Annotated in this window: 49 protein-coding genes and 1 pseudogene (1 of these 50 running past the window's edge); 34 read left to right on the forward strand and 16 right to left on the reverse strand. The window is 41.9% G+C overall.

Going from position 1 to position 57,671, the window contains the following annotated elements; all coding sequences use genetic code 11:
- The 14 genes and pseudogenes from FTV34_RS10860 to FTV34_RS10925 all read left to right on the forward strand — a co-directional run.
- Positions 1 to 389: pseudogene (locus FTV34_RS10860) on the forward strand (IS5-like element ISAba31 family transposase); the annotation flags it as partial.
- A 222-nt stretch (positions 390 to 611) separates the two neighbouring features.
- The gene (locus tag FTV34_RS10865; RefSeq protein ID WP_180052686.1) at positions 612 to 1,952 is read left to right on the forward strand and encodes an MFS transporter; all 1,341 of its coding nucleotides are present in this window, start codon (positions 612 to 614) and stop codon (positions 1,950 to 1,952) included.
- A gap of 40 nt (positions 1,953 to 1,992) precedes the next feature.
- Positions 1,993 to 4,539 (forward strand): nitrite reductase large subunit NirB, encoded by a 2,547-nt coding sequence (gene nirB, locus FTV34_RS10870; protein WP_218949361.1) that lies wholly within the window; start codon positions 1,993 to 1,995, stop codon positions 4,537 to 4,539.
- A 24-nt stretch (positions 4,540 to 4,563) separates the two neighbouring features.
- On the forward strand, positions 4,564 to 6,174 hold the full coding sequence (nirD, locus tag FTV34_RS10875) for a nitrite reductase small subunit NirD (RefSeq protein WP_180070132.1): 1,611 nt from the start codon (positions 4,564 to 4,566) through the stop codon (positions 6,172 to 6,174).
- Positions 6,175 to 6,469: 295 nt separating this feature from the next.
- On the forward strand, positions 6,470 to 9,250 hold the full coding sequence (locus FTV34_RS10880; RefSeq protein WP_180070134.1) for a nitrate reductase: 2,781 nt from the start codon (positions 6,470 to 6,472) through the stop codon (positions 9,248 to 9,250).
- On the forward strand, positions 9,247 to 9,885 hold the full coding sequence (locus tag FTV34_RS10885) for a molybdenum cofactor guanylyltransferase (RefSeq protein WP_180070136.1): 639 nt from the start codon (positions 9,247 to 9,249) through the stop codon (positions 9,883 to 9,885). Before FTV34_RS10880 ends, FTV34_RS10885 begins: the two co-directional genes overlap by 4 nt.
- A 135-nt stretch (positions 9,886 to 10,020) precedes the next feature.
- Positions 10,021 to 11,073 (forward strand): GTP 3',8-cyclase MoaA, encoded by a 1,053-nt coding sequence (gene moaA, locus FTV34_RS10890; RefSeq protein ID WP_180011433.1) that lies wholly within the window; start codon positions 10,021 to 10,023, stop codon positions 11,071 to 11,073.
- A gap of 1 nt (position 11,074) precedes the next feature.
- Entirely contained in the window at positions 11,075 to 11,326 is a 252-nt protein-coding gene (locus FTV34_RS10895) for a MoaD/ThiS family protein (RefSeq protein ID WP_180070138.1), read from the forward strand.
- Between the two features lies 1 nt (position 11,327).
- Positions 11,328 to 11,876 carry a molybdenum cofactor biosynthesis protein MoaE gene (locus tag FTV34_RS10900; RefSeq protein WP_180070140.1) on the forward strand — a complete coding sequence of 183 codons (549 nt, stop codon included), beginning with the start codon at positions 11,328 to 11,330 and terminating at the stop codon, positions 11,874 to 11,876.
- Between the two features lie 49 nt (positions 11,877 to 11,925).
- The gene (gene moaCB / locus FTV34_RS10905) at positions 11,926 to 12,849 is read left to right on the forward strand and encodes a bifunctional molybdenum cofactor biosynthesis protein MoaC/MoaB (RefSeq protein ID WP_180070141.1); all 924 of its coding nucleotides are present in this window, start codon (positions 11,926 to 11,928) and stop codon (positions 12,847 to 12,849) included.
- Positions 12,849 to 14,078, forward strand: a complete 1,230-nt coding sequence (locus tag FTV34_RS10910) for a molybdopterin molybdotransferase MoeA (protein ID WP_180070144.1) — start codon at positions 12,849 to 12,851, stop codon at positions 14,076 to 14,078. Before moaCB ends, FTV34_RS10910 begins: the two co-directional genes overlap by 1 nt.
- A 15-nt stretch (positions 14,079 to 14,093) precedes the next feature.
- On the forward strand, positions 14,094 to 14,855 hold the full coding sequence (gene modA / locus FTV34_RS10915; protein ID WP_180070146.1) for a molybdate ABC transporter substrate-binding protein: 762 nt from the start codon (positions 14,094 to 14,096) through the stop codon (positions 14,853 to 14,855).
- 26 nt (positions 14,856 to 14,881) lie between these two features.
- Positions 14,882 to 15,565, forward strand: coding sequence for a molybdate ABC transporter permease subunit (modB, locus tag FTV34_RS10920; protein WP_159124321.1), 684 nt, complete (start codon positions 14,882 to 14,884; stop codon positions 15,563 to 15,565).
- Position 15,566: 1 nt separating this feature from the next.
- Positions 15,567 to 16,208, forward strand: a complete 642-nt coding sequence (locus tag FTV34_RS10925; RefSeq protein ID WP_180070148.1) for an ATP-binding cassette domain-containing protein — start codon at positions 15,567 to 15,569, stop codon at positions 16,206 to 16,208.
- On the opposite strand, the gene FTV34_RS10930 is transcribed toward FTV34_RS10925, so the two are convergent.
- From FTV34_RS10930 to FTV34_RS10940, 3 genes are all read right to left on the reverse strand, one after another.
- Positions 16,198 to 18,750, reverse strand: coding sequence for an EAL domain-containing protein (locus FTV34_RS10930; RefSeq protein WP_180070150.1), 2,553 nt, complete (start codon positions 18,748 to 18,750; stop codon positions 16,198 to 16,200). The two genes, FTV34_RS10925 and FTV34_RS10930, sit on opposite strands and share 11 nt — an antisense overlap.
- Before the next feature lie 144 nt (positions 18,751 to 18,894).
- Positions 18,895 to 20,487, reverse strand: a complete 1,593-nt coding sequence (locus FTV34_RS10935; RefSeq protein WP_180070152.1) for a sensor domain-containing diguanylate cyclase — start codon at positions 20,485 to 20,487, stop codon at positions 18,895 to 18,897.
- Between the two features lie 505 nt (positions 20,488 to 20,992).
- Complete coding sequence (locus FTV34_RS10940) at positions 20,993 to 21,490, reverse strand: Dps family protein (RefSeq protein WP_004783133.1); 498 nt, start codon at positions 21,488 to 21,490, stop codon at positions 20,993 to 20,995.
- A gap of 666 nt (positions 21,491 to 22,156) precedes the next feature.
- Between FTV34_RS10940 and katE the strand changes: the two genes are divergently transcribed.
- From katE to FTV34_RS10975, 7 genes are all read left to right on the forward strand, one after another.
- Positions 22,157 to 24,280 (forward strand): catalase HPII, encoded by a 2,124-nt coding sequence (gene katE, locus FTV34_RS10945; RefSeq protein ID WP_180070154.1) that lies wholly within the window; start codon positions 22,157 to 22,159, stop codon positions 24,278 to 24,280.
- A gap of 57 nt (positions 24,281 to 24,337) precedes the next feature.
- Positions 24,338 to 24,547, forward strand: a complete 210-nt coding sequence (locus tag FTV34_RS10950) for a hypothetical protein (protein WP_166135421.1) — start codon at positions 24,338 to 24,340, stop codon at positions 24,545 to 24,547.
- A 51-nt stretch (positions 24,548 to 24,598) separates the two neighbouring features.
- On the forward strand, positions 24,599 to 25,582 hold the full coding sequence (locus FTV34_RS10955) for an acyl-CoA dehydrogenase (protein ID WP_180070156.1): 984 nt from the start codon (positions 24,599 to 24,601) through the stop codon (positions 25,580 to 25,582).
- Positions 25,570 to 26,355, forward strand: a complete 786-nt coding sequence (locus FTV34_RS10960) for a PIG-L deacetylase family protein (RefSeq protein ID WP_180053705.1) — start codon at positions 25,570 to 25,572, stop codon at positions 26,353 to 26,355. The genes FTV34_RS10955 and FTV34_RS10960 overlap by 13 nt, the downstream gene beginning before the upstream one ends.
- Positions 26,345 to 26,959, forward strand: a complete 615-nt coding sequence (locus FTV34_RS10965; protein WP_180053704.1) for a class I SAM-dependent methyltransferase — start codon at positions 26,345 to 26,347, stop codon at positions 26,957 to 26,959. The genes FTV34_RS10960 and FTV34_RS10965 overlap by 11 nt, the downstream gene beginning before the upstream one ends.
- The gene (locus FTV34_RS10970; protein ID WP_180070158.1) at positions 26,956 to 27,669 is read left to right on the forward strand and encodes a glycosyltransferase family 2 protein; all 714 of its coding nucleotides are present in this window, start codon (positions 26,956 to 26,958) and stop codon (positions 27,667 to 27,669) included. Before FTV34_RS10965 ends, FTV34_RS10970 begins: the two co-directional genes overlap by 4 nt.
- Positions 27,670 to 27,873: 204 nt before the next feature.
- Positions 27,874 to 29,121 carry an MFS transporter gene (locus FTV34_RS10975; RefSeq protein ID WP_180070159.1) on the forward strand — a complete coding sequence of 416 codons (1,248 nt, stop codon included), beginning with the start codon at positions 27,874 to 27,876 and terminating at the stop codon, positions 29,119 to 29,121.
- A gap of 29 nt (positions 29,122 to 29,150) precedes the next feature.
- Here the strand turns inward: FTV34_RS10975 and FTV34_RS10980 are convergent, their stop codons facing one another.
- From FTV34_RS10980 to FTV34_RS10990, 3 genes are all read right to left on the reverse strand, one after another.
- The gene (locus FTV34_RS10980; RefSeq protein WP_180070161.1) at positions 29,151 to 30,584 is read right to left on the reverse strand and encodes a trehalose-6-phosphate synthase; all 1,434 of its coding nucleotides are present in this window, start codon (positions 30,582 to 30,584) and stop codon (positions 29,151 to 29,153) included.
- On the reverse strand, positions 30,577 to 31,422 hold the full coding sequence (otsB, locus tag FTV34_RS10985) for a trehalose-phosphatase (RefSeq protein WP_180070163.1): 846 nt from the start codon (positions 31,420 to 31,422) through the stop codon (positions 30,577 to 30,579). Before otsB ends, FTV34_RS10980 begins: the two co-directional genes overlap by 8 nt.
- Positions 31,423 to 31,991: 569 nt before the next feature.
- Positions 31,992 to 32,186 (reverse strand): hypothetical protein, encoded by a 195-nt coding sequence (locus FTV34_RS10990; protein ID WP_125279298.1) that lies wholly within the window; start codon positions 32,184 to 32,186, stop codon positions 31,992 to 31,994.
- Positions 32,187 to 32,699: 513 nt separating this feature from the next.
- Here FTV34_RS10990 and sbmA point away from each other — a divergent pair.
- From sbmA to FTV34_RS11015, 5 genes are all read left to right on the forward strand, one after another.
- Positions 32,700 to 33,893, forward strand: a complete 1,194-nt coding sequence (gene sbmA, locus FTV34_RS10995) for a peptide antibiotic transporter SbmA (RefSeq protein ID WP_180070165.1) — start codon at positions 32,700 to 32,702, stop codon at positions 33,891 to 33,893.
- Positions 33,894 to 34,509: 616 nt separating this feature from the next.
- Positions 34,510 to 35,493, forward strand: a complete 984-nt coding sequence (locus FTV34_RS11000; RefSeq protein ID WP_180070166.1) for a hypothetical protein — start codon at positions 34,510 to 34,512, stop codon at positions 35,491 to 35,493.
- Between the two features lie 412 nt (positions 35,494 to 35,905).
- Positions 35,906 to 37,945 (forward strand): M13 family metallopeptidase, encoded by a 2,040-nt coding sequence (locus FTV34_RS11005; protein ID WP_180070168.1) that lies wholly within the window; start codon positions 35,906 to 35,908, stop codon positions 37,943 to 37,945.
- Between the two features lie 183 nt (positions 37,946 to 38,128).
- Positions 38,129 to 40,186: a M13 family metallopeptidase gene (locus FTV34_RS18095; RefSeq protein ID WP_180070190.1), complete on the forward strand. Its 2,058-nt coding sequence runs from the start codon at positions 38,129 to 38,131 to the stop codon at positions 40,184 to 40,186.
- 154 nt (positions 40,187 to 40,340) lie between these two features.
- Complete coding sequence (locus FTV34_RS11015; RefSeq protein WP_180070170.1) at positions 40,341 to 40,835, forward strand: hypothetical protein; 495 nt, start codon at positions 40,341 to 40,343, stop codon at positions 40,833 to 40,835.
- A 41-nt stretch (positions 40,836 to 40,876) separates the two neighbouring features.
- Here FTV34_RS11015 and yddG read toward each other — a convergent pair whose 3' ends face one another.
- The 3 genes from yddG to FTV34_RS11030 form a co-directional block, all read right to left on the reverse strand.
- Entirely contained in the window at positions 40,877 to 41,812 is a 936-nt protein-coding gene (yddG, locus tag FTV34_RS11020) for an aromatic amino acid DMT transporter YddG (RefSeq protein WP_180070172.1), read from the reverse strand.
- Positions 41,813 to 41,921: 109 nt separating this feature from the next.
- Positions 41,922 to 42,131, reverse strand: coding sequence for a hypothetical protein (locus FTV34_RS11025; protein WP_180070174.1), 210 nt, complete (start codon positions 42,129 to 42,131; stop codon positions 41,922 to 41,924).
- A gap of 411 nt (positions 42,132 to 42,542) precedes the next feature.
- On the reverse strand, positions 42,543 to 42,953 hold the full coding sequence (locus FTV34_RS11030; protein WP_257226153.1) for a hypothetical protein: 411 nt from the start codon (positions 42,951 to 42,953) through the stop codon (positions 42,543 to 42,545).
- A gap of 97 nt (positions 42,954 to 43,050) precedes the next feature.
- Here FTV34_RS11030 and FTV34_RS11035 point away from each other — a divergent pair, with 97 nt between their 5' ends.
- The gene (locus FTV34_RS11035; protein WP_163171869.1) at positions 43,051 to 44,223 is read left to right on the forward strand and encodes a hypothetical protein; all 1,173 of its coding nucleotides are present in this window, start codon (positions 43,051 to 43,053) and stop codon (positions 44,221 to 44,223) included.
- 31 nt (positions 44,224 to 44,254) lie between these two features.
- Here FTV34_RS11035 and gatB read toward each other — a convergent pair whose 3' ends face one another.
- The 3 genes from gatB to gatC are packed head-to-tail and all read right to left on the reverse strand — an operon-like array spanning position 44,255 to position 47,575.
- The gene (gene gatB / locus FTV34_RS11040; RefSeq protein WP_180070176.1) at positions 44,255 to 45,730 is read right to left on the reverse strand and encodes an Asp-tRNA(Asn)/Glu-tRNA(Gln) amidotransferase subunit GatB; all 1,476 of its coding nucleotides are present in this window, start codon (positions 45,728 to 45,730) and stop codon (positions 44,255 to 44,257) included.
- On the reverse strand, positions 45,730 to 47,208 hold the full coding sequence (gatA, locus tag FTV34_RS11045; RefSeq protein WP_004783101.1) for an Asp-tRNA(Asn)/Glu-tRNA(Gln) amidotransferase subunit GatA: 1,479 nt from the start codon (positions 47,206 to 47,208) through the stop codon (positions 45,730 to 45,732). Before gatA ends, gatB begins: the two co-directional genes overlap by 1 nt.
- A 52-nt stretch (positions 47,209 to 47,260) precedes the next feature.
- Positions 47,261 to 47,575 carry an Asp-tRNA(Asn)/Glu-tRNA(Gln) amidotransferase subunit GatC gene (gatC, locus tag FTV34_RS11050; protein ID WP_005234479.1) on the reverse strand — a complete coding sequence of 105 codons (315 nt, stop codon included), beginning with the start codon at positions 47,573 to 47,575 and terminating at the stop codon, positions 47,261 to 47,263.
- Positions 47,576 to 47,707: 132 nt separating this feature from the next.
- On the opposite strand from gatC, the gene FTV34_RS11055 reads away from it, so the two are divergent.
- The 6 genes from FTV34_RS11055 (at position 47,708) to FTV34_RS11080 (ending at position 52,460) form a co-directional block, all read left to right on the forward strand.
- On the forward strand, positions 47,708 to 48,754 hold the full coding sequence (locus FTV34_RS11055) for a rod shape-determining protein (RefSeq protein ID WP_005234480.1): 1,047 nt from the start codon (positions 47,708 to 47,710) through the stop codon (positions 48,752 to 48,754).
- Between the two features lie 16 nt (positions 48,755 to 48,770).
- On the forward strand, positions 48,771 to 49,628 hold the full coding sequence (gene mreC, locus FTV34_RS11060) for a rod shape-determining protein MreC (protein WP_166139623.1): 858 nt from the start codon (positions 48,771 to 48,773) through the stop codon (positions 49,626 to 49,628).
- Positions 49,615 to 50,106 (forward strand): rod shape-determining protein MreD, encoded by a 492-nt coding sequence (mreD, locus tag FTV34_RS11065; RefSeq protein WP_166139624.1) that lies wholly within the window; start codon positions 49,615 to 49,617, stop codon positions 50,104 to 50,106. The genes mreC and mreD overlap by 14 nt, the downstream gene beginning before the upstream one ends.
- The gene (locus tag FTV34_RS11070; RefSeq protein WP_180070178.1) at positions 50,094 to 50,660 is read left to right on the forward strand and encodes a Maf family nucleotide pyrophosphatase; all 567 of its coding nucleotides are present in this window, start codon (positions 50,094 to 50,096) and stop codon (positions 50,658 to 50,660) included. Before mreD ends, FTV34_RS11070 begins: the two co-directional genes overlap by 13 nt.
- A 39-nt stretch (positions 50,661 to 50,699) precedes the next feature.
- The gene (gene rng / locus FTV34_RS11075; protein WP_034703386.1) at positions 50,700 to 52,154 is read left to right on the forward strand and encodes a ribonuclease G; all 1,455 of its coding nucleotides are present in this window, start codon (positions 50,700 to 50,702) and stop codon (positions 52,152 to 52,154) included.
- Between the two features lie 132 nt (positions 52,155 to 52,286).
- A complete protein-coding gene (locus tag FTV34_RS11080; protein ID WP_004783090.1) occupies positions 52,287 to 52,460 on the forward strand; it encodes a PA1571 family protein in 174 nt (57 codons plus the stop codon).
- A gap of 157 nt (positions 52,461 to 52,617) precedes the next feature.
- On the opposite strand, the gene FTV34_RS11085 is transcribed toward FTV34_RS11080, so the two are convergent.
- Positions 52,618 to 54,000 (reverse strand): wax ester/triacylglycerol synthase family O-acyltransferase, encoded by a 1,383-nt coding sequence (locus FTV34_RS11085; protein ID WP_004783088.1) that lies wholly within the window; start codon positions 53,998 to 54,000, stop codon positions 52,618 to 52,620.
- Positions 54,001 to 54,172: 172 nt separating this feature from the next.
- A complete protein-coding gene (locus FTV34_RS11090; protein WP_034703384.1) occupies positions 54,173 to 54,907 on the reverse strand; it encodes a phosphoadenylyl-sulfate reductase in 735 nt (244 codons plus the stop codon).
- A gap of 208 nt (positions 54,908 to 55,115) precedes the next feature.
- Between FTV34_RS11090 and thrH the strand changes: the two genes are divergently transcribed.
- On the forward strand, positions 55,116 to 55,733 hold the full coding sequence (gene thrH, locus FTV34_RS11095) for a bifunctional phosphoserine phosphatase/homoserine phosphotransferase ThrH (protein ID WP_180053687.1): 618 nt from the start codon (positions 55,116 to 55,118) through the stop codon (positions 55,731 to 55,733).
- A gap of 74 nt (positions 55,734 to 55,807) precedes the next feature.
- Here thrH and FTV34_RS11100 read toward each other — a convergent pair whose 3' ends face one another.
- Both FTV34_RS11100 and FTV34_RS11105 read right to left on the reverse strand, forming a co-directional pair.
- Positions 55,808 to 57,028, reverse strand: a complete 1,221-nt coding sequence (locus tag FTV34_RS11100; protein WP_180070180.1) for an OmpP1/FadL family transporter — start codon at positions 57,026 to 57,028, stop codon at positions 55,808 to 55,810.
- Positions 57,029 to 57,347: 319 nt separating this feature from the next.
- On the reverse strand, positions 57,348 to 57,671 hold the 3' portion of the coding sequence (locus tag FTV34_RS11105) for an outer membrane protein transport protein (RefSeq protein ID WP_180070182.1). It continues 1,107 nt past the right edge of the window; only the last 324 of its 1,431 coding nucleotides appear in the window; its start codon lies beyond the right edge, outside the window — the gene reads right to left on this strand; the stop codon is at positions 57,348 to 57,350.

A 57,671-nucleotide genomic window follows, 5' to 3' on the forward strand; every position in this document is an offset into this window, starting at 1 on the left:
TACATTTGATTGTTGATGCACATGGCAATCCTATTGATTTCATGATTACCGATGGAACCACACATGATGTTAAAGTTGCGCCTGATTTAATATCAACATTAGATTTAAAAGAGACAAAAGTGGTATGCGCAGATAAAGGCTATGATTCAGAACCACTGCGTGAACAGATCAGGAAAACAGGGACTAAAGCGAATATACCAAAGAAAACGAATAGCCAATCGAACAATGACCATATGGACTGGTATTTATATAAAATCAGGCATTTAGTTGAAAATATGTTTTGTAGATTAAAGCAATTTAGAGGAATAGCTACTCGATATGACAAGCTCAAAAGAAATTATCAAAGTTCTGTTGCCTTAGCCTGTATATTTTTATGTCTACCTTTATAGGGTTAATTATGAACAGTAAGTGTCAACAGACCCTAATATAAATACAAATACTTATTCGTATAACTATTTTATTGGCACGCTTTGTGCTTATTAGAATTTGAGTCAAAGACGACTCTAAAGAAATTTGTAAGACGGCCAATGACGTCCGTTCTGATCGCATCTGGTGTGCAGCGATTCGCATAGCAGATAAGCCTATACGTTCAGTTCTGGAAGGAGATGGTGATGTCTTCAAATTTATATGAAAAGAAAGCAACAAAAATAAGTCTTTTGAATTTCAGCAGCGCAGCAATGAGAGCCTTCCATATGAGTTGGCTCGCGTTTTTTGTCTGCTTCTTTGCCTGGTTCGCCTGTGCACCGCTGATGCCTGTGATCGCGGGTGAATTCAGCTTAACCAAAGATCAAATCGCCAATATCAATATTGCAGCAGTCGCGATCACCATTCTGGTTCGACTGATTGTCGGTCCGCTATGTGACAAATATGGTCCACGGAAAACCTATACCGCATTACTCGTGCTCGGCAGTATCCCGGTTTTTGGTGTTGCCTCTGCGAATAGCTATGAATCTTTCCTGTTTTTCCGCTTACTGATTGGTGCCATTGGTGCCAGTTTCGTCATTACCCAATATCACACCAGCATCATGTTTGCGCCGAATGTAGTGGGTACAGCGAATGCAGCATCTGCAGGCTGGGGTAATGCCGGTGGTGGTGCGACTCAAGCTCTAATGCCATTACTTCTGGCTGCACTAGTAATGTTCGGTGTTGAACAGGCGATGGGCTGGAGAATTGCCTTAATTGTTCCAGGCCTGATGATGCTGATTGTCGGTGCCTTGTACTGGAAATTCACTCAGGACTGCCCACAAGGCAACTTTAAAGAACTGCGTGCAGCAGGAATTCAGGTTGGTAGCGAGAAAAAAGGTGGCATGGCAATTCTGATGCATGCTGCACGTAACTACCGTGTCTGGATTCTATTTGGCGCTTATGCGGCCTGTTTCGGTATCGAAATCTTCATTCATAACATCGTAGCCATGTACTACGTAGAAAACTTCAGCTTTGGTTTAAAAGAAGCAGGTATGACGGCCGGGATCTTCGGTCTGCTAGCCCTGTTTGCCCGTGCACTGGGTGGCATCGTTTCAGACAAAGTTGCCATCAAAAAAGGCCTGGACGGACGTACCAAAGTGCTGTTTGCCATGATCTTGATGGAAGGCTTATTCCTGATTTTATTCTCGCAAATGAACAGTGCCATGCTGGCCATCATCACCATGACTGTCTTCGCATTATTTACCCACATGGCATGTGGTGCAACGTATGCGCTGGTGCCATTTATTGACCGTGATGCTTTAGGTGGTGTGGCCGGCATTATCGGTGCAGGCGGTAACGTGGGTGCGGTCGCAGCAGGATTCTTACTTAAAGGCATGCTGGATATTCAAACCTGTCTGATGGCACTTGGCGGCCTGGTCGTGATTGCAGCAAGTTTTGTTCTGATGATTCGCTTCTCGGTTGAGCATAAGGCCAAAGAGCAAAAGCTATATGAAGAAGCTGTTCTTGAACGAAACAACCTGGCTTAAAACACAAGATACAAGATTTAGAAAATTTAGGAGAAGGAATATGAAACTGGTAATGATTGGCCATGGCATGGTAGGACACAAATTTATTGAATCTGTGCTTGAGCATGCGGGTGATGACGTTGAAATCACGATTCTGGCAGAAGAGCCGCGTCTGGCTTATGACCGTGTTCATTTAACTGAATATTTCACTGGAAAATCAGCCAAGGATTTAACCCTTTGCCGTAACGACTTTGCAGATGCGTATGGAATTGATCTGCGTTTAAGTACCAAAGCGACTGCAATCGATACTGTTAATAAAACAGTCACCACTAATCATGGCGATGTGATTGCTTATGACAAACTGGTTTTAGCTACCGGCTCCTATGCTTTTGTTCCACCAATTCCAGGCAACGACCGTGAAAACTGCTTTGTTTACCGTACCATTGAAGATCTGGATGCAATCCGTGCAGCAAGTCTGAATGCCAAAAACGGTGTCGTGATTGGTGGCGGGTTGCTGGGTCTAGAAGCTGCTAAAGCCCTGCGTGACCTGAATCTGGAAACTCACGTGGTTGAGTTTGCACCACGCTTGATGGCAGTACAGATTGATGACCTAGGCGGTAAAGTGCTACGTACCAAAATCGAAGATCTAGGCGTTAAAGTCCATACCCAAAAAGCAACTTCGTCTATTGAAGACGGCGTAAATGCTAAACATGTGATGAAGTTTGGTGATGGTGCCGAGCTGGAAACTGACATCATTCTGTTCTCTGCAGGGATCCGTCCACGTGATGAGCTAGCACGTCAAAGTGGGCTGGCGATTGGTGAGCGCGGTGGTATCGTGATCAATGATTACTGCCAGACATCAAATCCGGACATTTACGCAATTGGTGAATGTGCGCTGTGGAATAACAAGATTTTTGGTCTGGTTGCGCCCGGCTATGACATGGCACGTATTGCTGCGAAACATGTCCTACAAGAAGAATGTGCAGCATTTGCTGGCGCAGACATGAGCACCAAGCTGAAACTGATGGGTGTGGATGTTGCATCAGTTGGCGATGCACATGCCATGACACCAGGTTCACTGAGCTACTTCTATGCAGATGAAGCAGCGCAGATCTACAAAAAAATCGTAGTTAATGCTGAAAAAACCAAACTGCTCGGTGCAGTGCTGGTCGGTTGTGCCAAAGAATATAACGACCTGCTGCAAATGATGCTAAATGGTCTGGAAATCCCGGAAAATCCGGAAAGCCTGATCATGCCGGGCTTTGATCAAGCGACTGCAAAAGCAGGCGGTAGCGGTGTAGATCTGCTCCCAGACAGCGCAACGATCTGTTCATGTAATAACGTATCTAAAGCGGATATCTGTTCAGCGATTGCCGATGGTTCAACTTCACTAGGCGCTCTGAAAAAATGCACCAAAGCAGCTACTGCATGTGGTGGTTGTGCACCTTTAGTCACTCAAGTATTGAAGTCTGAACTGCAACGCCAAGGCGTGACAGTGAATAACCATCTGTGTGAACACTTTGCTTATTCACGCCAAGAGCTGTATCACCTGGTGCGCGTCAATGAGATCAAAACTTTTGATGACCTGATCCAGCAACATGGTCATGGTCTGGGCTGTGATATCTGTAAGCCAACAGTGGCCAATATTCTTGCATCTTGCTGGAACGACTTTGTCCTGAAACCAAGCCATGCCGGCCTGCAAGACAGTAACGATTACTACCTCGGTAACATTCAAAAAGATGGTACTTACTCTGTCGTTCCTCGTATGGCAGGTGGTGAAGTCACTCCAGATGGTCTGATCGTCATTGGTCAAATTGCTAAAGAATATGGTCTGTACACCAAATTGACTGGCGGCCAGCGTGTCGATATGTTTGGTGCGCAACTGCATCAATTACCAGAAATCTGGGAAAAACTGATCAATGCCGGTTTTGAATCGGGGCATGCTTACGGTAAATCGCTGCGTACCGTGAAATCTTGTGTGGGTAGCACCTGGTGCCGCTATGGTGTGGATGATTCTGTGGGCTTGGCGATCTATCTGGAAAACCGCTACAAAGGCTTACGTTCTCCACACAAACTGAAAATGGCGGTATCTGGCTGTACCCGTGAATGTGCCGAAGCACAAAGCAAAGACGTCGGTGTGATTGCCACTGAAAAAGGCTGGAACCTGTATGTCTGCGGTAACGGCGGTATGAAACCACGCCACGCGGAACTGCTGGCATCAGATCTGGATACACAAACTTTAGTCCGCTATATCGACCGTTTCTTCATGTTCTATATCCAGACTGCAGACCGTCTGCAACGTACTTCAGTATGGCGCGACAATCTCGAAGGTGGCCTGGATTATCTGAAAGATGTCGTTGTGAATGACTCACTTGGTTTGGCAGCGGAATTAGAACGCCGTATGGAGCATGTGGTGGGCACTTATCAGGATGAATGGCGTACTGCAGTTGAAGATCCAGAAGTCCGTAAACGTTTCAAAACCTTTATTAATGCCAAGGCTGAACAGCAAAACGATCCGCATGTTCAATTTACTGAAGTGCGCGGTCAGATCCGTCCAAAAACTGAAGCTGAACGCAATGCCAGCCGTATTCCGGTAGTCGAAGCCTGATTCAAAGAATAAAGGAGCGAGAATATGACAATTTTAAAAAATATGAATGAACTGAATTGGGTTGAAGTGTGTGCACTGGATGACATTACGCCAAATACGGGTGTCGCTGCATTGGTGGAAGATCAGCAAATTGCTTTGTTTCGTGTGGGTAATGAAAAGCGTATTTACGCTTTAAGCAATCAGGATCCATTTAGCAAAGCATTTGTGATGTCACGTGGAATTTTGGGTGACCTGCAAGGCGAGCGTGTTGTCGCTTCACCAATTTACAAGCAACATTTCAGTCTGGCGACTGGCCGCTGTCTGGAAGATAAAGATCAAAAACTGCTGGTATTTCCAAACAAAATTGAAAATGGCAAGGTGTTCATTAGCCCAGTGCCACAAAAAACCTATATCACCAATAACGGTGTTTCACCGGAAAAAATGAAACTGGTACTGGTCGGTAATGGTCTGGCAGGCATGCGTTGTCTGGAAGACCTGCTGGATATGGCACCAGACCGTTATGAAATTACTGTGATTGGTGAAGAGCCGTGGGGTAACTACAACCGCATCATGCTGTCGCCAGTGCTTTCTGGCGAGAAAACCATTGATGACATCATGCTGCATCCACATGCCTGGTATGCCGACAAAGGTATTCGTCTGATTGCAGGTGATCCTGCGATTCGTATCGACCGTCCGCGTAAGCAGGTTTATACCGAAAAAGGCGAAGTGATCAGTTATGACCGTTTGATTCTGGCGACGGGTTCCAAGCCATTCGTTCCGCCAATTCCAGGCAGTGACTTAAAAGGCGTACTCAGCTTCCGCGACATTTATGATGTGAACAACATGCTGGACTACTGCAAAACCAAGAAAAATGCGGTGGTGATTGGTGGCGGTCTACTAGGTCTGGAAGCTGCTTATGGCCTGCAACAGCAAGGCATGAATGTCACAGTATTGCATCTGATGGATCGCATCATGGACCGTCAGTTGGACAGTAAAGCCAGCCAGATGCTGAAAACTGCGATTGAACAGAAAGGCATCACCATTCTGACTGAAGCGAATACCGAATGCCTGATTGGTGAAGAAGGTCATGTGACCCAAGTGAAACTCAAAGATGGCACCGTGCTGGCTGCTGATTTGGTGGTCTTTGCAGTTGGTATTCGTCCAAATATCGCATTGGCGCAAAGTGCTGGTCTGCGTTGTAATCGCGGTGTGCTGGTAAATGACACCATGCAGACTTTTGACCCAAGTATTTATGCGGTGGGTGAATGTATCGAGCACCGTGGTCAAACCTTTGGTCTGGTTGAACCACTTTGGGGCCAGGCGTTCATTTGTGCATCACATCTGGCCGAGCATGGCAGCTTGACCTTTAAAGCGCCGACGGTTCCGACTCAGCTGAAAGTGAGTGGTTGTGATGTGTTCTCTGCAGGTGACTTCGAACCAAAAGATGATTTTGAAGATATCGTACTGAATGATGAAAAGCGTCAGATCTATAAACGCATTATTATTCAAAAAGATAAAGTCATTGGTGCGGTGCTGTTTGGTGATACGGAAGACGGTACCTGGTATGCCGAACTGATTGCAGATCAAACCCCAATTGCAACGATTCGTAACAAGCTGCTTTTTGGTCGGGATTTTGCATTAAAGAAAGCAGGGTAAAAAATCAATTTGTCATGGTGAAACCAAGATCCGCGGAAACGTCATCCGCAACTGTTTGAGCCAAGACAAAATATGAAAATGAATGTTTCTGCGACCTTTTTGATACATGCCGGATGAGGGCGAGTTTTGCGGATCTTACGCCACAGTGTGGCTCAGGTTTTGCCTACTTTTCCCGAAAGAAAAGTAGGTCGAACCGAAGGTTGATCCAAATAAATGAGTTGCATTGAAAAGACACCGTTGTAATGAACCTTTTTTGAAAAGAATTAAATTGTGTTTCAACTCCTAAGGAGCATCCATGAACAGTATTCCCGTTGTGGAAATTGAAAGCTCCACAGAATTAAAAACTAAAACCACACAGACCACGTGCCCATATTGCGGCGTGGGTTGTGGTGTGACTGCACATGTAACGCCGACCATATCAGGTCCGAAAGTGACTGTTGAAGGCGATGCCAATCATCCTTCTAATTACGGTAAGCTGTGTATTAAAGGCAGTAATTTGGCCGATACCCTAGGACTTGAAACTCGTTTACTACATCCAATGCTGGGTCGTAAAGATCAGCGTGAAGTCACGAGTTGGGATACTGCAGTTTCGTCCATTGCCAATAAATTCCAACAATATATCGACCAGTATGGTCGTGACAGTATTGCCTTTTATGTTTCCGGTCAGCTGCTGACCGAAGACTATTATGTAGTGAATAAATTCGTCAAAGGCTATCTTGGTACTGCAAACATCGATACCAATTCACGTCTGTGTATGTCTTCAGCTGTTGCTGCACATAAACGAGCTTTTGGCGAAGATTTGGTTCCAGCCAGCTACGAAGATTTCGAACATACTGACATGGTGGTACTGGTCGGTTCCAATACCGCTTGGTGTCATCCAGTGCTGTATCAGCGCATTATGAAAGCCAAGGAACAGCGCGACCTGTTTGTGGTCGTGGTTGATCCGCGTTTTACCAGTACCTGTGAAGCAGCAGATCTACACCTACCAATTCTGCCAGGTCAGGATGTGGCGCTGTTTAATGGCTTATTGCAGTACCTCTGGAAAAATAGTCACGCAGACCAAGAATTTATTGCTCAACATACACAAGGCTTGGAGCAAGCCTTAGTACAAAGTGAAGCTGAGTCTCCGATTCAAGAAGCTGCTCAACGTACCGGTATTGCAGTCGAGAAACTGCAAACTTTTTATCAGAAATTCGCCGAAACTGAAAAAGTTATGACCCTGTTTTCAATGGGGGTCAATCAGTCTTCGCAAGGGGTGAATAAAGCCAACAGCATTACCAATTGTCATCTATTAACAGGCAAAATTGGTAAATTGGGCGCAGCGCCATTTTCCATGACTGGTCAGCCAAATGCGATGGGAGGGCGTGAAGTCGGTGGTCTGGCCAATATGCTGGCTGCACATCTGGATTTAGAAAATTCGGGACATCAGCAGTTGGTACAAAGCTTCTGGCAAAGTCCAACCATCGCGACTCAGGTTGGCCTCAAAGCAGTCGATTTATTCCAAGCCGTTGAAAGTGGCAAGATTAAAGCGATCTGGATTATGGCAACTAATCCGGTAGTCAGCTTACCAGATGCCGATCAGGTTAAACGTGCCCTGGACAAATGTGAATTCGTGGTGGTGTCTGATATCTGTCAGGACACGGATACCACACAATATGCTGATGTCTTGTTACCCGCTTTAGGTTGGGGTGAAAAAGATGGCACCGTGACCAATTCGGAACGTCGTATTTCACGTCAGCATGCATTTTTGGATGCACCGGGTGAAGCCAAAGCGGACTGGTGGGCCATTGCTCAAGTGGCAAAACACATGGGCTTTAATGGCTTCGATTTCCAGAATAGTTATGAAATCTTTAAGGAGCATGCAGGGCTTTCTGCCTATCAGAATGCCGAACTGCATAAACGTACAGACACCTCATATTTCCGTTATTTCAACCTGCAAGGTTTAAGCAATTTAACTGCAGAAGAATATGATGAACTGGATCCGGTGCAATGGCCAGTTTGGGATAAGCAGCAAGATGCGAAATCTGTCGCCCGGTTATTTGCTCAAGGCCAGTTCAGTCATGCGGATGGCAAAGCCAAGTTTATTGCCACCACAGCGATTGATCCGGTAAATCAGGTTTCCAGTGAGTATCCTTTAATTCTCAATACCGGCCGGATCCGGGATCAGTGGCACACCATGAGCCGTACCGGTCTCTCTGCCAATTTAAGTACCCATCGTGCTGAGCCGTATTGTGAAATTCATCCACATGATGCCTTGAAATATGGGATTCAGGATGGTGAATTGGTTGAGGTGAAATCGCAGTGGGGCAATTGTGTCTTGCGTGCGACTATTAGTGACAATATCCGCCGTGGACAGGTCTTTGCCCCGATTCACTGGAATGATCAGGTCGCATCCGATGCGCGTATTGGCAAACTGGTGAATCCGGTAGTGGATGCTATTTCGGGTGAGCCAGAATTCAAGCATACTCCGGTTATCATCCATCCATTTTATAGCCAGTGGCAAGGCGTATTTTATGTGCGTCAAGGCTTTGAAAAAATCGTACAGCCGTCGATTGAAGCCACCGTGTGGTGGACTAAAATCACTACCAGCAAGGCAGTACGTTATGAACTGGCAGACCGGAAGAAATTTAGCTACACCACTGAGCATTTAAAAGAATTATTGCCATTTCAGGATGAAAGTTTTGAATGGCTGAATCTTGAAGATCAGACCGCCCACATCAGTCATAGCGTGATACTTCAGGATGGTCATGTGATTGCCAGTCTATATATTGCACCGAAGGCCTTATTGCCGGACCGTGACTGGGTGGCAAGTCTGTTTAAACGTGAACGTTTAAGTGCTATGCACCGTAAAGCCTTACTTGCCGGACAACCAATGTCGATGGCAAATAATGAAGGTCCACTGGTGTGTAGCTGTTTTAAAGTCGGTAAAAACCGCATCATTGAAACCATTAAAACTAAAAATATTACGGATGAAAAACAGGTGACCGCATGTTTAAAAGCCGGAGGGAATTGTGGTTCGTGTTTACCTGAAATCCGTGGCCTGATTAAAACATGTCAATTGGAGACGGTAGAATGAAAAAAGGAGCCGAGAGAGAAAATAATAAAACAGCCTATCCGCATACTGATCTGGTGATCCTGGCGGGTGGACAGGCAAGACGCATGAATGGCATCAACAAACTGTTGCAGAAATTCGATGACCAGATTCAGCTGATCAAGATTCACCAACAGCTGAAATCGAATGTTGCACAGGTCTGGATTAACAGCCATCGCGACTATTCCATTTACCAGAAACTTATTCCCAGTGTTCATTATTATCAAGATGATGAGCCGGGCTTTCAGGGGCCGTTAATGGGCATGAAAAGTGCCTGGTCGCATGTGCAGTCGGATTATGTACTGTTTGTCCCTTGTGACGTAACTTATATTCCTTCCAAAGTATTGCTCAAGTTACACCAGGCTCTAGCCAAAAATAGTCTGGCTCAAGTGGCCTATGTGGAAATTAACGGCAAGCCACTTTATCCATTTTGTCTGGTCAAATGCAGCAGTCTGGCAACCCTGAACTTACATCTTGAACAGGAACAGCGCAGTCTTAAACACTGTTTTGCTGATTTGCACGCACAAGTGGCACGTTTTAAAAATCGTGCGCTATTTTTTCACAGTATTAACTCACTGGATGAACTGCAACAGTATCAACAGCTCAAATTTCTGCACTAAAAACTGAATATTTTGCTTTTGGCACAAAGTTGGAACACTTATTGCAAATCTAATTATTACAAGATTGGGCGATTTGAGTTTCGCGCACTGCATATGTGCAACAACCCGCCCAATGCCTGAAGATGGATGTTCAACATGAATATGATGACACAGCTTAAAAATGATGCCTTGTTTGTCGATCAGTTCGGTCGTGGCAAGCGCAAGCTAAGGATTTCAGTGACTGATCGCTGTAATTTTAAATGTGTTTATTGTATGCCTGAACATCCGGAATGGATGAAAAAACACGATCTTCTTAGTTTTGAAGAGCTGTATCAATTTTGCGATTTTATGGTGCGTCATGGCATCCAGTATATCCGCATTACTGGTGGTGAGCCGTTAATGCGTCAGGGCGTAGTGCATTTTGTTGAACAACTGCAAGCGCTGAAAAAGCTGGGACTACAACGCATTTCCATGACTACGAATGCGCATTACTTAAAACAATATGCACAGGCCTTAAAGCAGGCGGGACTGGATGACCTGAATATTAGTTTGGACAGTCTGGATGCTGATCAGTTTAAACAGCTGACTCAAAAAGATTTGGCACCTGTGCTGGAAGGAATTCAGGCAGCACAAGTCGCTGGATTAGCGATTAAGATCAATACCGTATTGATGCAGGGTATCAATGATGATCAGATCCTGCCATTGGCGCGCTGGTCAGTTCAGCAAAACATTGTCCTGCGCTTTATCGAATTTATGCCACTTGATGGTGATCACAATTGGTCTACTGAGCATGTAGTCAGTGAACAATACATTTTAGAAACTTTGGCGACTGAATTTACGCTCACTCAAAAAACTAATAATTCTGCCCAATCAGCTTCGGAACCCGCACGCCAGTATCTGATTGATGGCCATCCGATTGGAATTATTTCAACCATTACCAATTCATTTTGTGGCAGCTGCGACCGCTTGCGATTGACTGCACAAGGTGAATTTTATAACTGCCTGTTTGCACCTCAAGGTTTGAATCTTAGAAAGGAAATCAAATCACTAAATGCATCTGTCGCTCTAAGTGAGTTGAATTTGTATGGTGCTTTATCCCGCTATATCTGGAACAAAGAACAGGGCTTTCATGCCATAGAGCAGCGCTTGAAAAATCAAAGTATGAATCAAAACAGCCGCAAAATTAGTATGCACATGATAGGAGGCTAAGATGTCACAGATCAGAATCAGAATTGAAGCCTTCGGTGCGGTAGAACGACAGTTACCGCAAAATCTCGAAATTATCTGCAAATCTCAAAGTACCGTATCTGAAGTTTTAAATCAGGTGAGCCAAGATTATCCTGATGCATTTGGCATGATTGAACGCTGTGCCTGTGCTATAGGTGAAGACATCATTTCACGTCAGACACTTCTTAATACTGACAGTACTTTGATGCTGTTGTCACCTGTAGCAGGAGGCTGAAATGAGCGAATTCAAGCAATTTTCTAGGATACAAGAAACTGCTTTAAATCTAGAAAGTTTTGATCCGATCCAGTCTTTTCCTGAATGTGGTGGAGTCGGCGTATTTATCGGAACGGTACGCAATCACCATGAAGGTAAAGCGGTCAAGGCATTGAAGTACACCGCTTATGCACCTGTTGCAGAAAAAATGATTCGCCAGATTGAACAGGAAATCCAGGCCAAATACGGCGTGTCCTATGTGCGGGTAATTCATCGAATTGGGGCATTAGATATTGGTGAAAAAGCCATCATTGCGATTGCTTATGCTGCACATCGACGTGAAGCTTTTGCCGCTTGTGAGGAAGCAGTGGAACGGGTTAAACATGAAGTGCCAGTCTGGAAAGAAGAGTTTTATATGGATGGCAGCAGTCAATATGTTGAGGGATGTTGTATCCGTAAAGATGTAGAAACTGCTCACACACATCGTCATTCAAAGCATTCAGATGAGACGCATCAACATTGCAATCATGCAAAAGAGAATACGCCATTAATTTATCAATGGCCGATATAAGTCAGAACAGATACACGTTTTAAGAAGAAATGAACTATAGGAACATGCAATGAAAAATGTCGGGATGAAAGCAGAAAGTTATCGGACTGCAGTAGCTACAGGGCTTCTGCATGCACCGCCACATTGCATTGAATTATTACGGAATGGCGATACAGAAAAGGGTGATGCACTAAAGACAGCTCGTATCGCCGGGATTTTAGGGGCTAAACGTACTGATGAACTGATTCCACTTTGTCATCCCTTACCAATTTATCGTGCAGATGTAGAATATGAACTGTTTGATGCACATGTCGAAATTATTGCCACAGTAGAAACTATTGGTCCAACTGGTGTGGAAATGGAAGCCTTGACTGCCGTTAGTCTGGCTGGATTAACTTTATACGACATGCTCAAACCACATTGTGAACCGGAAGATCTATGTCTGGATCAATGTAAATTGCAAAAGAAAAAAGGCGGTAAATCGCATTTTACCCGTGTCTTAAAAGAAGCCTTGCCAGCAGCCATCATTGTGCTTTCAGATACGGTCGCTGCTGGTAAAAAACCGGATACAGCAGGGCAAAATGTCCTGGAAATATTACAAGAAGCCAATTTTGAAAATATTGCCTATCAGGTAATCCCAGACGACCCTGAACAGTTATTGGCACTAGTTGAACAGCAAAAAAATGACTATCCATTGATCCTGACTGTAGGTGGAACAGGCTTGGGTCCTAAAGATTTAACCGTTGAAACTTTACAGCCTTTACTGAAACGGGAAATTCCTGGACTCATGGAAGCTTCACGCAGTTTCGGCCAGAAACGCACGCCGTATGCAGCTTTAAGTCGTGGCGTTGCGGGCTATATTGATAACAGTTTGGTAATGACTTTACCGGGCAGCCGACAAGGGGCTAAAGAATCTTTAATTGCTGTACTACCAGCGTTGGTACATTTATTTGATGTGCAGAAAAATATTCCACATCAAGGTGGTTATCAATAATGTCTGGATGCGGAGCAGAACATGGTCTGATTACAGTAGATCAGGCTTTAGAATTAATTTTGCAGCATACTCAAGTGTTAGCAACTGAACGATTGAAGTTGAATCAGGCCTTAAATCGTTATCTGGCAGAGGATATTTATTCTGGGATTAATCTACCGTTATTTTCGCAAAGTGCCGTAGATGGTTATGCATTGTGTACCCAATCTGCAATTGAACCAGAACGCGAATTCCAACTGATTGGTGAAATTCGGGCGGGACAACAGGGTGAACTGCAACTTCAGGATGGTCAGGCAGTCAGGATTTTTACTGGCGCTAAAATTCCGCTTGGGACTACTACGGTCGCACGTCAGGAAATTGTTCAAGTGATTGATTCATCCAAAATCAAAATTATGGAACAGCTCAGCGCTCATGCCGATATTCGCGATGTGGGCGAAGAAATTTCAGTCGAGCAATTATTGGCCAATAAAGGTCAACAGCTGTCAGTCGGTGCAATTGCCTCTTTAAGCATGGCGGGAATCAATACTGTTGAGGTTTTTCAATATTCTAAAGTGGCTGTGGTCATTACAGGTGATGAAGTTGCTGAAAGTATAGAAGACTTTGTAGCGGGTAAAATCTTTGATGCCAACGGTCCCTTGATTGAAGCCTGGTTTCAGCAAGCCGGGCAGCAGGTTGAAATTTTTCATGTTGCAGATACTGAGGCGGCAGTACGGAATCTCATTCAAGAATTATCAGCAAGCTATGACCTGATTTTAACCACAGGCGGTGTATCTGTCGGAGATTATGATTTCATTCGGCCTGTAGCACTAGATTTAGGCTTTGAACAGATATTCTGGAAAGTAAAACAGAAGCCGGGCAAGCCGATGTTCTTTGCCCAGCTACAGCGAAATGATAGTTCACATTGTTATCTGCTGGGTTTGCCGGGAAATCCCGCAGCAGTGTATGTCGGCATGCAGATCTACACCGCAACTTTATTAAATGCCTTACAAGGCCACAAATCTCAGCCGAACTGGTTTAATGCTGTACTCACCCATGATCTGAAAATGGATACCAGAGAGCGCTTTTTAAGAATGTCCGCCAGTTTTGAGCAATCGGTTTTACGAGTTAAAAGTCTGTCCAAACAGCAATCACATATGCTGAGCAATCTCATGCAGGCTAATTGTCTGGTTCGAATTCCGGCAGGAAAAAGCCTGAAAGAAGGGGATATTGTTCAAGGCTTATTTATTCACTGATGAGGGTAGATGCACATGAAAAAATCTCTGTTTTTATTCATGTGCATTGCCATGATGTTTTCATCAGTCCATGCAGGAACAGTGAAGGTTTACGCGGCAGCGAGTCTAAATAATGCTGTGACCGAAATTTCCAGAATTTACCAAGCTCAACATCCGCAAACTAAGATTATTTCCGTATTTGGTGCATCTTCTGCTTTAGCCAAACAGATCGAAGCAGGAGCCAGCAGCGATCTATACTTTTCAGCTGATCAGGACTGGATGAATTATCTGGTACGAAAGAAACTCATAAATCCCAGTTCAGTTCATCCCATCCTGTTAAACCAATTAGTGACGATCAGCCCAAAACATCTGAATATTCATTTTAAACCCCAATCTAATTTTAATTTTGCCCAATCTTTTAAAGGTTATGTATGTACCGGGCAAATGGAGTCAGTGCCTGCCGGGAAATATGCCAAGCAAAGTCTGACCCAACTGAACTGGTTAAATGGCTTGAAAGGACGAATTGTTGGAACGGATGATGTACGCTCGGCTTTGGCTTTCGTCGAACGCGGTGAATGTGAAGTGGGGATTGTCTATAAAACTGATGCCTTGATCAGCCGAAAAGTAAAAATCATCGGTACTTTCCCAGCAAATTTACATAGTCCGATTATTTATCCTTTAGCTTTGACATGGCAAGGCGCACAGAATAAAGAAGCAGTGCAATTTGAACAATTTATACAAAAAAGTGCGCAGGCTAAAGCCATCTTTCAAAAATATGGATTTAGGCTGAACCCCTAGACAATGGCTGGAGAAATAACTGCAAGATGTTAAGTCCAGAAGAACTCAGTGCGCTCTACCTGTCTGCCAAGGTGGCCAGCTTTGCGACCTTATTCTGTTTACCTTTTGCAGTAGCATTGGCTTGGGTTTTGGCCAGATATGAATTTCGGCTTAAGTTTCTGGTCGAAGCATGTTTGCAATTGCCGATGGTGCTGCCACCTGTGGTTTTGGGTTATCTGCTTCTGATACTGTTTGGTAATCAAGGCATGATTGGCCAATATCTCAATACACTCGGATTGCAACTGGCATTTAACTGGAAAGGGGCGGTATTGGCCTCGATGATTGTGGCATTTCCGCTGATGGTGCAACCGATCCGTTTGTCATTTCAGCTTATGAACCAGCAACTCGAACATATCGCAGGTTCATTGGGCGCAGCACCGTGGAAAGTGTTTTGGAGTATCAATTTACCTCTGGCGATTCCCGGTATGCTGATTGGCAGCATCTTATGTTTTAGCCGCAGTCTGGGTGAGTTTGGTGCCACCATTACTTTTGTGGGAAATATTCCGGATGAAACCCGCACTATTCCCATCGCAATTTATTCCTTACTGCAACAACCGAATGGTGAAGAAATGGCGATGCGTCTGGTGGTTTTATCTATTTTTTTGGCATTTACTGCCTTAATTGCCAATTATTTTATTTTGCAAAACTATCAACGGAAATTAGGAGGCTGAAATGTTGAAGTGTGATTTTCAATATCAACAAGCCGATTTCGAGTTGAATATTAAACTGGAAATATCGCAGCAACTATTGGGGATCGTCGGTGCATCTGGAAGCGGAAAAAGTACTTTACTCAAAAATATTGTTGGACTATTAAAACCTGATCAAGGATATATTCAGTTTAAACATCAAGATTTAATCAATACAGAAAAGAAAATTAATATTCCAATGCATCAGCGCAAAATTGCATTAGTTTTCCAGAATGCTTTGCTGTTTCCACATATGAATGTGCAGCAGAACCTATGTTATGCAGAAAAACTGATATCTAAAGCAGATCGAAAATTCAAGTTTGAAGACATCGTAGAATTATTAGAATTAAAACCTTTAATATATCGTAGAGCACACCAACTCTCAGGTGGGGAAGCACAGCGTGTCTCTATTGGTCGAGCATTATTGTCTTCACCAAATTTGTTGCTACTAGATGAACCTTTAACGGGCCTAGATCAGCAGTTAAAACAGCAGATTTTACCGTTCCTAAAACGGATCAAAGACGAGCTAAATCTACCGATGATTTATGTGACTCATCATTTAGAAGAATTAGCTTACTTAGAAGCCGAAACTGTACAGCTCAAAAAGGGCATATTAATCAGGAACTGATTAACTCCAGCTGATTGAGTCGGGCAGGTTTTGCATAGTAAAAACCTTGCAGATAATCACAATGATGTGACTTTAAACACTCAGCCTGTTCAGGATTCTCAATTCCTTCCGCAACGACTTCCAGATCCAGCTTATGCGCTAGGGTAATCATGGCTTCAATAATGGCCTCATCTCGTGGATTGCCAGGTAAATGCTGAACAAAGCTACGATCCAGTTTGATTTCATCGATCGGAAGACTACGTAAATAACTTAAACTCGAATAACCAGTGCCAAAGTCATCTACCGAAACTTTAATGCCCAAAGCCCGGACATTTTTTAAGATCTCAATGGACTTATCACCGCTGGCAATCAGCATGCTTTCAGTCACTTCGAGTTTTAGTAACTCATGCGGGAATTCAATTTCCGCTAATAATTGCTGGAGATCACTCAGGAATCCACTTCTTTTAAACTGTAAAGGAGATAGATTGACGGCAACCGAAATTTGAGTCTCATGCTGCATATTCCAGGCTTTAACTTCCTCACAAGCCTGTCTAAGTACCCATTCGCCAATTGAGACGATTTGCCCGGTCCTTTCTGCAAAAGGAATGAAATCGGCAGGAGAAATAAAGCCTTTTTCTGGATGTTGCCAGCGGATCAAAGCTTCCAGACATTTGACCTTGCCCGTTTCACTGTCCAGAATCGGCTGATAAAACAGTTTAAACTGCTGTTCATGCAGAGCGACCATCAGTTCATGACGAAGCTGTACATAATCTACCTTCGGTAAAGGCTCTTTCGTGAAATTATACCAGTGCCAAGTATTACCCCCTTCGGCATTAGCATCACGCATGGCATCCTTGGCTGCATTGATAAACTGCTTAACGCATTTGATGTCGGGATCAGCATCAGCGACACCGATACTTGCACTCAGGTGAATGTCGTAACCATCTACGTGAAAAGGTTGAGATAATCCGGCGATGATTTCTTCGGCACGTACAGCAACTTGCTTGAGATCATTCATTTGAGTTAATAAAATTGCAAACTCATCTCCTGAAAATCTGGAAATTACATCTTCCGGCTGCAGGTTTTGGCTCAGACGATTGCCCACCAGTTTTAAAATTTTATCGCCAATATCATGACCGAGGCTTTGATTCAAAGGTTCAAAATCATCCAGATCCAGATATAAAAGCACTAGATTTGCAGAACCACTCTGCGCTAGATGCAGTTTTTCCTGAACCACTTCTTCAAACAGCTTATTGTTGATAAAGCCGGTTAAATGGTCATGTGATTCCTGATAAGCGATTAGTTCTTGCTGGGCAACATGCTGACTCACATCCTGTTGAATGGCAATGAAATGAGTGCACTTATGATTTTCATCAAAGACTGGACCTAGGTTTAGCTTGTTCCAGAACCAGTGTCCATCCTTACGATAATTTTTCAGGACAATCTTGATTTCAGATTTATTCTGAATGGCTTCGCTGATTTGCTGGACGCTTTCCGCGGAAGTATCAGATCCCTGCAAGATGCGGCAATTTTTTCCTTTGAGTTCTTCCAGGCTATAACCGGTAATCTGCTCAAAGGCCGGATTAACATATTCAATAGGCTGGTCATTTTCTGCCGAAGTTAAAATAATGCCATGCGGATTTGCATCGACACTACGTTTCATTAATCGCAGCATTTCATTGTTTTGATAGCGTTCAGTTATATCGCGTGCCACGCTAAAAATACCGACAATTTCACCATTCACTTTAATTGGCAAAAAAGTTAAATCGAGCCAGTATTTCTGTCCTGCCGAGTTATGTGCCTGAACTTCAAGGTGTCCAGTCAGACCATGCTTGGCCTGCTCAAAGGCTTCTAAGGCAAGAGGGCGATGTTCAGGTTCAATAAAATGGTCAATTTTAGTTCCGATATGCGATTTAACACCAACTTCGTTAAAAAATTTGGTGGCCAGGTTGGCATCTACAATATTGCCGTCCAGATTATGCTCAAAAATTGCATCGGGATGAAAAGAGAAAAATGACTGATATTTATCTTTGAGATGATTTCGTTTTTTGCGTTCTTCATACAGCTCAAAGGTTAAGGCGATCAGCGAAGCTGCATATTGCAGCAGGTCAATTTCATTTGGAGTAGGGGACTTAATCGAACGATAATAAGTACCAAAAGAGCCAAAAAGTTTGCCACTCCCATTGGCAATTGGTACGGACCAGCAAGCTCTTAAACCATTTTGTTTAACCAGATCTTTATATGCGACCCAGTTCGGATCATTGAGTAAATTCTCACAGACCACTAAACGACGATGATATGCAGCTGCACCACACGCGCCTACATTCGGGCCGATTTTTAGATCTTTTAAAGCGTCTATATATTCTCTGGAAAAATAGGATGGTTCTTTTATTAAGTTAAGCGTTTGTTCCTGTTCCGAATACAACATGAAAGATACCAGTGCATCCGGGATTTTATCCCCTAACCATTCGGTAATCGCATCTATGATATCCTCTAAGGCAGCAGCTTGACCAATCAGATTAAAAATCTCTTGGCTGGTGCCTCCATTATAAAAAGAAGTCATATTGTATCCTTAAGTATAAACCTCTATATAAACCTAGAAGTATTAGAGAAATTATACTGTTTTTTTGAATAAAAGATCTAAACCCCATAACACAATAACAAAATAATATATTTAAATTATCTACTTAATAACTGTATAAAAATATTATAACTGAGCACTTTTTTCACCTGTCACCACACGATTTCTCCCTAAATGTTTGGCTTGATATAAATTCGTATCTGCTTGTTTTAAAACTTCTTTGATATCAGACGAAGTTAAAGGCCAGTGTGCAATACCGAGTGAAGCAGTGACTATTCCTACTTCAAGTAAATAAGTCGATGCCAGTTTATGTCTTAATCTTTCAGCGATTTTAGTTGCATGTGAAATCTCTTTGACTGGCGCAAGAATAATAAATTCTTCACCACCAACGCGACAGCAAATATCCTGTTCACGAAAACTTTCCCGAATAAATCCGGCAACTTTGGTTAATACCACATCACCCATATCATGCCCATGACGATCATTAATTTTCTTGAAATAGTCAATATCCAAAACCACCACAGCAAAATAAGTTTTATTGCTAATTAAATCATTTAAAAATAGTTCAAAGCCACGACGATTATAAAAGCCGGTTAAAGGATCGGTTAAAGTATCCTGTTTAAGTTCTTCAATCTCCTGATTAAAAACGTTTACACTAGATAATAGGGATCTCTTGAATTTAAAAACTTCAAAATACCAAGGCGTAATATGATTAATCTTTTCAGTGATACCTGGATCATTCAAATGACTTGCCATTTTGGCAAGATCATTTAATGGAGAGGTAATAGATTTTGAAATACGCCAGATGATTAAAAAGATAATAATATAGATAACAAAAATTGTGCCAATCACTTTGTAGGCAAGAAGACGGGCTTGGGCGAATAAATCTTCTGTAGGCTGCTGAAACACCACGGTCCAGTTAGTCGTAGGAATTTTTGCAAAACTTGCTAGTTCGCTAACTCCCATATCGTTGTTTAATTTTATTTTACCTGAGCTATGAGACTCCATATAAGCTAAACCGGTATTGTGTTGGAATGTTTTTCCAATTCTCTCTCTTTCTGGATGATAAATAATTTTATGTTCTTTATCAAAAACATATAAGTAGCTATTTTTATAACCATAATTTTCGCTTAAAAGTGTCTTTAATAAGGATTCTTCATGTAAATAGATAAACCCTGCAATAAAGCCTTGGTATTTATTATTCTGATCAAAGATGGGAAAACTAACCAGGACGACCAGATTACCTTTTAATGAATAATAGGGTGAGGAAATATAAGGCTTCTTTGATTCGAGTGATTTGCTAAAGCCCAAAGACCGGATAATCGCAACTTTATCTAATTTCAAGATTTCAGGCGCATATTCGATGACATGACCATCTGCATCGCTGATCAAAACACTGCTAAAAGAATTAGATTGTTGAATCAATCTGTTTAATTCAGTTTTTAATAACTGCTCATTATGAAAATCATTTTTAATAATATTGGCACTGAGGCTTAAATCATTAAATATATTTTTAAAATATAAATCAGAAATAGAAGCAACTTTAGCTGCATACTCATAATTAGTTGCAAGAGAATTATTAATCAGTTGTTGTCGGTGAATTACATTGCTCACAATCAATGTAATTGAAAAAAGAATCACCAGACTTACAAGTAAAAGGATTAAAATCAATTTACGTAAATTAAGTTTGAGTGAAATGAGCAACTTTTGAACACTCATAACTTAATCCCCTGAATCTTTCAGAAATACAAAATATATACAATATATTTCAATAATTATATTGTGTGATGTAGTTCTCTATTTTAGATGAATAATATTCAGTTTGTAAGCATTTTTGAAGCTTAATCTGTTGCTTATTTTGTAAGCAGAAATGGTTTGGTCCATTTGTTCAATATATTTAAAAGATATGGAAAAAGACTAAGATCAAAAAAATAATAAAATACTGATTTAGTAAAAATTATATTTTTATAATATAAGAAAATTTTATTTAAAAGCTAAATTTTCTATCTAGCCTAATATAATTAAATAGATAATAAATAAAGATTTATTGATTAAAAAATAATCTTTTAAAAGGTAAATATTTGTTTTTCAAAGCCTTCACTATAGGGTGAAAGGTGGGATAAATAAGTGCTCAAAAGGATATGACTTAAATTTGAACACTTATTTATTTTAGTAAAAGCTAATTTTCTGATTTTACAGTTGTTTTCTCAATGAGAAAAATTAATTACTCTAAAGTACTTCTTAACATCCAGGCTGTTTTTTCATGCACATCAAGACGTTGCGTGATTAAATCTGCAGTCGGTTGATCGTTGACTTCATCAACAACTTCAAAAAGATTGCGTGCGGTACGAGCTACCGTTTCATGAGCATTTACCAATAAACGCAACATTTCTTGGGCATCTGGTACACCTTCTACTTCTTTAATAGCAGTCAGCTTAACAAATTGCTGGTAAGTGCCGGGTGCGGCAAAGCCTAAAGCCCGGATACGTTCTGCAATCAAATCAAGAGCATTCCACTGTTCAGTATATTGGGTCATAAACATGCTATGCAGACTATTGAACTGTGGTCCGGTGACATTCCAGTGAAAGTTGTGGGTCATTAAATAGAGGGTATAGCTGTCTGCCAATAATTTAGATAGACCTTCGACGATTTTGGCACGGTCTTCGTAAGAAATACCAATATCAATTTTCATAGCTTTAGCATTTTTTTCTGAAGAGCCCATGTTTTACTCCTTAACAATTTTGTAGAGAGATATCTTTTAAAATAGAAGTTTGCCAGTCATGGCTGAAAAGATAGGAAATCTTGGCAGCATGACCTTTTATATGAAATAGATTTTTGCCACTATTTATATGTGGAAATAATTTTAAGTACTTCTGAGTTATATAGTTTATAGGACGGGCAAAGATATAAGTTTAGGCGTTCTGTATAGCCTGGTGACAGGATTGTAACTGTATAAAGAAATTAATTTTGCCTTATAAAACTCAAATGTCTGGATCAGTTTTTTAAAAACTTGTTTTCATTTTTAGATGATTAAGCCTTTATTTCATGATTTTATCTTTTAGTAAAAACTATCAGCTTTAAATTTTTTGAACTTTGTGATCGTTACTCGGTAAAAAAAACTGTGTAGTTAAGAAAAATAACAGAACTGTGCCTTTATTAAACAAGCCACTACAAAGACTCAGCAATGTATTCGTCAAATCTCGTTATGTTAGGGATACAGACGAAATCAATAAAAAGATTTTCATACTCAGCAACAGCTCACTATATACAGATAAAAGTGGAACTTTATTTTTCTGTAAAAACGGCAAGATGTTGAATAAAACTCAAGCGAATTTGAGATAGGCAAAAAAAAGACTTCACTAAACTCAAGATCAGCAAGGAAAATGTCATGAAAATTAAGGCGAACAGTCCAGCCACAGGTAAAAATGGTTTAGATAAGCAGAATACCAATAAAAAAAGTGAGCAGCTTGATGCATATCGTAGCGACTCCACCGAACAGACACTGACTACCAACCAAGGTGTCAAGATTTCGGATAACCAGAACAGTCTAAAAGCGGGCGTTCGTGGGGCAACTTTAATGGAGGATTTTATTCTTCGTGAAAAGATTACTCATTTTGACCATGAGCGTATTCCAGAGCGAATTGTGCATGCACGCGGTGTTGGAGCACATGGTTTTTTTGAAGCTTATCCAGGCAATGAAAAATGGACTAAAGCCGGGTTTCTAACCAATACCGGTGCCCAGACTCCTGTCTTTGTTCGATTCTCTACAGTACAAGGTCCTCGCGGTTCAGCAGATACGGTACGTGATATTCGTGGTTTTGCGACCAAGTTTTATACGGATGAAGGTAACTTTGACCTGGTGGCCAATGATGCGCCAGTGTTCTTTATTCAGGATGGCATCAAGTTCCCTGATTTTGTCCATGCGCTGAAACCTGAACCACAAACCGAGATTCCATCAGGTGCGTCAGCACATGATACTTTCTGGGACTTTGTCTCTCTTGTACCTGAATCTGCACATGCGGTGATGTGGGCAATGTCGGATCGTGCTATTCCACGTAATTTACGCTCGATTCAAGGTTTTGGGGTGCATACCTTCCGTTTGATCAATGCCGAAAATAAAGCTGTCTTTGTGAAGTTCCACTGGACGCCTAAACAAGGTTTGACACAGCTGGTATGGGATGAAGCGCAAAAACTGGCAGGTAAGGATCCCGATTTCCATCGTCGTGACCTGTATGAAGCGATTGCTTCCGGTAATTACCCGGAATGGGAATTAGGCGTACAGATCGTTCCTGAAGAAGATGAGATGAAATTTGATTTTGACTTGCTGGATGCAACCAAAATCATTCCGGAAGAACTGGTTCCAGTGACTCCAATTGGCCGTATGGTGTTGAACCGTAATGTTGATTATTTCTTCGGTGAAACTGAGCAGGTTGCTTTCTGTCCAGGTCACGTGGTTCCTGGTATTGACTTTACCAACGACCCGCTACTACAGGCCCGACTGTTCTCTTATACTGATACTCAGCTGAGCCGCTTGGGTGGTCCAAACTTCCATCAGATTCCAATTAATAAGCCGGTGTGCCCATTCCATAACAATCAGCGTGATGGTCTGCATCAACGTCTTATTCACACTGGACAGGCCAACTACGAACCAAACTCGATTGATGATAACTGGCCAGCTGAAGCGCCAGGTGCGACTCAGGCAGGTGGCTTCGAAAGCTATCAGGAACGTATTGACGGTAATAAAATCCGCCAGCGTAGTGAGTCTTTTAATGATCATTTCACTCATGCCCGTTTATTCTATCAAAGCCAGGCACCGCATGAGCAGAAGCATATTATTGATGCCTATGTCTTCGAACTGAGTAAAGTACAGCGCCAAAATATCCGTGAACGTGAAGTTCTCGAAGTGTTGTGTAATATCGACTTGACGCTGGCTCAACAGGTTGCGGACCAGTTAGGAATTGAAATCCCAGCTGAGAAAAAAGCTGCAAAACTGCCTGATGTTCTGATTTCTAAGCGTCTGTCTTTTGAAGCGTTTAAACCTGCTGATATTAAGGCACGTAAAATCGCGATTCTGGCACATGACAAAGCTAATGAAGCCAGTATTAAAGCTGTACAGGCTTGGGCTGAATCAGAGAGTGCTGTGGCTGATGTGTTAACACCTCGTCCAGGACCAGTCCTGAGCCAGCAAGGTACAGTGATCCCATCTGATGGAATGCAGAAAGCTGAACCGTCGATTGCCTATGATGCTGTAGTTATTGTCGATGGCGATAACTATGACATGGTGCTGAAAGATGGTATCGCGACTCACTATCTGCTTGAGGCTTATAAGCATCTGAAACCGATTGTCTTCCTGGGAGATAAAGGTCAGCTAATTGAAGATCTAAAACTGATCAGTGATGAAGGTACTTTAGCAAATTCTCAATTCGATACTGTGCAAGATAGCTTCAAGACCTTGATCATGAATCACCGTGTTTGGGCGCGTGAATTGATCTCAGAAACTATTCCTGCATAAATACCATGAGAATAGAAGCTTCGGCTTCTATTCTCTATTTCAAGGAATAAAACTTTTATGGCGAGACCAGATCCTAAAAAATTACTGGCACAGATGCAAAATGCGCAATGGAGCAGGGAGCAGGATATTTATCTGATCGAACATAACCACCTACCTATGAGTCAACTCAGAGAAGAGTTGCCTTTTAGTGAAGAAGAAATTATGGCACGCCGTAAGGTACTAGGACTGATGACCCGTTTAAAACAGATGAAAAGGCTTTTTCCTTAACTGGCTTTCATCAAATGACCACAATATCGATATTTTTGAGGAAGCACTTTTATGGACCTCAGTTCAATATTAGAAAGATTTAAAAATTCATCATTAGAACCTAAAGAAAATATTCAAATGACTTTGAAGGAACTGGTGCAACTTTCGGATCAGGTTCCTTTTCCTGCATCAGGGGAAACTTTAAAACGCTGGCAAATTTTAAGCCAGATCTCGGCAACCAATTTAAGTCTGGGTAAAATATTTGAGTCGCATCTGGATGCACTCGCAATTCTGCATGAATTAAATATTCCGGCAAATCCTCATCAGCTCTGGGCAGTCTGGGCAGCAGAAGGAGGGCCTCAACCATTGCAGCTGGATGAAGGCAAGCTGACTGGCATCAAAACCTGGTGTTCCGCTTCGAGCTGGGTAGAGTCAGGTTTACTGACGTATCGGGATGAACAAAATCGCTCTCAATTGCTAATTGTAGATATGCAGCAGCCTGGTATTCAGCATGACCATACTGTTTGGCAAGCTTTGGGAATGCAGCATACGTCCACGGCTCAACTGGAATTTAATCAGGTCCCTGTCAAAAAAGTTGCCGATCCACATGCTTATCTGGATCGGGTGGGATTCTGGTATGGAGCAGCAGGCGTTGCCGCTTGCTGGTATGGTGCGACAGTAGCTCTTGCTGAATATCTGCAGCAGGAACAGTTAAGAAAACCACATATGTATAAAGCCATGTATCTGGGTGAAATCAGCCGTGATCTTTTAGCTACTCAGGCTTTGTTCTATCGGGTTGCAGAATTGATTGACCAGCAACCTAAATTTCCTCATCAACTTCAGATTCAGGCTTTGCGTGCGCAGGTTGAAGCCACTGCATTAAATGTACTGAACCAGGTCGGAAAAGCACTTGGCGCATCGCCTTATTGTACCAATTCTTATTTTGCCCAGCTCGCAGCAGATCTGCCGGTATTTATCCGTCAAAGCCATGCTGCTTTTGATCTTGAGCGTATTGGAGAACTAAGCGCACAGGAGGAAGAACTATGGGCACTTTAAAACATGAGATTGTCGAAGATCGTGTGATCCATGGGGAGGGGACACGGGTGGAAGAATGGCGTAACTGCGAAATACTGCAACAGATACCAGAATTTAATATTTCCAATGTAATTCCTGCAGATGCCAGAGTCTGTATTGTGGCACCGCATCCGGATGATGAAATTCTGGGATGTGGCGGACTGATGCAACGTCTGGATAAACTCGGCTATAAGATTGTACTGTTTGCAGTGACTAATGGTACGGCCAGTCATCCCGGTTCGAGTCTGTATACGCCAGAAGAACTGAACCAGATTCGTCCAGCAGAAACTCGCCAAGCTCTCGAAGAATTGTCCTTAGAACAGCCAGTTCTTCGGATTGCTTTGGATATTCAGGATGGAAAAGTGGCTGAGCAGCGAGACTTGCTCAAACAGCAATTGTATTCATATTTACAGCCTAATGATGTATTGGTCACGACTTTTGTTCATGATGGACATCCAGATCATGAAATAACTGGGCAGGTCGTCCAGCAACTCGCCACTGAGCTACAGTTACCATATATTCAAGTTTTAATCTGGGCGTGGCACTGGGCCACACCAGGAGATACCCGAATTCCTTGGACGGTTGCGCACAAACTCAGGCTGACAGATGAAGAATTAAAATGTAAAGCCCGAGCTGCACGATGTTTCAAAAGTCAGATTGAGAATGATCCGACGACAGAACAGGCACCGATTGTCCCTGAGCATGCATTAGAGCGTGTTTTACAGCCATGGGAGGTTTATCTGTATGAACAGTAAATCAACTTATGATCATGCCTATTTTGATGCTTTATATGCGTTGAATCAGGGAGATCCATGGCATTATGAACAGCGCTGGTATGAACAGCGTAAACGTCAAATTTGTAAAGCACTCTTGCCCAAACTGCATTTTGAATCTGCCATAGAAATCGGTTGCAGTAATGGCATGCTAAGTCAGGAACTGGCTCCTCATACTGGAGAACTCATCTGTCTGGATGCCAATACGACAGCGATCCGGCTGGCACAACAACGCCTGCAAGATTATTCTCATGTCAGTTTTGTCCAAGGCGTTGTTCCGGAAGACTTGCCAGAGCGTAAATTCCAGCTAATTGTGCTGAGTGAAGTCTTATATTATCTGGATCAGGCCGCTTTAGAGAAATTGACCCACTGGCTGCACCACGCTCTTGATGCAGAAGGCTGTATTCTGGCTTGTCACTGGCGGGCACCGATTTCAGGTTTTAGCTTTACTGGTGATGATATTCATGACCATCTAAATGCACACTTACTTTACAGAAAATGTTCACAACTTCAGGAACCTGATTTTCTAATTGATGTCTGGATGAATAGCCCACAATCTGTGGCAGAGCAAGAGGGCCTTAAATGAATAAAATTGGCGTGGTTATTCCTGCCTGTAATGAAGAAGCCTTTATAGAACGCTGCTTGCTGGCCTTAAAAAAAGCACAATTTGAATTTTATCAATACCTTGGTTCATCAGAAAATATTCCCGAGATTAAGATTTTAGTTGTCTTAGACAGTTGTACCGATCAAACCGCGATCAAAGCGATGCGACTGGGGGTGGACGTCATTAGTTGTGACTTTCGTTCAGTGGGTAAGACCCGTCATTTAGGAGTACAAAAAGTAATTGAACAAGGATGCGACTGGATCTGTTGTACTGATGCGGATTCAAGTGTACAGGAAGACTGGTTCAAAGCCATGTGGAAGCACCAACCCACTGACGCAATTTGTGGGGTCGTTGAAGTGGACGAATGGAAAAATTTAAGCTTGGAAGCCCGACTAAAATATTTAGGCCACTATCAGGACAAAATGGATCATCGGCATATTCATGGTGCAAATTTATGTTTTAAAACAAGTATATATAATAATTCTAACGGATTTAGCCAGCTAGATTGTCATGAAGATGTCGACTTTGTTCGCCGTTTACAACAGGCAGGAGTCAAAATTACCTGGTCCAATCAATTAAGGGTAACAACCAGTAGCCGTCTACGGTCAAAAGTTGCTGAAGGTTTCGCCTGTTTTTTACAAAAGCTTGAGTTACAGGAAGCAATGAAAAAACCGATCAGCGTATACAAATAAAACTATAAAATTATAAATTTTATACAATCAATTACTTGTAAAAAATTTAAAAATTCATCTCTAAAAGCTATTTCATTTAGAAAAATTCTGTTTATAATTCACACAAATTAAGCCCTGCTACTTATATTTTTCAGCTATAAGTCCGCGGGGTTTTTCTATGGATGATCGGTAATGGATGCCTGAGCTCTTTCTTTTGGAATGACAATGTTAAATTCACAGCTAATTTCTCGTCTTCAGTCTCCATCACCGTATCTCTGGCAGAAAATCGCCACTGCACTGTGTTTTTTTAGTCTAGGTTTTAGTACAGCTGCCTGGGCGCCATTAATTCCTTATGCGCAGCAGCGCTTATTGCTGAACCATGCTGACTTTGGTTTACTTTTGCTATGTGCCGGAGTAGGTTCAATGCTGGCCATGCCATTGGCAGGTCGTATGGCAAGCAAGTTTGGTTGCCGTACAGTACTGGCTGTTATTCTGGCTGCATTTCTGTTCATCCTGCCAGCGCTAGCGATTAGTCCTACCAGCTTGATGATGGCAATTACCTTGTTTTTCTTTGGGGCCAGTGCAGGCGCTTTAGGTGTAACTGTAAATATTCAGGCTGCCCAGATTGAAAAACTCATGGATAAAAGTTTGATGTCGGGTTTCCATGGCGTATGTAGCTTGGGTGGTCTGGTTGGTGTATTAGGCATGACCACGTTAATGGGATTTGGTCTGGCACCTTTAACTGGCGCACTGGTCGTAAGTGTGATGTTGCTTGCGATTGCGATGCTGGCAATTCCATTCTGCTTAGGTGGTCAGTCATCAACTACAGAAGAAACTAATACAGCTACAGCAAAACCTGCGAAAAAAGCGCTACCAACATTCGCAATTTTAGGTATTGGTCTGATCTGTTTTGTATCCTTCCTGTCTGAAGGCGCAGCGATGGACTGGAGCGGTATTTATCTGGCAACCCAGTTTAACGTACCTGCGGCGCATACCGGTTTGGCTTATAGTTTCTTTGCTGGCTTGATGGTACTTGGACGTTTTAGCGGTCATCTCATCATTCAAAGCTTGGGTGAAAAAACCACTATTTTACTAAGTGCTTTACTGGCTGCAGCAGGCTTATTCATGGTGATCTTTGCACCAGTATGGCAAGTCGTTTTAACCGGTTATGCGATCTTGGGTCTAGGTAGCGCCAACATCGTTCCGTTAATGTTCTCTCGTGCAGGCCGCCAAAAATCTATGGCTTCTCATGTGGCATTATCTTATGTATCGGTATTTGCTTATACCGGTTCATTGATCGGACCAGCGCTGGTAGGTTTCGGTAGTGAAATTATTGGCTTGCGTTTAGTGTTTACAGTCATCGCAGTTGCTTTAATGAGCATTGTAATCCTGAACCATCTGACTGCCGGTCACAAAGAATCAGAAAAAGCAGAAGGTCTTATTGCCGGCCTAGACCATAAAACACCAGCATAAAGCTGTTGTTTTTTATGGGCTTTTCAGACTTATGCATGCATATTGAACTGGGTCGAGATGCCTTTGGCCACTGGTCGATAAATTCGCAAGCTTTGTGATTTTTTCAGGTCCGACAGGAACTGATCACGCCAGCGAATGATATCGAAATTCTTTAAGCCTTGCTGTAAATAGCGGTAACGTTCCAAACGTTCTGACTTAGGCATACGCAAGGCTCTTTTCAAGGCTTTGGCCATACTGTCCTGATCATAAGGATCAACCAGCAAGGCTTCCTTCATTTGCTCGGCAGCCCCGGCATATTTAGACAGGATCAGTACGCCTGGATCCAATGGATCTTGTGCAGCAATATATTCTTTGGCGACCAGATTCATCCCGTCACGGATTGAATTCACCCAGCAAATATCCGCCTTACGGTAGAGCTGCATCAGGGCTTCATGACCTAAAGTGTCATAGCTACAGTCAAAAGGCAGCCAGTTTGCATTACCATGCTGATGGTTTAAATTCTGCACCGCAGCCTGGAACTGTTCATAAAGTTTTTTATAGCTGTTCACATCCAGTCGGCATGGGCAGGCAATCTGTAATTGCTGGAACTGATTTTTAAATTCAGGCTGTTCATCCAGCAACTCCTGGAATGCATGAATTTTCTCCAGCAGCCCTTTACTGTAATCAATCCGGTCAACCGAAATAATGGTCTTATGGGCATGTGCTTTATTCAGATCAAAGGGCAGGTCAGTGACTTGGCTCTCAGCAGCCTGCTTCTGAATCTGCGCCGGGTGTACACCGATTGGATAAGCTTTCACATAAATCCGTTTAGACTGATAACTCAGGATTTCATCATTGCAATGCTGGATATTTAATACCTGTTCCAGGAAATCAATACAGTTGGCCTGATCGCGTGGAGTTTGCAGACCGATGACATCAAAATCTCCCAGATGTCGGGCCAGTTCCTGATAAGGAGGCAGCGTTTGCCAAAGTTTTAGTTCGGGGAAAGGAATATGCAGGAAGAACCCAATCCGGTTGCGCATACCTAATTTACGACAGTAATGCGCAACACTCAGAAAATGATAATCATGAATCCAGATGATGTCATGTGGTGAAGCCACCTGTTTCAGGTGTTTGGCAAAACGCAAATTGACATCTTTATAGGTTTTAAAATCCTGCGGCTGATATTCAACACGTTGATGCTGGTCATGCATTAACGGCCATAAGGCATTATTAGAAAAACCACAATAATAACCCTGGTACTGGGCTTCGCTCAGTGCACTGGTATGATATTCCACATTCTGATGTTTCAGAATCTGAAATTTCTGTTCCTTGTTCTGGTCAACTCTGGAGCCATTCCATCCAACCCAGATACCGCCTATATCTTGCAATGCATCCTGCAATGCAACAGCCAATCCACCAGCCTTCATACTTTCTGGGTTAGGTAGATTCACACGGTTTGATAACACAATGAGTTTAGACATGTGATTTCTCCAATCGTTGTTGTTTTTGTACTTCAATTACCTTTAAAAATTCTTTCAGGAAGGCCTGAACTTGAGAGACGTTTTCCAGTCTGTACCGTGCCAGGGTCTGGCCAGGGCCTACTTTGATTGAGCAGCCGTGAAGAGCATTGATGACTTTGAATCCGGCTTCATCGGTCAGGTCATCACCGATAAACATGGGATAATGATCAGTGAGATGGTATTGCTGAATAATCTGTTGAATCGCTGAACCTTTATTGGCACCTTTGGGTACCAACTCAAATACATATTTGCCAGCTTTTAACTCAAAGTCTGAAAACTGATTGAGGCACTCCAACGCAAAGGCATGTACGCGATCTTCCAGTTGAGGATGTTCACGAAAATGTAGCGCAACAGAATAATCTTTAACCTCGATCCGCAAATCAGGGATTTGAACTGCCTGTTCCTGAATATATTGTTTTAGGGCTTGTAGCTGCGGCTTATTTAAAGAGATTAATGTCTTTAAATCAGCTTGATAGATTAATTCCAGACCATGTGATCCAGCGATATTCCATTGCAGAGGATGAATAAGTCTTTGTGCTTGTAAAATAGAACGACCCGTAACTAATATCAGCTGAATATATTGTTGTAAATTTTTCAATATATTTATAATTTCAGGTTGAATTATACTTTTATCTGGATCTGGGTGAAATTCAGAGATTGTTCCGTCAATATCAAGAAATAAAACAACCTGGTCTGAGTCCATATTCAGGTTGCAATCATTTAAAATCATCTTTGGCGATATATAAAAAGATGAGCTAGATGAATCTTCTAAATCTTGTTCCCTATGTATGCCTGACATAAATCCACCTAAGTACATGATATAAAATAGATTAAAAATTAGAGTTAAACTGTGTGATTTTTAATCTAATTAGTTTTATAACATATTCTATTTTTCAAATTGGTGTTAGGCGCAGAAAAGAAACACTTTTGACATGTAAAGTTACTTTGTAAAATTTGGAAATATTCAGTAGGAAAGATTGATATTCTTTGTATATTTGTAAAATAATTTTTCAGTGATTTTTAATATATTAATAATGATATTTAAGGTATTGCATATTAAGTGATTGAGTAATTTTGAGTGCTATAAATAAGACTCTTTTGATTATTTAATGTAAAAAAATGGTTTTGATTTATATTTCTAGAAATTAATTCATTAGCTTTCTATTAAATAATAGGCATTAAATTAGAAATATTTAAAAACACATTTAATATAAAATATAAATATAGCGCAGCCTATTAATTTTTTATTAAAGCCAGTTTTGAAAGGAAGGATAAATTATAAAATCTTGGTGCTACATAGAAGAGAGAGGGTTATATCTTTGAGAGACTAGGTGTAGACATAACCCCATAAAGAGGAGAGCAGAGTGCTTATAGCTCTCTCCAGACATCGTTCTCATCTTTCAATGGAATAGTAAAGTTAAAGTCATCATCATTACTGACTAAAAGACTGGTAGGGGTTTGCATCAAAACTTTTAAAACAGTACCAGCTTCAAAAATAATCGGGTGACAGTTTTCCTTTTCCAAGGTCACTGGCTTAAGTAATTCAATCACAGAACTTTCCATATTTTTATTCCCAAATATTGATACTTCGCTGTTTTTTAATCTTAACATGATTTTTGCACATTTAACTAATTTTTGAAAAACCGAGACATAAGTCAACAAGTCGGTCAATTTTTCTTAAAAAGCGCTTAAGTCAGTAAATTAAAGGGATAGAGATTAAGATTTAATTTTCAAACGATTTGTGTTTCTTAAACTCGAATATTTTCAGTTTATTTACCGACGAAAAGAAGAGAAAAAGACAAACGGTGACAAATAGTCAATCTAGCGCTAAATCTGCTTGTCACTTTTTGACAGGCCAGTCATGATCTCCTCCATTCTATTGCGTACGTTATGCGCTAGTATTAAGGCAAGAATCATATAATCTGATATTAATTCAGCTTTAGCGATTTTGTGTTTGTATGTAATTTTTTACATTGAATTGCAAATTTATGCTGCAGTTCGTTGAAAGTCTGAAAATAAGAATAAACTGTGCGTCATTTGGATGACCCGTACATCTATAAGGAGAATTAAGCCCCAATGTTTAAGTCATTTTTTCCACAACCAGTGTGGTTCTTTAGTAGTCTGGTACTGTGGTTTCTGATCAATCTTGGCCTTTGGCATAGTGGTGGATCAGGCTGGGGTGTCTATTTGGGTATGACCGAAGGTTATCATGATCTTAAAATGCCGATAGGAATCAGCCGCTTCTGGGCGCCAAAATTTCTCTGGTTTTATCTCTGGTTTTTTGTGAGTACCGCGATATTCGCTACCTTCTGGTATTTTAAAGCGAAACATCCCTGGCAGCGCTGGTCCGTGTGGGGCTCGGCCTTTATCCTGTTCAATATCTGGTTTGGGGTGCAGGTTAATGTCGTCTTAAATGAATGGTATAGCCCTTTCTATGACCAGATCCAGAATATGCTCACGCAAGGGGGCGGAGATGTCAGTCTCTTATATCAAGGTGCATTGACCTTTATTTATATTGCCATGGTCTATGTCACGCTGGCAGTGTTTAACCTGTTCTTTGTCAGTCATTATGTATTCCGCTGGCGGACGGCAATGAATGACTATTATACGGCACATTGGGAAAAGTTACGTCATATTGAAGGGGCGTCACAGCGTATTCAGGAAGATACCATGCGTTTTGCCAAAACTACGGAACAGCTGAGTGTCTCATTCATTGAATCTCTGATGCTATTAATGGCTTTCCTGCCAATCCTGTATGAGTTATCGAGTCATGTAAAAGTACTGCCCATTGTCGGTGAAATACCGCATGCATTAATGTGGGCGTCGATCGGATGGGCAGTTCTGGGAACTGTGATTTTAATGATTGTCGGAATGAAACTCCCTGGACTGGAATTCAATAATCAGAAAGTTGAAGCGGCTTATCGTAAAGAGCTGGTTTATGGTGAAGATTATGCTGATCGTGCTCACCCGCTTACCTTGCAAGAACTGTTTAGTCGGGTACGTACGAATTATTTCCGTTTGTATTTCCACTATGCCTATTTCAATATGGTGCGCATCTGGTATCTGCAATTGGACAATATTTACGGATTATTTATTTTGTTTCCAAGTATTGCCGCGGGTGCGATTACACTGGGTTTAATGATGCAGATCCTGAATGTTTTCGGTAAGGTTCGTGAATCGTTCCAGTACCTGATTTTATCTTGGCCTACAATTATTGAACTGCTCTCTATCTATAAACGTTTGAAAGCATTTGAATCCCATCTCGATTAATTTTTTCTTATATTTATCGACAATTTTAAAAGCCAGACCATCATAGGTCTGGCTTTTTATTGATTAATTTTTGCTCAAAATCCAATTGAAAATTACGATCTGGAGAGGTGCGAAAAAATTAGGATGAATGGCACAAAACATCCCAATATTAGGGTATTCAAGCTATTTTTTCTTGTCTAGAATTTTAAAGGCCAGCCAGGGTGGTGTTTAATTTCCAATAATATGGCGTATAAAAACAATTAGTGTACGTAAAGGAAATTATTCAAATTATAATCTCATTCAGACAGCGATAGAGAGCATAATTGCCATTATCATCCATGATAATAATATCTCTAATTTTTGTTGAATGAGTAACCGGAGAACTGATCTGTTTCTTCGGTTTTTTTATATCTTTTTTTCTACTGCTCTATCTTCTAATTGGCGAATAATCCAGCGTATTTACTGGCTTGGAGAATGTTAATTCGATCAATTTATCCGGCTATAAGCTAGATGGATTAGGCATTTTATTCCTCATTTTTAGTGGTAGGTCTCGCTATATTTTTATATTTATCAATCTGTTGAGATTGTTGTTTTAGCACATTTGCTATATGTTATAGAGGCCTGGGGGAGATAAGCAGTGAAGCTAAAATTAATAATTCCAACAATATGTGTAGCAAGCCTGGCTGGATGTAACAGTATTCAGCAAATGAAATCAGATATGCAGCATCCTTATGTAAGTCCTCAAGAACTGATTGTTAAAAGAAACCTGAATCAGGCTGACGGTTCGGCAAAAGAATATGTTTATTCATGGGAAAAATCCAAGCAGCATTTAGAGCCACAATCCCTCTATCCACGAACCACTTTAAGCCAGTACTGTCATGAACGGGGTGGCAAGTTTTCTCTGTTATACAAAAGCCAGTTAGCTTCAGTAAAAGATTCTGCCCAGAAAAACCGTTTAAGCAAAAACCGTTATGTCACCCAAGGCATTGGTGCTTATCAATGTACGATGCCTCAAGGGCAAAACTGGATTGTTTCTATTGAGCCGATTTCTGAACGTCAGCCAGAAAAAAATAATACTACCCGTGTAGTCCGGATCCTGAGCAAACTTCAAAGCTCGGCTGAAGCGCGTCATTTCTATCAGGGCCATAAGGCTACGGCTAAGTCTAATAAAATTGCTGAAAAGAATGCGGCCAAAACCTCAGTCAAAGATGAGAAAAAGGAAGTAGATAAAAAAGAAGCCGATAAGAAAGAAATAAAAATCCCTGCTGTTGAACCGGCAGTGGTTGCTGTTCCTGCTGCTCGTACAAGTAGTATCGAAACGCCACAACAGCAGCAGATGAAACTGTATGTAGCTGCACGCCGTGATATCAATAGCGGTAAGAACCTGAACAACGCCTGTAATAATGCCCAGCGTGCCTATAACTATGGCAAATTACAGGGTACAGAAGGAACACGTGTCTATACTGAATCGGGCATGTTAGTGGCACGCTGTTTAAGCAGTATTCCAGCCTATGCCAACCGTATTCCAAATTCCAAGGTTCAGGCCAAACGAGTACTGCAGAATCTGGCCACCAACTATAACCATACTGGGGCAAAGAATCAGTTGCGGCAGTTAAAATAAGTCTATTGTTTTCACATTCAGTTTGATCATTTATTTGGCAAAGTAGATGCACATGAAAAGTCATCTACTTTAAGTATTGGTGATATTTAAAAAAGTATTTCTTAAGCATAGCAGAACTTAAAAATAATATTTTTCTTTTGAAGATCAATGATAAAAGATAAATAGTTATTCTGTTGATAGGAATAAAAATTAATTATTATTGGGTCGCAAATCGAACCTCATTTCAGAGTAAATTTCCCGCCGCCATCTCAGATTTTCTTCTCTATCTCTCTTATTAAATGTAAGCCCATTCAACGGCATATTCTAAAAATTATTGGTATATCTCTTGCTTAAAAATTATCAGTTTTGTGCTTATGGACAGAGCAAGAAAAACTAATTGATTTTTAACATACACAATAATGAGATTTATCGCTTGAGAAAACATATTTTAAGTCATTTGATTCTTGTGGGTGCATTTCTACATTCACCTGTGAGTTATGCAGTGAGTACAACTTTATTAAAATCGGCAATTGATCTGAATGCGATTGATCGGACGGTTGATCCAAAGCAGGATTTTTATCAATTTGTGAATGGAAACTGGCTGAAAACCGCAAAGATTCCAGAAGATCAGGCATTGTCGGGTGCATTTGCTGAAGTAAGTATGAAATCAACCCAGCAGTTATTTGACATTTTTAATGAACTGGCCAAAAAACAGCATCCGCAAGGTAGCAATGAACAAAAGGTCGCAGATCTATATGCCAGTTATATGGATACCGATCGGCTAGAACAGCTCGGACTTGAGGCATTGCAACAAGACCTGCAGCGGATTGAAAGTATCAAGACCAAAAAAGATCTGGCAGAGTTTTTTGCCTATGCGGAAAAAATCAATCTGAATTTGCCATTCTCTACCCGTTTTTATCAGGACCGTAAAGCTTCTTCCAAGGCGATGATGTATGTTGGGCAAGGTGGTTTGGGAATGCCTGATCGTGATTTTTACCTGAGTGAGCAGCCCCGACAACAGGAAATTCGCAATACTTATCTGCTTTATATCGCCAATACCCTGAATTTTGCCGGTCAGCCTAAGCCGATTGAAGATGCTCGCACTATCCTGGCTTTGGAAAAGGCACTGGCAAAAATTAGCTGGTCCGCTGTGGAGCTACGTAATGATGAGGTGAGAACCTATCTCGTTGAAACTAAAAATATTATTAACTATATGCCTTCTTTTGACTGGATGAATTATTTCTCAGAACTGGGCTTAAAAGGTGCAAGAAAAGAGGTTGCGATCTCGCAGATTAATTATTTGCGTCAGCTGGATCAGTTATGGAAGGTTGTTCCAATTGAAACCTGGCAAACCTATTTGAAATTCAATCTGATCAATAGTTATTCGCCATTTTTAACAGAAGTTTTTCAAAATCATCATTTTGAATTTTATGACAAAACGCTAGAGGGTGTACAAGCACGTTCTCCACGGAATGAGTCTGCCTTGAAGCTAACTAACGGTATTTTAGGCAATGTGCTTGGCAAGCTTTATGTAGAACAGCACTTTAATGAAAGCCAGCGCCCGGCCATGCTGGAAATGGTAGAAAACGTCCGTAAAGCCTTTCATCTGAAACTGGATCAGGCAGACTGGATGGGTTCGGATACCAAAAAACAAGTGCGGCATAAACTGGATAGCATCAATATCAAAATCGGCTATCCGAAAACATGGCGAGATTATTCAGCCCTAGAGATTCGTAAGGATGATCTGATTGGTAATATTCAGCGGACCCGGCTGTTCAATTACCAGCGTGAACTGGATCAGGTGGGAGAGCCGATTGATCCAGAAGCCTGGCACATGTCGCCACAAACAGCCAATGCTTACTATAACGTCAAGCTCAATGAAATCGTATTACCTGCGGCCATCTGGCAGGCGCCATTTTATTATGATGATAGTCATGATCCTGCAGTGAATTATGGTGCCGTCGGGGCTGTTATCGCACATGAAATTAGCCACGGTTTTGACGATAGAGGAAGCCGCTTTGATGCCAAAGGCAAGGGTGAAGAAACCTGGAACGAGCACGACCGTAAAAAGTTCAATGAACGCACCAAAGCCTTAGTCGAGCAATATAAACAATATGAAGCTCTGCCAGGGCATAAGGTGAATGCGGAATTAAATAAAAGTGAAAATATCTCTGACAACCTGGGCTTAGGGATCGCTCATATGGCCTACAAGTTATCACTCAAGGGTCAGCCAGCACCCGTCATTGATGGCTTTAGTGGAGATCAGCGTTTTTATATGGGCTGGGCACAAGTCTGGCGTAGTAAAAGTAATCCTGAATATCTGTTAAACAGCCTAAACCTTGCCAGCCATGCACCAGGTCATGTACGTGGCAATGGCGCTGTCCGTAATCAGCAAAGTTTCTATGAAGCTTTTGAGATTAAAGAAGGGGACAAGATGTATTTATCACCTGAAAAACGAATCTCCATCTGGTAACAGGTTTTAAAAAACAGGTCTGTTCATCTGAAAAGAAACTGGCCTATTTTTTTATCTAAACGACCAGCAGGCAGAGCCAAGACCAGTTTAAAAATTGGCATATATGCTGCTTATAAAGATTTAAGTGTTTGATTATCAGGTCAACACGCATTGATAAATTCAACTGCGCAGTAAAGCGCGAGGATAGCAAGCTTTGAAAATTTTTCTAAAAACCGCATAGTAAGTGCTTTATTAGCCGTTTCCTCTGCAAATTATGCTTCAGATCAAACCGCTATTGCAGCACTTGGCTCGGGGATTCATCTTCAACACTTTGATAAAAAAATCGCACCACAACAGGACTTCTATCAGCATGTTAACGGGCACTGGTTAGAGCATGAAGAAATTCCGGCTGATATGCCAAACTGGGGTGCATTCACAATTTTGCGTGAAAATTCGACCCAGCAATTACATGACATTGTAGAAGAGCTGGCGAAAACCAAATCGGAATATGGCAGCAATGAGCAGAAAGTGGGGAGCTTATATGCCAGCTTTATGGACACGGAAACTTTAAATGCAAAAGGTATCCAGCCGCTGAAAGCAGATATTGCCAAAATTGAGGCCATGAAAAGCAAGAAAGATTTTACTTTGTTGCTTGCAGACTATGCAAAGAACCGTGTCAGTACACCTTTTGAATTTGGCGTGATTCCTGACTTGAAAAAGTCTGATCAAATGGCGGTGTTTTTGGGGCAAAGTGGTTTAGGTTTACCGGATCGTGACTACTATTTAAAAGACGATGAAAAACTGAAAAGTGCCCGTGAAACTTATGTTAAACATATTGCTAAGCTGTTAACGCTATCGGGTGAAACGGAAGCAGAAGCGGCTGCACATGCACAATCTATCCTGAACTTAGAAACTGAAATTGCCAAAATTCAGTGGGATAATGTGCAGAACCGTAATCTCGAAAAAATGTATAACGTTTATACATTAAAAGACATCAAAAGCCTGGTGCCAGAGTTTGACTGGAAAACCTATTTTAAAGCGACGGGTTTAGACAAAAAAACCAAAACCGTGATTGTGGCGCAAAAAAGTTATTTTGAAGATTTAAACAAGATTTTAAGCAACACACCACTGGATGTATGGCAAACCTATTTCAAATTCCATCTGATTGATGGCGCTGCACCTTACTTAAGCCAGGAATTTGCTGATGCAAACTTTGAAATGTACAGCAAAACCTTACGCGGTGTGACCGAGCAACGGGCACGCTGGAAACGTGGGGTTGATATGACCAATGCCGTACTCGGTGAAAGTCTGGCACAAGTCTATGTCGCAAAACATTTCCAGCCTGAACAGAAACAGCGTATGGAAAAACTGGTAGAAAACCTGTTGCTGGCATTTGAACAGAATCTAGAAAAACTGGACTGGATGGGTGCAGAAACCAAAGCACAGGCACACCGTAAGCTGAAAAGCTTTAGAGTAAAAATTGGCTATCCAAATAAATGGCGTGACTATAGCAAGCTGGAAATTAAAGATGGCGACCTGATTGGTAATCTGCGTCGTACCAACAGTTTCAATTATGACATTGCGCTGGATAAGTTGGGGAAACCGGTTGATCGTGAAGAATGGCATATGCTGCCGCAAACGGTAAATGCTTACTACAACCCAATGGGCAATGAAATTGTTTTCCCTGCTGCTATTTTACAGCCGCCATTCTTCGATATGAATGCTGATGATGCCGTGAACTATGGCGCAATTGGGGCAGTAATTGGGCATGAAATCAGTCATGGCTTTGATGACCAGGGCAGCCGCTTTGATGCAGACGGCAACATGAAAAACTGGTGGACCGAAGAAGACGATAAAAAATTCAAGGAAAAAACCAAAGCTCTGGTTGAGCAATACAATGCCTATGAAGCAATACCGGGCTATCATGTCAATGGTGAACTGACCTTAGGTGAAAATATTGCCGATAACTCAGGTCTGGCGATTGCCTATGAAGCTTATAAATTGTCACTAAATGGCAAGCCTGCTCCGGTGATTGATGGATATACCGGAGATCAGCGTTTCTATATTGGCTGGACGCAGGCATGGCGTGCCAAAGTTCGTCCAGAACTGGCATTACAGCTGTTAAAAACAGATCCGCATTCACCAGCAGCCATTCGTGGTCGTGCGACCTTACTTAACCAGAAACCTTTCTATGAAGCCTTTAGCGTCAAGCAAGAAGATCCAATGTATCTGGAAGAAGATAAGCGTGTGAAAATCTGGTAAGTCTGATTTCCTCATTCGATTCCAAAAGTCCTGACCAATGTCGGGATTTTTTTATCTCTCAGGTTACAGAGTTCTACAGGTTTTCCAGCCTTTTACATGCTACAAAGAAACTGCATTGTTCAAGCAGTTTGAACGGGTGAAAAAGGAAAGGAATATGGGATTCAAAGCTTTATCGGGTCTTCGGGCAGTCTTTATGACTACAGCATTGCTGGGTGCAACTCAGATTGCGACAGCCGGTCCAACAGTTGATCAGCTTAGTGACTGTTTAATGAAATCCACGACGGCCACCGATAAAACCACAGTCTTGCAATGGACTTTCGTGGCATTGAGTAATCATCCCGATCTAAAAGCTTTTAGCAATGTAACTGCAACTCAAAAGGAAACACTCGACAGAAATTTAGCAACAGTTTTACAGCGGATTCTGGTTGAGCAATGTCCAACCCAAACCAAAGCGGTGATTCAGGCTGAAGGAGTACAAGCAGTGGGCGAAAGTTTCCAGGAGCTTGGGCAGGTCACAGGTCAGGAAATACTGAAAAATCCGGAAATTAAAAGTCAGCTAAGTGGCGTACTCAAATATATCGATATGAGCAAACTGGTCACGACGTTTTTGACCCCTGAGGTGTGGAATAAATTAGGCATCACCCGTTAATGAATTGCAGATGCAGTAAACTTAAACCGCAAAAATGTAGTTTAAGTTTTATAGAGCTTGCCTGGAAACAGGCGGTCTCGAATTTCATTCCAGTTGGTCGATAGCCAGCAAATAAATGAACCTAAGGTGACCATCATCGTACCGATCCAAAAGGTATGCGATAGACTGGTATTCAGTACCCACATCGAAATGATAGACGAAAAGATCGGGCTAAAATAAGATAACGCGACCAGCATTGCGATATTACCCTGATTAATCCCGATATTCCAGGCTGCATAGCCCAATCCAGTTACGACCGAAACCAGCAACATATACAGCATAATATTCAAGTCAATATTAAGAAGTTGCGGCAGTTGTTCGTGATCTAACAGCAGCGTCTTGCTCCAGAGAACCACACTTACCATCGCGAAAAAGAACACGATTGGGTTATGTCCTTGGCTGTATTTTTTGGTAAATACACAATATAACGACCATAAACTTGCCCCAATGAATGCCAATATGTAACTAGTTGGATTGGCTTGTATATTGTGAACGACGGTTGCTAAATGAATATCACCGTTGCCTGTCTGGATATAAAAAATACCTGCCAGACTAATACTAAGCCCCACCACCACTAAGCTATGAAATTTTAGTTCATGAAATAAAATCAGCATCGCAATGGTCATACTGGGCCACAAATAATTCACCAGACTAATTTCAATGGCTTGCTGTGCAGTTTGTGCGAGTGCTACGGCATAGGCAAAGCAGATTTCATACACCAGAAATAATGCAGCTGCACTCAGCAGATAAAATTTGGGTATGGTTTTGAGTTTAGGAACGCCAAAAACAGCCAGTAAGAGCAGGGTGCTTAAGCTATACATCATCAGTACAGCCAGATCAGGTCCAATACTAAAACTGATTTTTTTGAGTAACCCCACGATAGACGACCATTGTAAAATAGCACTTAAGCCAATCAGCGTAGCGAGGTTTTTCGACATGATAAGGGTAGGATGGGAGAATGTGCAGATTGTATTCCTGTTGAGTGATTTTCAATATGGGACAGACACGATTTTATGAGCAAATTCAAAAAAATCGTTAACAACCGCTTTATGATTTGAATATCCCGATCATGAGTTTAATGATCCAGAAAATGGGCATGAAAATTAGCTCGATACCATCGGCAAGGTTGGCAATTTTGCTTTGTCTGGCTGTGAGTGTGCGTGGTTTGATAGATTTACGTCTTCTTGACTGATATGCGCCAATGATGAACACAAGAATGATCAGGATAATGCTGAGTAAGATAATGTGATTTGACATGTTTTTATTTTTCTTCGGTTTGTTTTTGATTTTATAGCAGAAATTTGACTTTTCTCTAATCCTCACTTGTACTTCGTTTTAGAAATACCTCTCCCTAACCCTCTCCTAAAAGGAGAGGGGATTATTCACTATTAAATTAATGCAGTCATGAAATTATTTGATACTCCCTCTCCCTATGGGATGAGAAGCACTGCCTCGCAAGGGGGTGAGGGAGAATTACAAAAAATCAGGATAAAACTTCTCAAACTCCGGATTTACAGCTTCACCCCGCAGCAAATTACCTTTTGGCTGAATATAACTATAAATTTCCCGCGTAGGCTGCTCGTGCCAGCCGATATTAAAAGCGCAAAGTTTTGGGAAAAATTGTAGGTGGCTATAGTTCAGGTTGTTATGAATCCAATAAGCAAGTTGTTACCAGGTGGTTTGATCTTTTTCATACAGTTCTAGAAATGAAGGAATAACGATACACGCTGTTGCACCATAACCTTTTTCGTCTGGATAATCCCAAATATGGCTAGCAAAGTTTTTCTCGTTGCTGGCGCAGTTATGTCCTTTTTCATTACCAAGTTGGTTGACGCTTGGTGAGCGATACGCCGAGCGAATCGCAATACGTCCAAACTTTTCTTGTATAGGTTCGAGCAGTTGTTTGCACAGTTCTGTGCCTGTTCGAATGGCAATGTCAGGATAATCGGGAAAGTTGGGTACACCGTACCAATTAGCGATTTCGCTATACAGAAAGTCACGCATAAAGAAAGACTTTGAAAGTTGAATTCGTCCTAAGTCTTCGAGTTTAGCGATGGAGGATACTTTTTTGATGATCATGTTATTTTACGTTGAGAATTATCACTTGAATAAAGTTGGAAAGATTTTATAAATTAACATGTTATACCGTCATAATTAGAAAAGTGAGAGTTTTTCCTTGAAATTAGATGAAATACAGAAAAATATCGAAAAAATTTCAATAGAAAATTGGAATAAATCATTTGGTGGAACCGCTAGTTCAGAAATAGCAAATGAAATTGAAATTGATAATTCAATTGTCATGCGTGCTATGGAAGATTTAGTAGCTGCGAATTATGGGACTATCAATGCAAATGTCGAATTGTCTCAAATATCAATAGACTCAGAAACGAGAGAATTTGAATTTACTCCGATTAAGGTGCATATATATTTTCCTTCAAAGCAGATGCTAGAAGAATTTTTTTACTCTAGTGATTTAGTTAGAAAAAGTATTCCAGAGTATAAGAAAAGATTATATCTAGGAGCTCATCAGTTATCACAGGTACTTTTTGATGAATCTGTATTAGCTCGATATTTTGATTATCCTGAATATTATGAACTCGATGATTCTAGATCAGGTGGGCATATCTATATTTGTTCTGAAGAAACACCTGAAGAAAGATATATCCATGTTAGACATGGTAGAAAAGCATTAGCAAATGGAAAATCAGCCATTGTTGCCATATATAAAGATTTGGCTAACATGAGCGAATTTGAACAAAGATATTGGCATTCGCACGAGCTTAATATCCATGAATTAGATTTTCTCCCTAATGACGAAGCCTATGAAAAATTCTTTAATAGAAATTATGAAGGTGCGTGGGTGAACTATACTGATGAATTATCAGATTTAACTAACAACTTAGAGTCATTAAACTCACTGTTTGAGAATAATATTTTTAATAAAGTACAAAATATTTATTGCCGTCCTCCAGTCGAAAATACTCAAAAATCTTATTTTGATAGTTGTAGTGAACTCTTTAAATTAGTCGGACCAGATAATATTAATCAGAAAACTTTAAAAGATTTTCTTAGAAATAATAAAGATTGTTTAGATAAAGATTTTGTATATGAATCAGGACGAGATATTAGTAAGTTAGAGTTATTAGGATTGTTTGAAGAAAAAATAGGATCTTCAAAAAAATTAACCAAAGCAGTACGTCTTTTGCAAAAAGATAGAACAGAAGCCGATCATAAAATCATTGAGTCTAAAATTGCTAGAGAAAACTTATCAGAACAGTTTTTTAATCATGTAGAAGAGATTAATGCCAACATTAAAGAAATTATTGAAAAAATAAAAAACCCGCTCTAAAGCGGGTTTTTTATTCCAAAATTAATCAGTTTTAACCAATCAATTTCTTCATCAATTCATTCACTTGAGCAGGGTTGGCTTTACTACGTGACGCTTTCATCACCTGACCAACTAGACCGTTAAAGGCTTTCTCTTTACCAGATTTATACTCTTCAACCATCTTCTCATTGGCAGCGAGCACTTCTTTAATGATTGCTTCAATCGCACCTGTATCAGTTTCCTGTTTCAGACCTTTCTCAGCAATAATTTCATCCGCAGTTTTGCCTTCTTCCCACATAAAGCCAAACACCTGTTTCGCGATCTTACCGCTAATGGTGTTATCAACAATACGTGCGATCATGCCACCCAGCTTCTCAGCAGATACAGGAGAGTCAGCAAGGTCTAGGCCAGCTTTGTTTAAAGCACCTGAGAATTCACCCATCACCCAGTTCGCAGCAATCTTACCTTGTGCAGCACCGCCAGCAGCCTTAACGACTTCTTCGTAAAATTCTGACATTTCACGAGTCAGTGTCAGTACGTGAGCATCATACTCAGTCACACCGAAGTCAGCCACGAAACGCGCACGACGTGCAGCAGGCAGCTCAGGCATTTGCGCTTTAATCGCTTCGATTTGCGCATCTGGAATCACCACAGGCAACAAGTCTGGATCAGGGAAGTAGCGGTAATCGTTCGCTTCTTCCTTAGAACGCATTGAACGGGTTTCCATCTTCACAGGGTCGAACAGACGAGTTTCCTGATCAATGGTGCCGTCCCATTCCAGAATTTCCATTTGACGTTCAATTTCAACATTGATCGCTTGTTCAATGAAACGGAATGAGTTCAGGTTTTTCAATTCACAACGTGTACCGAACGGTTGACCCGGACGACGTAAAGACACGTTACAGTCGGCACGGAACGAGCCTTCTGCCATGTTACCGTCAGAAATACCTAACCAGCGAACCAGCGTGTGAATTGCTTTGATGTAGGCAACAGCTTCTTCAACAGAACGCATATCTGGTTCAGATACGATTTCAAGAAGCGGCGTACCGGCACGGTTCAAGTCGATGCCTGACATGCCTTCAAACTGGTCATGGATTGATTTACCTGCATCTTCCTCAAGGTGCGCACGAGTCACGCCAATACGTTTTACTGTGCCATCTTCAAGCTGGATGTCGATATGACCCAAGCCCACAATCGGGTTGTCCATCTGGCTGATCTGGTAGCCTTTTGGAGAATCCGGGTAGAAGTAGTTTTTACGTGCAAATACAGAAGCCTGATCGATATATGCATCGATCCCCAGACCAAAACGAATCGCAAGATCAACGACTTCTTTGTTTAATACTGGCAATACGCCCGGCATAGCCAAATCTACAAGGCTCGCCTGAGTGTTTGGATCATTACCAAACTCGGTAGAAGAACCAGAGAAGATTTTAGATTTAGTCGCAAGCTGAGTGTGAATCTCGATACCAATAACGACTTCCCAACCGTCAATCAGGTTAGATTTTGGTTTAGCAGCGTTTTTAGCCATTATGCATTCTCCTCAGCAATTGCAGCGCGTTTAGTATGCCAATCGGTTGCTTGTTGATACTGATGTACCACAGACAACAATTGAGATTCTGACCAGTAGTTACCAATCAACTGTAAGCCAACTGGCAAGTTGTCTTTGTCAAAACCAACAGGCGCGTTAATCGCAGGAAGACCTGCAAGGTTTACCGCGATGGTGTAGATGTCACCCAAGTACATTTCAACCGGAGACAGGTTTGCACCGATACGGTATGCAGTAGTCGGTGCAGAAGGCGCAGCGATGACATCTACAGATTCAAATGCTTTTAAGAAATCTTGCTGGATTAAACGACGTACTTTTTGTGCTTTCACATAATAAGCATCGTAATAACCAGCAGACAGAGCATAAGTACCGATCAGGATACGACGCTGAACTTCAGCACCGAAACCTTCTGAACGGGAACGTTTGTAAAGGTCGAGAAGATCTTTTGGCTCTTCACAACGGTAGCCATAACGTACGCCGTCATAACGAGACAGGTTAGAAGATGCTTCAGCAGGTGCGATCAGATAGTAAGTTGGAACATAAGCTTCTGTCATGTTGAGATCAATCTCAACCAGAGTTGCACCCATTTCTTCCAGTTTTTTCAGTGATTCTTCAACACGTGCTTTCACGTCTGCATCTAGACCTTCAACATTGAAGTACTGTTTTGGAATACCAATGCGCAGACCTTTCACAGAAGTACCGTTCAGGTTGGCAACGTAGTCATCAACATCTTTATCCATTGATGTTGAATCTTTAGCATCATGACCGGCCATCACATTCATCAGGTAAGCACAGTCTTCAGCTGAACGTGCCATTGGGCCGCCTTGGTCTAGAGATGATGCATACGCGATCATACCAAAACGTGATACACGGCCATAAGTCGGTTTTAAACCAGTCAGACCACAGAAAGATGCTGGTTGACGGATTGAACCACCGGTATCCGTACCGGTTGCAAATGGCGCTAAATCCGCAGCCACAACCGCAGCAGAACCGCCTGAAGAACCGCCCGGAACATGATCCAGTGCCCAAGGGTTTTTGGTCGCGCCAAAGTAAGATGACTCGGAAGTTGAGCCCATGGCAAATTCATCCATGTTCACTTTACCAAGTGTGACTAAGCCCGCAGCTTTACCTTTCGCTACAACGGTCGCGTCGTAAGGAGAGATAAAATTGTCCAGCATTTTAGAACCGGCAGTGGTTTTAATGCCTTGGGTACAGAAGATATCTTTATGTGCAATGGGCACGCCAGTCAGGGCGGTGGCGTTGCCTGCTTTGATTGCAGCATCGGCAGCATCAGCTTGAGCCAATGCCTGTTCAGCAGTCACGGTCACATAAGCTTTGACCTGTGCATCAATTTTTTCGATGCGTTTTAAATAGTGTTGAGTCAATTCGCGGGATGAAAATTGAGCATTTGCCAAACCTTCAGTCAGTTCACGAATGGATAAGCGGTGTAAATCTGTCATGAGAAATAATTCTTTACGTTTAATTTAATAAAAAGAATGAACTGGGTAGTAATTACTCAATCACGCGTGGGACGAGATACAAACCGTCCTGTACAGCAGGTGCAACTGCTTGGTATTCCTCACGATGATTGCTTTCCGACACGACATCTTCACGTAAAGGCTGTGGGTGGTCGAAAGGGCTTTTCAGTGGTTCAACACCGTCAGTATCGATGCCTTTCAGGGTTTCCATCATGCCTAAAATTTTATTTAAACTTTGAGCATATTCAGCAGATTGCGTATCATTAAGAGATAACCTTGCGAGGTTGGCAATAGCTGAAACTGTTTCTGCATTTAAATCTGCAGAAGACTGTGCATCCGATGTAGACATAATATTACCTAATCAGTATTAAAAAAATTCAAATTATCATGCGTTATGATAAGCGATTGACTTGTCCAAATCATCACATTTAGTTAAAGTGGCCACCTTGCGTCCATATAAAGTTTAACTGAGAACGTCCCCGTGATTCTAAAACGACTAATAGGCTTGTTTTCGCCAGATCTCGCTATTGATTTAGGTACTGCAAATACACTTATTTATGCGCCAGGACGAGGCATTATATTAAATGAACCGACGGTTGTAGCCATCCGTCACAGTGGTTCACATAAAATTGTTGCTGCCGTAGGTCTTGACGCGAAACAAATGCTTGGTCGTACCCCAGCAAATATTTCTGCAATCCGTCCGATGAAAGACGGCGTGATTGCGGATTTCGAAGTGACCGAAACCATGTTAAATCAGTTCATTGGTAAGGTACACGAAAAACGTTTATTCCCGCCAGCGCCACGCGTGGTGGTTTGCGTGCCATGTAAATCGACACTGGTTGAACGCCGTGCGATCCGTGAAGCAGTTTATAATGCGGGTGCACGTGAAGTACGTCTGATTGAAGAACCGATGGCAGCTGCAATTGGTGCAGGCATGCCGGTTGAGCAGGCGTGTGGTTCGATGGTTGTTGATGTGGGCGGCGGTACAACTGAGATTGCAGTAATTTCATTACAGGGCTGCGTATATGCAGACTCGCTGCGTATTGGCGGTGATGTATTTGATGAACAGATTATCAACTACGTGCGTAAGGCACATGGTTGCGTGATCGGTGAAACTACAGCTGAAGTGATCAAAAAAGAAGTCGGCATGGCACTTCCAGATGAAGGTGCAAAACCGCTGGAAATTGAAGTCCGTGGCCGTAACCTGGCTGAAGGTGTGCCTCGTGCGATTGTGGTGAACTCGGATGAAGTCACTCAAGCGATTTCTGATCCACTACAAAACATTGTGTCTGCGGTGAAATCTGCACTGGAACAAACACCTCCTGAACTATCTTCTGATATCGCTGAACGCGGGATCGTGTTGACCGGTGGTGGTGCATTGTTGCGTAACCTGGACAAGCTGCTTGCCAAAGAAACAGGTCTGCCTGTGGTGGTTGCTGAAGATCCACTGTCTTGTGTGACTCGTGGTGGCGGTAAGGTACTCGAATTCTTCGACAATCCAAATCATGACATGTTATTTGTAGGCTAAGACAAGGATTCGGCGGGTGCAAGCACATCTGTTTTCTCGACAACCGCCATCTTTTCGCTCTTTTATCATTGCACTGATAACATGTCTGGTGGTGCTGTTCTTTGACTGGCGCATGCCACATGTTGTTCAACCTGCAAGGGATGTCTTGTACGCGGCCTATAATCCCATTTATGCCGTGGCCAGCTATCCGGTACTGTCGCGAGAATGGCTGAATCAACAAACCAAATCTGAAGCGCAACTGCGTCGTGAAAATACCGCGATGCAGGCTGAGCTATTGCAGGCGCAAGTTCGCCTACAAAAAATTGCAGAACTTTCTGCAGAAAATACTCGTTTACGCGGTCTTTTAGATACCCCTCTGATTCTTGATGGACGTATGGAAATTGCTGAGGTGATTGGTACCGATGCTGATCCGCTACGCCATATCATCGTGATCAACCGTGGTTCCAATAACAAGCTGAAAGTCGGTCAGACCGTACTGGATGATATGGGGATTATGGGACAGATTATTGATGTCTATCCGCATAGTAGCCGGGTCATGCTGCTCTCTGATAAAGAACACTCCTTGTCAGTGCGTCTGGAACATACTGGTATGCGTGCCATTGTCTCGGGGACCGGGGATCTGGGACGCCTGAAAATGGAATATGTACCGACCAGCGCCAATATCAAAGTTGGTGAAAAAGTTTACAGTTCAGGTCTGGGACAGCATTTTCCGGCAGGTTATCTGGTGGGAACAGTATCCAATGTGAAACGGCATAATTCAGGGGAATTTGCCCAGATTGATGTTACTCCAGCGGCACAGTTGGCCGGTGGTCATCATGTCGTCGTGCTGTTCTCTGACTCATTAGCGATGGAGCAACCGCATGTCAATCGCTAAGATGCGACCTAAAACACATCGTGATCCTTTATTTGCCATTGTTATTTCAGTGATTGTGGCTTCTGTTCTCTCAGTCTATCCACTGTCTTACGAGACCTCGGGATGGCGTCCATTATTTATGTTAATGGTCATGCTGTTCTGGGTATTGTGTCAGCCGACCTGGTGTGGAATCTGGTTTGCATTTGCTACCGGGATCTTCATTGATTTACTGCTTGATGCGCCTTTAGGTCTCAATGCACTTAGCTTTATCATCATTGCTTTTGTGGCACGTTTCCTGACCCGTGAGCGCCGTATTCTGACCTTTGCTAATTTATGGGTCATTACGGCAATTGCGATTCTGGCACATTTGATGATTATCTTCTTTGCCCAGATTTCGACCGGCGTACAATTCTCATTTGCACGACATTGGATTCCCATGCTGACTAGTGTCATCATATGGCCAGTGCTTTATTACTTTTTGAGAAAATGGCGCATTTAATCCTCGCTTCCAGCTCACCTCGACGCCGTGAACTTTTGCAGCAACTCGGGCTGAACTTTGAGATCTGTAGCCCAGATGTAGACGAATCTGTACTGGAAAATGAGTCCATTGCAGCCTATGTCGAACGTCTGGCGCAAGTCAAAGCGGAAGCGGTGGCCAAGCTGTTTCCGGATGCCATTATTATTGCTGCGGATACCAGTTTAGGTGTGAATAATGAGATTTTGGGGAAACCTGAATCCAAAAAGCATGCCTTTGAAATGTGGGAAAAAATTTCAGGGAGATGGCATGATGTGTATACTGGAGTGTGCGTCCGCACAAAAGAAGAAAAATACAGTATAGTAGTTCGTACACAGGTTGAATTTCAGCCACTAAATAGCCATGATATGGAAAGTTACTGGGCAACAGGTGAGCCGCTTGGGAAAGCAGGTGCCTATGCAATACAGGGAATTGCAGCGCGTTATATTCCAAGAATAGAAGGTAGTTATTCTAATGTAGTGGGATTGCCACTATATGAAACAGTACAGTTATTGCAGACGGTTAAGGCACTAAATTAACTGCTGAAAAAGAATTCTTATAATGTTTTGAGTGTTGTTATGTCTGACGAGTTGTTGATTAACGTCACACCGATGGAATGTCGTGTGGCGTTGATTGAAAACGGCACGGTGAATGAACTGTTTGTCGAGCGTACGGCCAAGCGCGGATTGGTCGGGAATATCTATAAAGGAAAAGTGGTCCGGGTCTTGCCGGGCATGCAGGCCGCTTTTGTCGATATTGGCCTGTCCAGAACGGCATTTTTGCATATCAATGACATGGTCTGGCCACGTAGCCAGCCAACGCCGAATGTATTTGAGCTGTTGCAGCCAGGTCTGATTCTTACCGTTCAGGTGATGAAAGATATGCTTGGCACCAAGGGCGCTCGTCTATCTACTGATCTTTCTATTCCTTCACGTTATTTGGTCTTGATGCCATATGGCAATCATATTGGCGTATCGCAGCGGATTGAATCCGAAGATGAACGCAATCGTTTACGCTCGATCATTGAGCGTATTCAGGCAGAACACAAGTTGCCTGGCTCCGTGATTGTCCGTACTGCTGCGGATGGCATTGAAGAAGAGGCGATTGCACAGGATATGGCTTATCTGGCTAAACTCTGGGAATACATTCAGCGCAAACAAAAAGTCATCGCAGTGCCTTCATTGATCTTTGAAGAGCTGCCTTTGCCACAGCGTGTTATTCGTGACCTGGCCAATGAAGAAACCGAAAAGATCTATATCGATTCACGCGAAATTCACGGCAAGTTGAAAGAGTTTGTGGATGAGTTCGTGCCGAATATGAAAGACCGTTTACTGCATTATCCGGGCGAGCGACCAATTTTCGATTTGTACAATGTCGAAGAAGATCTGCAAAAGGCTTTACAAACCCGTGTCGCACTAAAGTCTGGCGGTTATCTGATGATTGACCAGACCGAAGCCATGACCACCATTGATGTTAATACCGGTTCTTATGTGGGCGGCCGCTCGCTGGAAGATACGGTGTTTAAAACCAATATGGAAGCCACACAGGTGATTGCACGTCAGCTGCGTCTGCGTAATCTGGGCGGTATTATCATCATCGACTTCATTGACATGCAGGAAGCCCAGCACCGTGAAGAGGTGATGAACCAGTTTGTGAAAATGCTGGAACGTGATCATGCCAAAACCAAGATCACCCAGGTGTCTGAACTGGGGTTGGTGGAGATGACGCGTAAGCGTACCCGTGAGTCTTTGGAACACTTGTTATGCGAGTCCTGTCCGACCTGTCAGGGACGTGGATATGTGAAAACAGCAGAATCAGTGTGTTACGAAATCTTTCGGGAAATCCTGCGCTATGCTCGCGCTTATGAATCACAAAGTGGCTTTACTGTTGTTGCCCATCCGGCAGTGATTGATCGGCTGTTGACTGCAGAAGCCCCGGCTGTGGCGGATCTGGAACACTTTATTAATCGTGTAATTAAATTCCAGGTCGAAAATTTATACACGCAAGAGCAATACGATATCATTCTCAGCTGAAATTGTAACAGAATATCGTTAAACACTTGTTACATCTGAAATTTTACAACTCTACTGATATTTACAATACTAGAAACATCAAATTAGCCAAAGCCTTTCTCCCAGTTCTAGGCTTAGCAAAAGGAGTCTATGATGAGTATGAGTAAAGTTGTAATCAATAAAAGCTTGAAACACGTATTAGAACCAAAGGCTGTGCATGCAGGATATATTGTGGATGAACGCGGGAATGAAGTTCAGATTACAGCTTCTATGATTCGCTCTGTCTGCCATCAGTTATTGAAACAATGTCGTACTATTAAAAGTTAATTAAACCAAAATAGATTGCGGTTGTATGAATTTCATTCAAACTGTAAAAAGAATAAAATAAAGGGGCTTAAATTGCCCCTTTATTTTTTACTAAATGATTGGCAAAAGTGCTCACACACTTTTTAGCAGTCCATTGCCAGATTTTATTCGTCCGCGGCTAACTGACCGCTTTCAACTTTGGGACGGGTTCACCATCCACAATCCGTTCGAAGCGTTGAATTTCTTCTTCAAGATGAGTCAATAGATTCTGCATTTTGGGTAGAGCATTACGGCAAGCAGTAAGACCTACTTCAAGCTTGTCCATATAACTGGTCATGGTGATATTCAGTGCCTGTCCATCCAGTACAATCGAAGCCGGATATAAGGCTTCCAAACGTGCGCCATTCCAGTACAGAGGTTCCTGAGGACCAGGGACATTGGAAATGATCACGTTAAATGCCTGACGTTTTGGCATTAAGCCAGATGCAATATTGAATCCTGCAAGACCGTAGACAAAAGCACTATAGTTCAGAATCTGATTGGCATTCATGCGCTTAAAGCGTTCTTTAGCACTGAGTACACTGCGACGTACCGTTTTAAGACGCTCCAAAGGATCATCCTTATGCGTGCCCAGATTCGCCAGAATCATGGTAATACGGTTGGAAACATCGGAGTCATCGCTACGTACAGAAGCGGGCACCATTGCAATTAATGGTTTTTTCGGCAAGGCATTTTGTGTGAGTAAATATTCGCGTAAGGCACCTGAACAGATCGCTAACACGATATCATTAATCGTTACACCTAAAGCTTTAGAAATATGACGTAAACGTGAGAATTCAAAAGATTGGGCTGCGAAACGACGTGAGGCACTGACACGCTGATTTAAAATAGAACTTGGTGCTTGAAAGCTGGACACATAATCCGGATTACGCCCCATATCTTTCAGTACGGTTTGTGATAATTCATAAGCCACTCGTGGCGTACATTCCAGCTGGCCTTTAATCGCCTGTAACACATTCTTCATGCGGCTGACTTTCGGCGCTTTCAGACGTTTTGCTCGTGGACCTTCTACACACCAAGGTGGCACAATACTTTTCGCATGTGGATCATGAGAAAGTGATTTTTCTACCAGACGCATGCCTGCAATACCGTCTACCATCGCATGGTGAATCTTGAAGTACATGGCAAAACGGTTGCCTTCAATGCCTTCAATAATATGACAGGTCCAAAGCGGTTTAGCGCGGTCAATCAGTGCGCTGTGTTCTTGGGAAATATAAGTCAGCAGCTCGCGGATACGCCCAGGTTTCGGTAAGGCAATATGACGAAAATGATGATCTAAATCAAACTCTTCATCTTCATCCCAAAATAAACCGTTTAAATAGTTATTAAATGGAGGAATCGGTGAGGATTTGGAATTGCGAATATCAGTCACCAGATCCCGGATAAAAGAGGCTGGTGCATTGTCAGGAATTTGAAACAAAAATAACCCGCCTACATGCATAGGCTGCTGCCGTTTCTCTAAAGACAAAAAAATAAAGTCAATCGGATGTAATGGACGCATAGCGTAGATTGCCTCACTGCATTTTCTTCAGCTGCTCATGTATAAGCAACCTTGTTAGAATTATTGGTATCACATTACAAAGTATAGCGATTTTGTCGCATAAAGGTACTGATTTTTCTGTAGCCGATTGGTTCACAAAAAAACCACCCGACGAACGGATGGTTTTTTAAGATTATTTTTTCAAGTTCCCGGCATGCAAGCCACATTCTTTATGGGTGGCTTCTTCCCACCACCAGCGTCCTTCACGTTCATGCTGATTTGGCAGCACAGGACGGGTACAAGGTTCACAGCCAATGGAGATAAAACCTTTTTCATGTAGTGGGTTGTATGGAATTTCCATCATTCGGATATAATTCCACACATCTGCACTAGACCAGTTGGCAAGGGGATTATATTTAATCAGCTGTTTGCCTGGACCAGAAAAACCTTCATCAGATTGAACCACTGGAATGTCATTACGTGTTCCCGGGCTTTGGTCTTTACGCTGACCGGTAATCCAGCCATCTAAAGTTGCCAGTTTTTTGCGTAAAGGTTGCACCTTGCGGATTCCGCAACATTCCTGATGGCCGTCACGGTAGAAACTGAACAAACCTTTTTCAGTCGTCAGTTGTTGAATCGCATCTGTTTCCGGGAAACAGATTTCGATATCAATATTATAGTGCTGGCGGACTTTTTCAATAAATTGATAAGTCTCAGCATGCAGACGCCCTGTATCCAGGCTAAATACCCGGAAAGGTTTACCTAAATTAGATGCCATATCAATCAGTACAACATCTTCTGCACCAGAAAATGAAATGGCAATTTCGCCTTCCTGCTCGAGAGCAAGCGCTAAAATTTCACTTGGTGATTTATCTGCATATTCAGATGCAAGCGCATCTACCATAGCAATAGTGGGGATTTTGGTCATATGAGTCCTGGCGGCATAGGCTTGGAAATGACGTGGCCTATATGAATTTATTTCAGATTTATTCTATTTTAATAGAAATGCCCAAAGCTACTTATCACTAAAAAATAAATACTTATGAAAAAAACAGATTTAAAAAAGAACAGTGCAAAATCTTTTTCTTCAGCTATGATAGGGCAAAATTTTTTCAATACAACTGAGGGGATGCTTCATGGAAGTCGTATGTCTAGATCTAGAGGGCGTTTTGGTTCCAGAAATTTGGATCAATTTTGCTAAAAAAACAGGTATTAAAGAGCTCGAAGCAACGACACGTGATATTCCTGATTATGATGTGTTGATGACCCAGCGTTTGAATATTTTAAAACAGCATGGTTTAGGTTTAAATGATATTCAGGCCGTGATTGCGGATATGGGGCCATTTGAAGGTGCTAAAGAATTTGTAGAATGGGTAAGTACTCATTTTCAGCTGATTATTCTGTCTGACACTTTCTATGAATTTGCTCATCCTCTAATGAAGCAACTAGGCTGGCCAACGATTTTCTGTCATAAGCTGGAAACTGATGAAGAGGGCATGATCACTGCTTATAAACTTCGCCAGCCAGATCAGAAGCGTCAGGCAGTGAAAGCATTACACGGTCTGAATTTCCGTGTGATTGCAGCCGGTGATTCATATAACGATACCACAATGCTGGGTGAAGCAGATCATGGCTTCCTGTTCGACGCACCAGAGAATGTGATTGCAGAATTCCCGCAATTCCCGCCAATTCATGGTTATGACGCATTGAAAGAAGCAATTCGTAATGCATCGGTACGTGATATTCCAGCTTAATATTTAAGTGTATGTAATAAAAGAAAGGGCGCTTATAGCGCCCTTTCTTGTTGAATACTAATTTTTTAACGCAATTAGAAACGGTAACCGATTTTCATACCATAGCCGATTGCATGGTTGTCTTCAAAGCTACCTTTTACTTCACCACCTGTTTGTGCTTGTGCATCTCCTAGCCAGAAGTATTTAACCCCAGCCTGGATAAAATAGTTTTCTGCAGGGCTGTATTGGCCGCCTAGACCGACACTCCAATAACCTTCAGTTGGACCCAAGGTGGTTACCGGGTTTCCTGCACCAGAGTCATAACCTACAGCAGCAGAGCCTGACCATTTAACGTTAAATTTATGACCTAAACCCACATTTGCAGACCATTGATCATCTGAATAATCGACAAGATTCTGCTGTTTTCCGGTGAGTGCGCCAGTTAGCTGAGATAAATAAGCAGGTTTTACTGCAAACTGATCCCAATGTACCCAGCGAATATTAGCAAAGGCTAAGGTATTTTTTGCAATGCCTGACTGTAAGTCAATGTTGACTGATTGTGGTGTAGTAATTTCCGCTTTATGGTAAGTTGGAATTACTGGTTTACCCAATAATGTGCCAGTTAATCCAGGAATATATAAAGCCCCATCTGTACCAAAACCGAAGGTTTCTGTGGTATCTAATTCATGTTTAATTTCAGAGCGATAAGTCACAGCAGCTTTTAAGGCAATTTCAGGAATAGAATATGCAAAACCAGCTAACCAACCGTAAGCTTCACTTTCTTTAAGGTCAATATCATAACCGCCAAGAACTTGCGGGCCTCTATATGCTGTACCACGTAGGGAGACTTTCGCCTTTACGCTTTGATAGACAGGTCCGGCATAAACATTCCAGTTCTCATTTGGCTGATACCCTATAAGTGCTGTAATGCTATTGGTTTTTACTTCAACAGAAGTGCCCTCCAATACACCAGTATTGGTATTTACTGTAGCAAAAGCATTAGATTCAGGCGCATATTGAGCGTCAGCTCCAAATGGCTGGTCATAAAGTAAACCCAGAGATATTTTATCAGTTGCCTGAATTTTTATAGCAGCAGTAGGGAAGTAGTAATCTTCAGCCATATCGCTGACTTTATTGCCGGCATTGTCTTTACCTTGAACTTCTGGATCTAAAACAGAAATACCCGCTTCCGCATAGTTACCAGGTTGTAAAAAAGCCTGAATAGACTGGCCTGAACGGTCTAAACCGGCAGCGAACACGAGAGAAGTAGGCAGGCTAGAAAGAAGAATAGCGATAGAGATTGGCTTAAGCTTCATGGCTCATCCTTGACAATGTTGCATAAATATTAATAAAAGTTGTGGAAAAGTAACACAAATTTAAAAAGAGTAAATGCTCCACTTCGTCCAAGAAATGAACTATGGCGGTTATAAAAAATGATTGCTTAGAGTATTTATACTATATTTTTTGATTAACTTAATGAAAATAAACAAATAATAATTTTTATCAAAATATATTAAAAACAAAATTTAGGCAAAATTTGATTGGTGATAAAAGCATCGAATAGTATACGGGTGTATAAAATATAAATGGGATAATAAAAACCACCCGAAGGTGGTCTTTATTAACTATCAGGAATTAGAAACGGTAGCCGATTTTCAGACCGTATGCCCATGCATCGTTATCTTCGAATTCAGCAACATATTCAGGACCACCGGCTTGTGCACCTGTTTGTGCTTTTGCATCACCTAACATGAAGTATTTTACACCACCAGCAATGAAAGTGGCTGGTGTTGGGCTGTATTGAAGACCTAGGCCAACATTCCAGTAACCTTCAGTTGGACCAAGTGTAGATACAGGGTTGCCTGCACCAGAATCCCAACCTACTGATACGTTACCAGCCCATAGGTCATTAAACTTGCGACCTACACCTACAGTTGCTGAAATTTGGTCATCTTCATA

This window comes from Acinetobacter sp. YH16038 (assembly GCF_013417275.1).
Classification (GTDB): Bacteria; Pseudomonadota; Gammaproteobacteria; order Pseudomonadales; family Moraxellaceae; genus Acinetobacter.

Bases quoted from the DNA above. Each gene is read 5' to 3' on its own strand.
- katE (WP_180070154.1), top strand. From the start codon at position 22,157: ATGAAAATTAAGGCGAACAGTCCAGCCACAGGTAAAAATGGTTTAGAT.
- FTV34_RS10865 (WP_180052686.1), top strand. From the start codon at position 612: ATGTCTTCAAATTTATATGAAAAGAAAGCAACAAAAATAAGTCTTTTG.
- FTV34_RS10990 (WP_125279298.1), bottom strand. From the start codon at position 32,186: ATGGAAAGTTCTGTGATTGAATTACTTAAGCCAGTGACCTTGGAAAAG.
- FTV34_RS10960 (WP_180053705.1), top strand. From the start codon at position 25,570: ATGGGCACTTTAAAACATGAGATTGTCGAAGATCGTGTGATCCATGGG.
- FTV34_RS11070 (WP_180070178.1), top strand. From the start codon at position 50,094: ATGGCGCATTTAATCCTCGCTTCCAGCTCACCTCGACGCCGTGAACTT.
- modA (WP_180070146.1), top strand. From the start codon at position 14,094: ATGAAAAAATCTCTGTTTTTATTCATGTGCATTGCCATGATGTTTTCA.
- gatA (WP_004783101.1), bottom strand. From the start codon at position 47,208: ATGACAGATTTACACCGCTTATCCATTCGTGAACTGACTGAAGGTTTG.
- FTV34_RS10910 (WP_180070144.1), top strand. From the start codon at position 12,849: ATGTCTGGATGCGGAGCAGAACATGGTCTGATTACAGTAGATCAGGCT.
- mreD (WP_166139624.1), top strand. From the start codon at position 49,615: ATGTCAATCGCTAAGATGCGACCTAAAACACATCGTGATCCTTTATTT.
- modB (WP_159124321.1), top strand. From the start codon at position 14,882: ATGTTAAGTCCAGAAGAACTCAGTGCGCTCTACCTGTCTGCCAAGGTG.
- nirD (WP_180070132.1), top strand. From the start codon at position 4,564: ATGACAATTTTAAAAAATATGAATGAACTGAATTGGGTTGAAGTGTGT.
- FTV34_RS11030 (WP_257226153.1), bottom strand. From the start codon at position 42,953: ATGATCATCAAAAAAGTATCCTCCATCGCTAAACTCGAAGACTTAGGA.
- FTV34_RS11015 (WP_180070170.1), top strand. From the start codon at position 40,341: ATGGGATTCAAAGCTTTATCGGGTCTTCGGGCAGTCTTTATGACTACA.
- FTV34_RS10895 (WP_180070138.1), top strand. From the start codon at position 11,075: ATGTCACAGATCAGAATCAGAATTGAAGCCTTCGGTGCGGTAGAACGA.
- FTV34_RS11025 (WP_180070174.1), bottom strand. From the start codon at position 42,131: ATGTCAAATCACATTATCTTACTCAGCATTATCCTGATCATTCTTGTG.
- FTV34_RS10885 (WP_180070136.1), top strand. From the start codon at position 9,247: ATGAAAAAAGGAGCCGAGAGAGAAAATAATAAAACAGCCTATCCGCAT.
- sbmA (WP_180070165.1), top strand. From the start codon at position 32,700: ATGTTTAAGTCATTTTTTCCACAACCAGTGTGGTTCTTTAGTAGTCTG.
- FTV34_RS10940 (WP_004783133.1), bottom strand. From the start codon at position 21,490: ATGGGCTCTTCAGAAAAAAATGCTAAAGCTATGAAAATTGATATTGGT.
- thrH (WP_180053687.1), top strand. From the start codon at position 55,116: ATGGAAGTCGTATGTCTAGATCTAGAGGGCGTTTTGGTTCCAGAAATT.
- FTV34_RS10900 (WP_180070140.1), top strand. From the start codon at position 11,328: ATGAGCGAATTCAAGCAATTTTCTAGGATACAAGAAACTGCTTTAAAT.
- FTV34_RS11100 (WP_180070180.1), bottom strand. From the start codon at position 57,028: ATGAAGCTTAAGCCAATCTCTATCGCTATTCTTCTTTCTAGCCTGCCT.
- gatC (WP_005234479.1), bottom strand. From the start codon at position 47,575: ATGTCTACATCGGATGCACAGTCTTCTGCAGATTTAAATGCAGAAACA.
- FTV34_RS10935 (WP_180070152.1), bottom strand. From the start codon at position 20,487: ATGAGTGTTCAAAAGTTGCTCATTTCACTCAAACTTAATTTACGTAAA.
- nirB (WP_218949361.1), top strand. From the start codon at position 1,993: ATGAAACTGGTAATGATTGGCCATGGCATGGTAGGACACAAATTTATT.
- FTV34_RS10975 (WP_180070159.1), top strand. From the start codon at position 27,874: ATGTTAAATTCACAGCTAATTTCTCGTCTTCAGTCTCCATCACCGTAT.
- otsB (WP_180070163.1), bottom strand. From the start codon at position 31,422: ATGTCAGGCATACATAGGGAACAAGATTTAGAAGATTCATCTAGCTCA.
- FTV34_RS10925 (WP_180070148.1), top strand. From the start codon at position 15,567: ATGTTGAAGTGTGATTTTCAATATCAACAAGCCGATTTCGAGTTGAAT.
- FTV34_RS11090 (WP_034703384.1), bottom strand. From the start codon at position 54,907: ATGACCAAAATCCCCACTATTGCTATGGTAGATGCGCTTGCATCTGAA.
- moaA (WP_180011433.1), top strand. From the start codon at position 10,021: ATGAATATGATGACACAGCTTAAAAATGATGCCTTGTTTGTCGATCAG.
- FTV34_RS10930 (WP_180070150.1), bottom strand. From the start codon at position 18,750: ATGACTTCTTTTTATAATGGAGGCACCAGCCAAGAGATTTTTAATCTG.
- gatB (WP_180070176.1), bottom strand. From the start codon at position 45,730: ATGGCTAAAAACGCTGCTAAACCAAAATCTAACCTGATTGACGGTTGG.
- FTV34_RS10970 (WP_180070158.1), top strand. From the start codon at position 26,956: ATGAATAAAATTGGCGTGGTTATTCCTGCCTGTAATGAAGAAGCCTTT.
- yddG (WP_180070172.1), bottom strand. From the start codon at position 41,812: ATGTCGAAAAACCTCGCTACGCTGATTGGCTTAAGTGCTATTTTACAA.
- FTV34_RS10980 (WP_180070161.1), bottom strand. From the start codon at position 30,584: ATGTCTAAACTCATTGTGTTATCAAACCGTGTGAATCTACCTAACCCA.
- FTV34_RS10955 (WP_180070156.1), top strand. From the start codon at position 24,599: ATGGACCTCAGTTCAATATTAGAAAGATTTAAAAATTCATCATTAGAA.
- moaCB (WP_180070141.1), top strand. From the start codon at position 11,926: ATGAAAAATGTCGGGATGAAAGCAGAAAGTTATCGGACTGCAGTAGCT.
- FTV34_RS10965 (WP_180053704.1), top strand. From the start codon at position 26,345: ATGAACAGTAAATCAACTTATGATCATGCCTATTTTGATGCTTTATAT.
- FTV34_RS10880 (WP_180070134.1), top strand. From the start codon at position 6,470: ATGAACAGTATTCCCGTTGTGGAAATTGAAAGCTCCACAGAATTAAAA.
- FTV34_RS11080 (WP_004783090.1), top strand. From the start codon at position 52,287: ATGAGTATGAGTAAAGTTGTAATCAATAAAAGCTTGAAACACGTATTA.
- rng (WP_034703386.1), top strand. From the start codon at position 50,700: ATGTCTGACGAGTTGTTGATTAACGTCACACCGATGGAATGTCGTGTG.
- FTV34_RS11085 (WP_004783088.1), bottom strand. From the start codon at position 54,000: ATGCGTCCATTACATCCGATTGACTTTATTTTTTTGTCTTTAGAGAAA.
- FTV34_RS10950 (WP_166135421.1), top strand. From the start codon at position 24,338: ATGGCGAGACCAGATCCTAAAAAATTACTGGCACAGATGCAAAATGCG.